At 68.0% G+C, this 52476-nt stretch carries 43 protein-coding genes and 1 pseudogene; 19 read left to right on the top strand and 25 right to left on the bottom strand.

Features of this window, described 5'->3' with window-relative positions; genetic code table 11:
- Positions 1–80: 80 nt before the first annotated feature.
- A pseudogene (locus A9X04_RS08100) lies at positions 81–2435 on the bottom strand (type I polyketide synthase); the annotation flags it as partial.
- A gap of 333 nt (positions 2436–2768) precedes the next feature.
- Here A9X04_RS08100 and A9X04_RS08095 point away from each other — a divergent pair.
- The 6 genes from A9X04_RS08095 to A9X04_RS08070 all read left to right on the top strand — a co-directional run bounded on the left by A9X04_RS08095 (position 2769) and on the right by A9X04_RS08070 (position 13111).
- The gene (locus A9X04_RS08095; RefSeq protein ID WP_067919158.1) at positions 2769–4190 is read left to right on the top strand and encodes a condensation domain-containing protein; all 1422 of its coding nucleotides are present in this window, start codon (positions 2769–2771) and stop codon (positions 4188–4190) included.
- A gap of 68 nt (positions 4191–4258) precedes the next feature.
- Entirely contained in the window at positions 4259–7258 is a 3000-nt protein-coding gene (locus A9X04_RS08090; protein WP_304442388.1) for an RND family transporter, read from the top strand.
- A gap of 75 nt (positions 7259–7333) precedes the next feature.
- Complete coding sequence (gene pe, locus A9X04_RS08085; protein ID WP_067919166.1) at positions 7334–8434, top strand: acyltransferase PE; 1101 nt, start codon at positions 7334–7336, stop codon at positions 8432–8434.
- A 75-nt stretch (positions 8435–8509) separates the two neighbouring features.
- Positions 8510–9568: a dihydrodipicolinate reductase gene (locus A9X04_RS08080; protein ID WP_067919157.1), complete on the top strand. Its 1059-nt coding sequence runs from the start codon at positions 8510–8512 to the stop codon at positions 9566–9568.
- Positions 9569–9737: 169 nt separating this feature from the next.
- Entirely contained in the window at positions 9738–10205 is a 468-nt protein-coding gene (locus A9X04_RS08075; RefSeq protein ID WP_197509094.1) for an MmpS family transport accessory protein, read from the top strand.
- Positions 10202–13111 carry an RND family transporter gene (locus tag A9X04_RS08070; RefSeq protein WP_067919155.1) on the top strand — a complete coding sequence of 970 codons (2910 nt, stop codon included), beginning with the start codon at positions 10202–10204 and terminating at the stop codon, positions 13109–13111. Before A9X04_RS08075 ends, A9X04_RS08070 begins: the two co-directional genes overlap by 4 nt.
- On the opposite strand, the gene A9X04_RS08065 is transcribed toward A9X04_RS08070, so the two are convergent.
- The 10 genes from A9X04_RS08065 to A9X04_RS08020 all read right to left on the bottom strand — a co-directional run bounded on the left by A9X04_RS08065 (position 13108) and on the right by A9X04_RS08020 (position 23944).
- Entirely contained in the window at positions 13108–13941 is an 834-nt protein-coding gene (locus A9X04_RS08065) for a DegV family protein (RefSeq protein WP_067919152.1), read from the bottom strand. The two genes, A9X04_RS08070 and A9X04_RS08065, sit on opposite strands and share 4 nt — an antisense overlap.
- Positions 13942–13944: 3 nt before the next feature.
- A complete protein-coding gene (gene octT / locus A9X04_RS08060) occupies positions 13945–14682 on the bottom strand; it encodes a diglucosylglycerate octanoyltransferase (protein ID WP_067919151.1) in 738 nt (245 codons plus the stop codon).
- A complete protein-coding gene (gene gpgP / locus A9X04_RS08055) occupies positions 14672–15343 on the bottom strand; it encodes a glucosyl-3-phosphoglycerate phosphatase (protein ID WP_067919149.1) in 672 nt (223 codons plus the stop codon). The genes octT and gpgP overlap by 11 nt, the downstream gene beginning before the upstream one ends.
- Positions 15340–15729, bottom strand: a complete 390-nt coding sequence (rsfS, locus tag A9X04_RS08050; protein ID WP_067919148.1) for a ribosome silencing factor — start codon at positions 15727–15729, stop codon at positions 15340–15342. Before rsfS ends, gpgP begins: the two co-directional genes overlap by 4 nt.
- The gene (gene nadD / locus A9X04_RS08045) at positions 15726–16382 is read right to left on the bottom strand and encodes a nicotinate-nucleotide adenylyltransferase (protein ID WP_255396481.1); all 657 of its coding nucleotides are present in this window, start codon (positions 16380–16382) and stop codon (positions 15726–15728) included. Before nadD ends, rsfS begins: the two co-directional genes overlap by 4 nt.
- A 156-nt stretch (positions 16383–16538) precedes the next feature.
- Positions 16539–17984, bottom strand: a complete 1446-nt coding sequence (locus tag A9X04_RS08040) for a VWA domain-containing protein (RefSeq protein WP_067919145.1) — start codon at positions 17982–17984, stop codon at positions 16539–16541.
- A 10-nt stretch (positions 17985–17994) separates the two neighbouring features.
- Positions 17995–18870 (bottom strand): MoxR family ATPase, encoded by an 876-nt coding sequence (locus A9X04_RS08035; RefSeq protein ID WP_067919142.1) that lies wholly within the window; start codon positions 18868–18870, stop codon positions 17995–17997.
- 37 nt (positions 18871–18907) lie between these two features.
- The gene (locus A9X04_RS08030) at positions 18908–20167 is read right to left on the bottom strand and encodes a glutamate-5-semialdehyde dehydrogenase (protein ID WP_067919140.1); all 1260 of its coding nucleotides are present in this window, start codon (positions 20165–20167) and stop codon (positions 18908–18910) included.
- Between the two features lie 106 nt (positions 20168–20273).
- Positions 20274–21719, bottom strand: a complete 1446-nt coding sequence (locus tag A9X04_RS08025; protein WP_067919139.1) for a mechanosensitive ion channel domain-containing protein — start codon at positions 21717–21719, stop codon at positions 20274–20276.
- Positions 21716–23944, bottom strand: coding sequence for an adenylate/guanylate cyclase domain-containing protein (locus A9X04_RS08020; RefSeq protein ID WP_067919137.1), 2229 nt, complete (start codon positions 23942–23944; stop codon positions 21716–21718). Before A9X04_RS08020 ends, A9X04_RS08025 begins: the two co-directional genes overlap by 4 nt.
- A 149-nt stretch (positions 23945–24093) precedes the next feature.
- Here A9X04_RS08020 and A9X04_RS08015 point away from each other — a divergent pair, with 149 nt between their 5' ends.
- Complete coding sequence (locus A9X04_RS08015) at positions 24094–24771, top strand: cation transporter (RefSeq protein ID WP_082972931.1); 678 nt, start codon at positions 24094–24096, stop codon at positions 24769–24771.
- A gap of 90 nt (positions 24772–24861) precedes the next feature.
- Entirely contained in the window at positions 24862–25740 is an 879-nt protein-coding gene (locus A9X04_RS08010; protein ID WP_067919136.1) for a PfkB family carbohydrate kinase, read from the top strand.
- On the opposite strand, the gene A9X04_RS08005 is transcribed toward A9X04_RS08010, so the two are convergent.
- Entirely contained in the window at positions 25737–26576 is an 840-nt protein-coding gene (locus A9X04_RS08005; protein WP_067919134.1) for a GntR family transcriptional regulator, read from the bottom strand. The genes A9X04_RS08010 and A9X04_RS08005 overlap by 4 nt on opposite strands.
- Positions 26577–26645: 69 nt before the next feature.
- On the opposite strand from A9X04_RS08005, the gene A9X04_RS08000 reads away from it, so the two are divergent.
- The 6 genes from A9X04_RS08000 to A9X04_RS07975 all read left to right on the top strand — a co-directional run bounded on the left by A9X04_RS08000 (position 26646) and on the right by A9X04_RS07975 (position 31834).
- Positions 26646–28067: an MmgE/PrpD family protein gene (locus tag A9X04_RS08000; RefSeq protein WP_067919132.1), complete on the top strand. Its 1422-nt coding sequence runs from the start codon at positions 26646–26648 to the stop codon at positions 28065–28067.
- A gap of 10 nt (positions 28068–28077) precedes the next feature.
- Complete coding sequence (locus A9X04_RS07995; RefSeq protein ID WP_067919130.1) at positions 28078–28962, top strand: oxaloacetate decarboxylase; 885 nt, start codon at positions 28078–28080, stop codon at positions 28960–28962.
- Positions 28953–30200 (top strand): aconitase/3-isopropylmalate dehydratase large subunit family protein, encoded by a 1248-nt coding sequence (locus A9X04_RS07990; RefSeq protein WP_067919127.1) that lies wholly within the window; start codon positions 28953–28955, stop codon positions 30198–30200. Before A9X04_RS07995 ends, A9X04_RS07990 begins: the two co-directional genes overlap by 10 nt.
- Positions 30197–30757 (top strand): 3-isopropylmalate dehydratase, encoded by a 561-nt coding sequence (locus tag A9X04_RS07985; RefSeq protein WP_067919125.1) that lies wholly within the window; start codon positions 30197–30199, stop codon positions 30755–30757. Before A9X04_RS07990 ends, A9X04_RS07985 begins: the two co-directional genes overlap by 4 nt.
- Entirely contained in the window at positions 30754–31302 is a 549-nt protein-coding gene (locus tag A9X04_RS07980) for a YbhB/YbcL family Raf kinase inhibitor-like protein (RefSeq protein ID WP_067919123.1), read from the top strand. The genes A9X04_RS07985 and A9X04_RS07980 overlap by 4 nt, the downstream gene beginning before the upstream one ends.
- 124 nt (positions 31303–31426) lie before the next feature.
- Positions 31427–31834, top strand: coding sequence for a hypothetical protein (locus A9X04_RS07975; RefSeq protein WP_067919121.1), 408 nt, complete (start codon positions 31427–31429; stop codon positions 31832–31834).
- A 53-nt stretch (positions 31835–31887) separates the two neighbouring features.
- Here A9X04_RS07975 and A9X04_RS07970 read toward each other — a convergent pair whose 3' ends face one another.
- On the bottom strand, positions 31888–33930 hold the full coding sequence (locus A9X04_RS07970) for an NAD(+) synthase (protein ID WP_067919119.1): 2043 nt from the start codon (positions 33928–33930) through the stop codon (positions 31888–31890).
- Between the two features lie 59 nt (positions 33931–33989).
- Here A9X04_RS07970 and A9X04_RS07965 point away from each other — a divergent pair, with 59 nt between their 5' ends.
- Positions 33990–34529 carry a cysteine hydrolase family protein gene (locus A9X04_RS07965; protein WP_067919118.1) on the top strand — a complete coding sequence of 180 codons (540 nt, stop codon included), beginning with the start codon at positions 33990–33992 and terminating at the stop codon, positions 34527–34529.
- Between the two features lie 11 nt (positions 34530–34540).
- On the opposite strand, the gene A9X04_RS07960 is transcribed toward A9X04_RS07965, so the two are convergent.
- On the bottom strand, positions 34541–35413 hold the full coding sequence (locus tag A9X04_RS07960; protein ID WP_067919116.1) for a hypothetical protein: 873 nt from the start codon (positions 35411–35413) through the stop codon (positions 34541–34543).
- A gap of 46 nt (positions 35414–35459) precedes the next feature.
- Here A9X04_RS07960 and A9X04_RS07955 point away from each other — a divergent pair, with 46 nt between their 5' ends.
- Positions 35460–36308: an NAD-dependent protein deacetylase gene (locus A9X04_RS07955; RefSeq protein WP_067919114.1), complete on the top strand. Its 849-nt coding sequence runs from the start codon at positions 35460–35462 to the stop codon at positions 36306–36308.
- Here the strand turns inward: A9X04_RS07955 and A9X04_RS07950 are convergent.
- Entirely contained in the window at positions 36305–37582 is a 1278-nt protein-coding gene (locus A9X04_RS07950; RefSeq protein WP_067919112.1) for a cytochrome P450, read from the bottom strand. The two genes, A9X04_RS07955 and A9X04_RS07950, sit on opposite strands and share 4 nt — an antisense overlap.
- A 103-nt stretch (positions 37583–37685) precedes the next feature.
- Between A9X04_RS07950 and A9X04_RS07945 the strand changes: the two genes are divergently transcribed.
- From A9X04_RS07945 to A9X04_RS07935, 3 genes are all read left to right on the top strand, one after another.
- Positions 37686–38336 (top strand): TetR/AcrR family transcriptional regulator, encoded by a 651-nt coding sequence (locus tag A9X04_RS07945; protein ID WP_067919110.1) that lies wholly within the window; start codon positions 37686–37688, stop codon positions 38334–38336.
- Positions 38337–38420: 84 nt separating this feature from the next.
- Entirely contained in the window at positions 38421–38912 is a 492-nt protein-coding gene (locus A9X04_RS07940) for a MarR family winged helix-turn-helix transcriptional regulator (protein ID WP_067919109.1), read from the top strand.
- 19 nt (positions 38913–38931) lie between these two features.
- Positions 38932–39357 carry a DUF5313 domain-containing protein gene (locus tag A9X04_RS07935; protein ID WP_067919107.1) on the top strand — a complete coding sequence of 142 codons (426 nt, stop codon included), beginning with the start codon at positions 38932–38934 and terminating at the stop codon, positions 39355–39357.
- Positions 39358–39362: 5 nt separating this feature from the next.
- Here A9X04_RS07935 and proB read toward each other — a convergent pair whose 3' ends face one another.
- From proB to A9X04_RS07885, 10 genes are all read right to left on the bottom strand, one after another.
- Entirely contained in the window at positions 39363–40466 is a 1104-nt protein-coding gene (gene proB, locus A9X04_RS07930; protein ID WP_067919105.1) for a glutamate 5-kinase, read from the bottom strand.
- A complete protein-coding gene (gene obgE, locus A9X04_RS07925; protein ID WP_067919102.1) occupies positions 40463–42004 on the bottom strand; it encodes a GTPase ObgE in 1542 nt (513 codons plus the stop codon). The genes proB and obgE overlap by 4 nt, the downstream gene beginning before the upstream one ends.
- A 98-nt stretch (positions 42005–42102) precedes the next feature.
- On the bottom strand, positions 42103–42357 hold the full coding sequence (rpmA, locus tag A9X04_RS07920; protein ID WP_046186480.1) for a 50S ribosomal protein L27: 255 nt from the start codon (positions 42355–42357) through the stop codon (positions 42103–42105).
- A 47-nt stretch (positions 42358–42404) separates the two neighbouring features.
- A complete protein-coding gene (gene rplU / locus A9X04_RS07915; RefSeq protein ID WP_007169506.1) occupies positions 42405–42716 on the bottom strand; it encodes a 50S ribosomal protein L21 in 312 nt (103 codons plus the stop codon).
- A gap of 203 nt (positions 42717–42919) precedes the next feature.
- Positions 42920–45766, bottom strand: a complete 2847-nt coding sequence (locus A9X04_RS07910; RefSeq protein WP_067919100.1) for an Rne/Rng family ribonuclease — start codon at positions 45764–45766, stop codon at positions 42920–42922.
- Positions 45767–46092: 326 nt separating this feature from the next.
- On the bottom strand, positions 46093–46503 hold the full coding sequence (gene ndk / locus A9X04_RS07905; RefSeq protein WP_067919098.1) for a nucleoside-diphosphate kinase: 411 nt from the start codon (positions 46501–46503) through the stop codon (positions 46093–46095).
- Positions 46504–46575: 72 nt separating this feature from the next.
- Complete coding sequence (locus tag A9X04_RS07900; protein WP_067919096.1) at positions 46576–46926, bottom strand: DUF4233 domain-containing protein; 351 nt, start codon at positions 46924–46926, stop codon at positions 46576–46578.
- On the bottom strand, positions 46923–48377 hold the full coding sequence (locus A9X04_RS07895; RefSeq protein WP_067919094.1) for a folylpolyglutamate synthase/dihydrofolate synthase family protein: 1455 nt from the start codon (positions 48375–48377) through the stop codon (positions 46923–46925). The genes A9X04_RS07900 and A9X04_RS07895 overlap by 4 nt, the downstream gene beginning before the upstream one ends.
- A 7-nt stretch (positions 48378–48384) precedes the next feature.
- A complete protein-coding gene (locus A9X04_RS07890) occupies positions 48385–51042 on the bottom strand; it encodes a valine--tRNA ligase (RefSeq protein ID WP_067919093.1) in 2658 nt (885 codons plus the stop codon).
- A 62-nt stretch (positions 51043–51104) separates the two neighbouring features.
- Complete coding sequence (locus tag A9X04_RS07885; RefSeq protein ID WP_067919091.1) at positions 51105–52364, bottom strand: trans-acting enoyl reductase family protein; 1260 nt, start codon at positions 52362–52364, stop codon at positions 51105–51107.
- Positions 52365–52476: the final 112 nt, after the last annotated feature.

The following is a 52476-nucleotide window of genomic DNA, read 5'->3' as shown; positions in this document are numbered from 1 at the left end:
TGGCCTGCGCAGCTGGACGCCTCCTACTGGCGCCGCCACGCGCGCCAGCCGATCGAGTTCGCCAAGAGCGTGTCCACGTTGGCCGATCTCAGCTGCGCGGTCCTGCCGAGGGCCGCGCCGGTGCGGTTGCAGATCAAAGTCCGTTGTGGCGCGCTGAATTCGAACCGGCTCGCGTATGCCTCGAACTCGTCGAGAGCCGGATCCAACAGCGCCGAGTGGAATGCGTGGCTGGTGTCCAGCCAGTCGCAGCGAACGCCGTCGGCGGTCAGGCCGGCCACCACCCGCTCCAGATCGTCCGCGGGCCCCGCCAGCACGGTGTTGGCACCGTTGTAGGCGGCCACCGACAGCCGGGGGAACTCGTCGGTGAAGCCTTCTACGCGCTCGGCCGCGGCGAAGACCGCGACCATCCGGCCGCCCGCCGGCAGATCGCCGAAAAGGCGGCCGCGTTCGGCGAGCAAGAGGGCGCCGTCTTCGAGGCTGAACACCCCGGCGACACAGGCGGCGGCGTACTGGCCGACGCTGTGGCCCAGCACCACGTCGGGTTCCAGGCCCCACGACTGCCAGAGCCTGGCCAGACCCATCTCGACGGCGAACAGGGCGGGCTGGGCGTAGCTTGTCTGCCGCAGGGTGTCCGGGCTCTCGGGATCGAAAATGACGCCCAGGAGCGGCTTTTCGAGCACCGAGTCGACCACCGCCGCGCATCGGGTCATCACCTCGGCGAACACCGGCTCGGTTTCGAACAACTCCCGGGCCATGCCGGCGAACTGGCTGCCTTGACCCGGGAACAACCACGCCGTCTTCGGCTTGTCGTCGCAGTCCCCCCGCAGCAAACCCGGCGCGGGGCGGTCGTCGGCGAGCGCGCCGAGCAACTCGGCGGCGGATTGCGTCGAATTCACCACCAGTGCGGCGCGATGCTCGAAGTGGGCTCGCCCGTCGCCGGCGGTGAAGCACACCTCCGACAGGTCGGCCTCCGGATGCGCGGTCAACCAACTGCGGTAGCGCTCGGCGAGCTGCACCAGGGCCGCCGGGGTGCGGGCCGACAGCGGCAGAACACTGAAACGCCGGTCGTCGGGCTGCTCGACGGCGCCCGGCGCCGCGGCCCGGCGGCCGATGTCGTCGGGCGCTTCCTCGAGGATGACGTGCGCGTTGGTTCCGGAGAACCCGAACGAACTGACCCCCGCGACGCGGGGGTGACCGTTGCGTTGCCAGCCGATCGCCTCGTCGACGACGCGCACCGGAAGCCGGTCCCACGGAATGTACGGCGACGGGTTGGAGAAGTTGAGGTGTTTCGGCAGGAGCTGGTGCTCGAGCGACAGGACGACCTTGATGATCCCGGCGATCCCCGCGGCCGCTTCCAGATGCCCGATATTCGTCTTCACCGACCCGATCAACAGGGGCCGGTCCGCGTCGCGCCCCTCGCCGAGTACGGCCGCCGCGGCCTGGACCTCGATCGGATCGCCCAGCGACGTCCCGGTCCCGTGCGCCTCCAGGTAGCCGACGTCGCGTGCCGAGACACCGGCGCGCTCCAGCGCTTCGGCGATGACCCGCTGCTGGGCGACTCCGTTCGGTACCGTCAAACCGCCCGACGCGCCGTCCTGGTTGACCGCACTGCCACGGATCACGGCGCGAATCCGGTCGCCATCGCGGATCGCGTCGTCGAGTCGCTTGACGACGATGACGCCGCAACCCTCGCCGCGCACGTAGCCGTCCGCGGACGCGTCGAACGTCTTGCAGCGGCCGTCGGGCGCGAGCATGTGCGCCCGGGAGAAGGTCATCATGGTTGCCGGGCTGAGCAGCACGTTGGCGCCGCCGGCCAGCGCGAGGTCGCATTCCCCCAGCCGCAGCGCCTGGCAAGCCTGGTGGACCGCCACCAACGACGAGCTGCAGGCGGTGTCGACGGTGATGGCCGGGCCCTGCAGCCCCAACCGGTAACTGATGCGACCCGCTGCCGCGGCAGCCGCCGTCCCGATCGCCATGTACGCGTCGATCGCGTCGTACTTCAACTCGTCGGAGACCATCGCCAGGTAGTCGTGGGTGGACAGACCGACGAACACCCCGGTCTTGGTGTTCGCCAAAGCCGTTGGGGCCGTCCCGGAATGCTCGACCGCCTGCCATGCCGTCTCCAGCAGGAGCCGATGCTGTGGGTCCATCAGCATGACCTCACGCGTCGACACCCCGAAGAACGGCGCGTCGAACCCCACTACGTCGTCGACGAAGCCCGCCCGGCGGCTGACGATCTTGCCCGCCGCATCAGGGTCCGGGTCGAAGAATTCCTCGACGTTCCACCGGTCCGTGGGGACCTCCGACACCGCATCGCGCCCTTGCCGCAACACGTCCCAGAATTCGGAAGCGTCGGCGGCACCCGGAACACGCACTGCGTAGCCGACTATCGCGAAACCTGATGCGCGCTCCGTCCGAGCCTCGGCGGTTGCCATGCATCTGTCCTCTCACCTCGGACGACGAAGGTGGTTCCCCCGGGGGCCAGCCTCCGGCGATAGGTCCGTGACTTTTTACGGGCCAAGCTTTTGACCCGCTCACCGCACCACGTCGACCCGGTGCGCAGCAGAGTAATCCCCCCAGCGGCGAGTAGTGTCGCCGGATGCCGGACTGTGTCCCACGCCGGGCCGGTCCTACCCTAACCGTCGCCAACTAGGTCGCGGTATACCTGTGGCTTGGCATGTCGCGGTCAGCGGTCGCCGAAGAAGTTATGTTGATCTCGCCACCAGCTTGGCCCGCAACTGCGGCCTGGCCGATCGAGGAGAAGATTTTTGCGCATCGGGAAGATCACGATCGGCTCGATCGGTGAGTGGACGCTGAGCCCGGGCAAAGTCGTCTCCTGGCACCCGACACCCGCCTCGCGGGACAAGGCGCGGCAAGCGCCGGTCAGTCCGGTGCCGGTCAGCTACATGCAGGGGCAACATCTTCAGGGCTATCGCCGGCAAACGACCTCGGGGCTCGACTATTCACGGCAGATCATCGCCACGTGCGAAATCGCCGGGCAGTGCGACATTCCCGCCATGAACGAGGCGCTCAACGCATACCTGCGCCGCCACGATACGTACCGCAGTTGGTTCGAATACACCGAAACTGGAGAGATCCTCCGGCACACAATCGATAATCCCGACGACATCGAATTCGCGCCCACCGTCCACGGCGAATTGGCCATCGACGAACTGCACGATCATGTGGTCGCGACACCCGACCCGTTTCACTGGGAGTGCTTCAGCTTCGGGATCGTTCAAAACCAGGACCACTTCACCTTTTACGCGAGCATCGATCACGTCCACGGTGATGCCGCGCTGATCGGTATCACGATGGTGGAGTCCCATGCGAGGTATTCGGCGTTGACAAGCGGCGCCGGACCCCTCGCGCTGCCCGCAGCCGGGAGCTTTGACGATTTCTGTGTCGAAGAGCGCCGGTACACGTCGGCTTTGACGGCGGACTCGCCTCAGGTACGCGCGTGGATCGAATTCGCGGAGAACAACAACGGAAGCCTGCCGGAATTCCCGCTGCCATTGGGCAACCCATTGGAGCCGACCAAGAGTGACATGATCACGGACACATTGCTGGACGCGGCGCAGACAGCGAGATTCGAATCGGCCTGCTCGGCGGCAGGCGCCCGCTTCGTCGGCGGGTTGTTCGCCTGCCTCGCCCAGGTAGAACACGAATTTACCGGCGCAACAACATATTACGGGCTCACCCCCAGGGACACCCGCAGGACGTCGGACAACTTCATGACCCAGGGCTGGTTTACCGGATTGGTTCCGATCACCATCCCGATAGCGGCGGTGTCATTCACTGACGCGGCGTGGGCGGCGCAGACGTCTTTCGATTCAAGCCTGGACATGGCCAAGGTGCCGTATTACCGCGTGCTGGAATTGGCGCCGTGGCTGACCAGGCCCCGCCCGAACTTCCCGGTGACCAATTTCCTGCACGCCGATGCCGCCCCGATGAACGCCGTGCTGGCGGCGGCCGAGATGGGCTACGCAAATAGCATCGGAATCTATTCCGACGGAAGATATTCGTATCAACTGACGATCTATATCTTCCGGTACGAAGAGGGCACCGCGATGGCGATCATGTACCCCGCCAACGCAGTTGCCCAGAAATCAGTTTCCCGGTACGTCGCAGCGATGAAGTCCGTATGTATGCGGGTCGCCGATACCGGGCACTGGGGGCGCGTTGCATAGCAAGGAGTGTCGACGATGGCTGCTGCCTTTCTTCGGATGAGCCATCTCCGGCGGGCCGGGGGTTCGATGTGCGACGGCTAGCCGATTTCGTGATGCGGTGGCCCGGGGTGGTGATCGGGCTGTGGGTGGTGGTCGCGGTCGCCCTGCCGCTGACGTTTCCGACCCTGAACGAGATGGCGCAGCAGCATCCGCTCGCGATTCTGCCCAGCGGCGCCCCGTCGAGCGTCGCCGCCCGCAAGATGACCGAGGCGTTTCACGAATCGGGCGCCGAAGACCTCCTATTGGTGGTCCTCACCGATGAGAAGGGGCTGGGACCACCCGACGAAGCCGCCTACCACAAAGTGGTGACCGCGCTGCACGAGGACGCGCGTGACGTGCTGATGTTGCAGGATTTCGTCAGCACGCCGTCGCTGCGCGCGGTGTTGACCAGTAAAGACCACAAATCCTGGGTGCTGCCGGTCGGCATCGCCGGCGAATTGGGCACGCCGAAGGCCTACGCCGCCTACACCCGCGTTGCCGACATCGTCCGGCACAGCGTCGCCGGGACTCCGCTAGCAGCGAACCTCGCCGGACCCGCGGCCACCGTCAGCGACCTCACCGTCGCCGGCGAGCGGGACCGCACTCCGATCGAACTCGCGATCGCCGCGCTGGTGCTCGTCGTCCTGCTCGTGGTGTACCGCAACCCGATCACCATGCTGCTACCGCTCATCGCGATCGGGGCGTCGATGGTGATCGCGCAGGCCGTCGTGGCCGGCATCTCGCAAGCCAGCGGGTTAGGGGTGTCGAATCAGTCCATCGTCTTCTTGAGCGCGATGGTCGCCGGCGCGGGAACCGATTACGCGGTCTTCCTGATCAGCCGCTATCACGACTACTTGCGGCTCGGCGCCGGCTACGAGGAAGCGGTACGGCGGGCTTTGCTCTCGATCGGCAAAGTGATCGCCGCGTCCGCGGCGACGGTGGGGATCACCTTCCTCGGAATGAGTTTCGCCCGGATGGGCGTGTTCTCCACGGTAGGGGTGTCCTCGGCCATCGGGATCGGTGTCGCATTCCTCGCAGCGATGACCTTGCTGCCCGCCATTCTCGTGCTGGCCGGGCCGCGCGGATGGGTCAAACCGTCGCGCGAACTGACCGCCCGGTTTTGGCGACGGTCGGGGATACGCATCGTGCGCCGGCCGAGGAGTCATCTGGTCGCCAGCGTGCTGGTGCTGATCATTCTCGCCGGCTGTGCGGGCTTGGTGCGCTTCAACTACGACGACCGCAAGGCGCTGAGCGCCTCGGCCCCGAGCTCGATCGGGTATGCCGCGCTGGATCGCCATTTCCCGGTCAACCAGTCCATTCCCGAATACATCCTCGTCCAGTCACCGCACGACTTGCGCACACCCCGGGCCCTGGCCGATCTGGAGCAGATGGCCACTCGAGTCAGCCAACTGCCCAACATCGCTGCGGTCAGCGGCGTGACCCGGCCCGCGGGAGCCGTGCCGGAACAGTTCCGGGCGACGTATCAGGCGGGCGCGATCGGCGCTCGCCTGGGCGCCGGCTCCACCCTGATCAGCGACCACACCGACGACCTGAACCGACTGGCCGCCGGGGCGAACACGCTGGCCGACAACCTCGGCGATGTGCGCGGGCAAGTCAACCAGATGGTGGCCGGGATGCGGGGCCTGACCGACGCCTTCACGTCGATCAGGAGCCAGTACGGCGGTGACAAGTTGGTCAGAGAAGTCGTCTTGGCGGCCAAGCTGGTCAGCAGCATCAACTCGCTCGGCCATACCATCGGCGTGAACTTCGCGGCGATCAAGGATCTGTTCGCGTGGGTGGCCCCGGTGCTGACCGCGCTGGAGGGCAACCAGGTCTGCGATGCCGACCCGTCCTGCAGCGCCACCCGCGCCAATTTCGAGCGCGTGGTCAACGCGCGCGGCGACGGAAGCCTCGACCAGATCAACGATCTGGCCGGACAACTGCAGGCGTTTCAGGACCGGCAGACGCTCAACGCCTCGGTCGATCATCTGCGTGGTGCGCTGGCCAGCTTCGTCAAGGCGCTGCATGCCATGGGGCTGGACCAACCCGGGGGCCTGCAGGCCGACCTGAACCACCTGCAACAAGGCGCCGAGGAGTTCGCGGGCGGGAGCCGGCAAGTCGCCGACGGGGTGGACCAGCTGGTCGACCAGATCAAACAGATGGGGGCGGGGCTCGGCGAGGCGTCGGCATTCCTCCTGACGCTGAAACACGACGCGGCCGAACCGTCGATGGCAGGGTTCAACGTCCCGGCGCAGCTCCTGCACATGGAGGAGTTCAAGAAGGCCGCGAAAGCGTTCGTCTCGCCCGACGGGCACTCGGTGCGTTACCTGGTTCAAACGAAATTGAATCCGTTCAGCTCCGAGGCGATGGATCAGGTCAACGCGATCGCCGACACCGCCCGCGGGGCCCAACCGAACACCGCGTTGGCGGACGCCTCCATATCGATGGCGGGCTACCCCGTCACGCTGCGGGACACGCGGGACTTCTACCAGCACGACATCAGATTCATCGTCGCAGTCACCATCGTCGTCGTGCTGTTGACCCTGATGGCCCTGCTGCGAGCGGTCATCGCACCGCTGTATCTGGTGGCTTCCGTCGTGGTCTCGTATTTGTCCGCGGTCGGCATCGGCGTCCTGACGTTTCAATTCGCCCTCGGCCAGCAATTGCATTGGAGCGTGCCGCCCTTGGCCTTCGTGGTCCTGGTCGCGGTCGGGGCGGACTACAACATGCTGCTCATCTCGCGAATGCGTGACGAGTCCCCGCACAGCATGCGATACGGCATCATCCGCACGCTGGGTTCGACCGGCGGGGTGATCACCGCGGCGGGTTTGATCTTCGCCGCCTCGATGTGGGGGCTCGTGTTCTCCAGCATCAGCACCGTTGTCCAAGGCGGTGTGGTGATCGGGATCGGAATCCTGCTCGACACCTTCGTGGTGCGCACCATCACGGTGCCCGCCCTGGCTACGCTGGTCGGGCGGGCGAGCTGGTGGCCGTCCCGACCGGGACCGCGGCGGCCGTCCGTGGCCTCACCGGCCGGGAATGCGCCGTAGGCACCCGGTCAGCCGGCGCGGTATGCGACACTACGAGGCGGAGTCGAGCAGGCGGGAAGTGGCCGGGAAGTGGTGATGCAGAAACTACTCGCAGGAGTTACCGCCCTGGTAACCCTCGGCGCCACAGGATGTTTCGGCGTCGGAATCGCCACGGCCGACGACGCGCCGGGCGACGGGACGCCCGCCGGCGGAACGGCGTACGCCCTCGGAGGCGCCCACGTCCCGGGCATCCCTTACGACGAGTACGGCCGGCGCCTGGGGGCCGGATGGTTCCCCGGGCTCAGGCGCGAGATCGTCAACTACCCCGCCGGGCAGGTGCAGGGCCACGTGTTGGAGCGGCTCTTTCCGGGGATAGGCCGGCTGGATGAAGCCTTTCCGGGCCTGGGGGTCGACGGACCCAGCATCGGCGAGTCGGTGGCCGTCGGGGAGGACAACCTGGACGCGGCCATCCGCCGGGGTGGCCCCGGCGCCGCGATCGGCCTGTCCGAGGGTTCGCTCGTGGTTGACGCCGAGCAGGCCCGGCTGGCGAACGATCCGGCCGCTCCCCCACCAAATCAATTGGTCTTCAGCACCTTTGGCAATCCGGTTGGGCATCACGCCTTCGGCCAGAGTTTCCTGACCTCCGTTTTTCCGGTCGGCGCCGTCGTTCCCGCAATGGACTACCGCATACCGCCCCCGGTGGAGAGCCAGTACGACACCAAGGCGTTCGTCGCGGCCTACGACATGATCGCCGACTTCCCCGACCGGCCGGACAACCTGCTGGCCCTCGCCAACACCCTGGTGGGCGAGGCGACCGGGCATACCGCGGTCGCGTTCACCGACCCGAGCATGGTGCCGCCGCAGAACATCAGAACCACCGTCAACTCCCGGGGCGCGACGACAACGACGTACCTGATTCCCGAAAAACACCTCCCGCTGGTGATACCGCTGGGCTACCTCGGGGTGCCGGAAGACGAGCTGAACCAGCTCGACGCCGAGCTGACGCCCATGGTGAACGCGGGATATTCGCGAAACGACGACCCGCTGACCGCACCCGTCCAAGTGGATCCGGTGCGCGGCTTCGACCCCGCGGCCGTGATCGCACCGGCCAGTCAGGCCACCTTCGGCGGCGGTGCCGACCCGTTTTCCCAGCTGTTGTCCAGCTCCATGGCCGCGTTCGGCCAGGGCAACCGTTGACCGGATAGCCGGGCCCCGAGACGCACCGGCCCGTCGGTGATAATGGCTCAAATTCGCCACGTCAAAGGAGACGCGATGAGCAGGTTTCCGGCCGACCGTCCGCTGCGGGTAATCCAATGGACGACCGGAAACATCGGGCGCCGTTCGCTGCACGCCATCATCGGCAGGCCGGACATGGAGCTGGTCGGGGTGTATGCGCACGGGGCGGACAAGGTGGGCGTGGATGCCGCCGAACTGGCCGGCTGGCCCGAACCGACGGGAGTGCGGGCGACGAACGACATCGATGCGCTGCTCGCCCTGGGTGCCGACGCGTGTTGCTACAACCCGTTGTGGGCAGGCGTCGATGAATTGGTGCGCTTACTCGAGGCCGGCGTCAACGTCTGCTCCAGCGCGGCCTGGATCACCGGCGGCAAGCAGACGCCGGAGGACCGCGAACGCATCGTCGACGCCTGCAAACGGGGCGGTTCGACGATCTTCGGCAGCGGCGCGCACCCCGGCATGACGAACATGGTCGGCATGGTGCTGTCCGGCGCCTGCGAACGCGTCGACGAGATTCGCATCACCGAGTCGGTGGACTGCTCGACCTACGAATCGGCGGAAACCCAGACGGCGATGGGGTTTTCGCAGGATCCCGAGACGCCGGGGCTGGCCGAAAGCGTGCGGCGCGAAAGCGAGGTCTTCGCCGAATCCGCCGCCATGATGGCCGACGCGATCGGGGCGAAGCTGGACCGGATGACCTTCGACGTGACGTTCACCGCCGCCACCGACGATTCCGATCTGGGGTTCATGCGGATCCCCGCGGGAACGGTGGGCGGCGTCTATGGCTACCACCGCGGCTGGGAGGGCGACCGCAACGTGGTCAGCGTGGGCTTCAACTGGACCATGGGCAATCACGTGGTGCCGCCCAAACCGCTGGAGCACGGCCACGTCATCCAGGTGTTCGGGTTGCCCAACATGCGCACCGTCCTGCATTGCCTGCCGCCGAAGGACTGGACCGAGCCGGGGTTCATGGGGCTGGGGATGATCTACACCGCGATGCCGGTGACCAACGCGGTCCCGGCCGTCGTCGCCGCCGAGCCGGGGATCGTGACACTCGCCGATCTGCCGCCGGTGACCGGCCGGGTGGCCCGTTAGGCCGCACCATATGCCGTTCACCACACCGAAGGCCCCCGGAGGAACGCTTGCGTGCACTAAGGTTTAGAGTGCTTAGCTGAGCAAATAGTCGAAAAGACAGCGGTGTCGTCGGCGACGTAGGTGAGCTTTGCGGCAATGCCCGGACGGCGGGCAAGCGGAAGGCGGTCAGGTGGTGGCTAGTCCAGACTCGGGTCCACGTACCGGCACCGTGACCCGTGTGCTCAAACGGGCGTGGATACCGCTGGTTTTGGTGGTAGTCCTGGCCGTTTCGGCATTGATCGTGTCGCGGCTCCACAAGATTTTCGGCTCTCAGGACCTCAACGCGAACGCCGGCAAGGGGATCGAAATCGTGCAGTTCAACCCGAAGGTCGTCGTCTACGACATCACCGGGCCACCGGGGGCCACCGCCAACATCAACTACTGGGACGAGAACGCCAACACCCATCAGGTGAACGCGGCGCCGCTGCCGTGGTCGGCCACCATCTCGACGACCTTGCCGTCGGTCAGCGCCAACATCATGGCGCAAAGCGACAGCGGTGAGATCAGCTGCAAGATCACCGTGGACGGCGTCGTGCGCGAACAGCGCAGTTCCGACGGCCACAACGCGCAGACCTTCTGCCTGGTGAAGTCCGCATGACCAACGCGAGCAACGAGACCCAACGTGACGTGAGCGCGGCCGACACCGGCCCGATCAACATCAAGGGCCTGTCCAAGGCCGAGCGGGGCCACCGCCCGTACCTGCCGCACGCGATCCGCATCTTTGCGGTGCCAATCATTTTGGTTTGGCTGTTTGTGACAGTCCTGGTGAATGTCATCGTTCCGACACTGGAAAAGGTGGGTGAAGCCCACTCGGCGCCGATGACACCGCTGGACGCGCCGTCGATGAAGGCGATGATGCGCCTGGGCCACAATTTCCACGAATTCGACTCCAACAGCACGGTGATGATCGTGTTGGAGGGCCAGCAACCGCTCGGCCCCGACGCGCACCAGTACTACGACAAGCTGATTCGGCAACTCCGCCAGGATCCCAAGCACATTCAGCACATTCAGGACTTCTGGGGCGACCGGCTGACGGCCGCGGGCGCGCAGAGCGCCGACGCCAAGAGCGCCTATGTGCAGGTGAACCTCGCGGGTAACCAGGGCACGACGCTGGCCAACGAGTCCGTGGATTCCGTCCGCAAGGTGATCGAGGAGAACAAGGCGCCACCGGGCGTGAAGGCCTACGTCACGGGGCCTGCCGCGCTGTCCGACGACATGCACATCATCGGTAACGCCAGCCTGGCCAAGATCACGCTGTTCACCCTGGGCGCCATCGCGATCATGTTGCTGCTTGTCTACCGGTCCATCGTCACCACGCTGGTGCAGCTGTTCATGACCTTCGTCGCGCTGGCGTGTTCCCGGGGTGTCGTCGCGGTTCTCGCGTACCACAACGCATTCGGGCTCACCACCTTCGCCGCCAACATCCTCACCATGTTGGCGATCGCGGCGGGGACGGACTACGGCATCTTCCTGATCGGCCGCTATCAGGAGGCGTTGGCCGCGGGCGAGGACCGAGAAACCGCGTATTACACCACATTCAAGGGCGTCGCCCCGGTCGTCTTGGGGTCGGGCCTGACGATTGCCGGCGCGACGTATTGCCTCAGTTTTTCGCGGCTACCGTGGTTCAACACCATGGGGGCACCCGTGGCGATCGGCATGATCGTGGTGGTGCTGGCCGGCGTCACGCTGGGGCCCGCGGTGGTCTTCGTGGGCAGCCGCTTCCACTTCTTCGAGAGGCAGGCCAAGCGTGGCCGACTGTGGCGCCGGGTGGGTACCGCCGTAGTACGTTGGCCGGCACCGGTTTTGGCCGTGAGCGCCGCCGTCGTGCTGGTCGGCATGATCGCCCTGCCGAGCTTCCACACGAGCTACAACGACCGCCATTACCTGCCGTTGTCAGCCCCATCCAATCAAGGACAAGAGGCCGCGAACCGGCATTTCTCCGAGGCGCGGATGAACCCCGACCTGTTGATGGTCGAATCCGACCATGACATGCGAAACCCGGCCGACATGCTGGTGCTGGACCGGGTGGCCAAGAACGAGATGCGCACGCTGGGCATCGCCATGGTCCAGGACATCACCCGGCCGCTGGGCATCCCGATCCAGCACAGCTCGATACCGTTTCAGAACAGCGTCCAGAGCCAGACGACGATGCAGAACATGAGCTTCCTCAAGGACCGCATCGCCGACATCCTCCGGATGGCCGACGACCTGCAGACCCAGATCGATACCACGCAACGCCAATACGAGGTGTCGCTGGACCTGGCCAACGCCGCCGACGACAGCGCGAAGACCACCGCGGTGACGTCGCAGATCACCGATACCCTGCGTGACCACATCGCGGATTTCGACGACACCTTCCGGCCGATACGCAGCATCTTCTACTGGGAACGGCACTGCTACGACATCCCCGTGTGCATCGGGTTGCGGTCCCTGTTCGACACGTTCGACGGGTTCGACCAGCTCGCCGAGCAATTCCACTATCTGACAGCCGATATCGCGCACACCGCCAAGGCCACGCATGACCTGAATGCGCTGTTCCCCACGCTGATCACCACGCTGAAGACCACCAGGGGCATCACGCTCACCCTGTATCAGACGTTCAAGGCGATGATCGACCAGATGGAGGCGATGAGCAACACCTCGATCGTGATGGGGCAAAGCTTCGACGCATCGAAGAACGACGACTTCTTCTACCTGCCGCCCGAGGCCTTCGACAACCCGGACTTCCAGACCGGCCTTCGGATGTTCTTGTCGCCGGACGGTAAATCGGCGCGGTTCTTCATCACGCATCAGGGCGATCCGATGTCGCCTGAGGGCATTGCGCAAGTCGACGCCGAACGCACCGCCGCGCAGGAGGGTCTCAAGCAATCGTCGCTGTCCGACGCCCGGGTCTACCTGGGCGGAACCGCCGCGACGTTCAAGGACATGGCCGACGGCGAGAAGTACGACCTGATGATCGCCGTGGTGTCCGCCCTGACGCTGATCTTCATGATCATGCTGCTGCTTACCCGGAGCGTGGTGGCCGCGCTGGTGATCGTCGGCACCGCGGCCAGCTCGATCGCCGCGTCGTTCGGCCTGTCCGTGCTGATTTGGCAGGACCTGTTCGGCATCAGGATCCACTGGATCGTGATGGCGCTGTCCGTGATCATCCTGCTGGCCGTCGGATCCGACTACAACCTGTTGCTGGTCTCCCGGTTCAAAGAAGAGATCCATGCCGGCCTCAAGACGGGAATCATCCGGTCGATGGCGGGTACCGGCGGGGTGGTGACGGCGGCGGGTCTGGTGTTCGCGTTCACCATGGCGGCCATGTTGGGCAGCGACTTGCGGGTGCTGGGGCAGTTCGGTTCGACGGTGTGCATCGGTCTGCTGCTCGACACGCTGGTCGTGCGCACGTTGCTGATGCCGTCGATCGCGACGCTGCTGGGCCGTTGGTTCTGGTGGCCGCAAGTGGTGCATCCACGGGGCGACAACGCGCGGCGGTCGGTGGCGGCAGCCTCCGTCTAAGGCGTCGGCAGCTGCACGACGACGGCGACGGCGCCCGCGCCGACGTGCAGCGCCAGCACCGGCCCCAACGGGGTGATGATCGCCGGCTCACACGCCGGTAACCGCCGCGCCAGCGTCGCGGCCACCTCCTTGGCGCCGTCCGGATTCGCGACGTGATGGACCGCCAGGGCGGCGGGACTGTCGCCCGCCACCTCGCAGACCCGGTCGATCATCGCCTCGGTCGCGTGGGTGACGGTACGAACGCGTTGCGCGAGAACGAGTTTGCCGTCGTCGATGCGCAGCAGCGGCTTGAGCGCCAGCGCGGTACCCAGCCACGCCTTGGCCCCGCCGATACGTCCGCTGCGTCGGAGGTTGTCCAGCCGGTGCACCACCATGAACGCATGGCTGTGCCGCACAGCCAGATCCGCCGCGTCGGCGACGGCGTCGAGGTCGCCTCCCGCGGCCGCGGCCCGCGCGGCGGCCAACGCGACGAAGCCGGTGCCCATCGCGGTCGACCTGGAGTCGACGACGCGCACGTGGGGGTCCAGGTCCGCGGCGGTCCGTTGGGCGGCGCCACAGGTTCCCGACAGCGCGGACGAGAGGTGCACCGCCACCACGCCGTCACCGCCGCTGTCGGCCAGCGCCTGCTGGTAGGCGTCGGCGAGTTCGGCCGGCGTGGCCGCCGCGGTGGTGGCGTGGCGCTTGTAGACGTCCTCGGGGATCTCGTCCACGCCGTCACGCAGATCGACACCGTCGAGCAGAATGTGCAGCGGCACAACGCGAATCGCCCACTTGTCCAGCAGGTCCGCCGGCAAGCGCGCCGACGCGTCGGTCACCACTACGACAGGCATTGTTCAGCCGCGGTGTTTCTCGTTCGGTACCCCCGCCTCGGCCAGGGCCTTCAGCATCAGCTCGGCAACCGCCTGGTGTGCTTCGAAATTCCAGTGAATGCCGTCGGGATTCCCTCGTCCACTCATGATGTGCTCGGCGACAGCCGCTTTGAGGTCCACCAGCGGGACATCGCGGCTTTGCGCCCACTCGGTGATGGCCGCCGCGGTGGCGGGACGGCCGTGGTGGGCCCTGCCGTAGGTGTCGGCAATGTGCACCGACGGCAGTGACGCCACGATCGGGATACCGGGGCGGTTGAAATCGATCGCGTTGCGGGTCTGTTCGAGGTAGTCGGCGCTCAGGTGCGCAGGCAACGCCGACCGGGCCACCGGTGACAGCCTGGGCTGCAGCCAGCCATAGCCGTCGCGGACCCAGCGGCGCAGCCGTGGCGGCCGCACGTAGCGGATCAGTTCGCGCAGCGCCGTCGGCAGCACCGACGGCAGCGAATCCATGCCGCCGGTGGCGAAGATGACCGCGCCCGCCCTGGGCAGGGCCGCCCAGGCACGCGGGTCCTGGGTCGCGGCCCACCAGATGTCGCGGCAGGTCCAGCCGATGCGGCCGATGAGCTCGACATCCCAATCCAGTTGGGCAGCAACGATGTTGGGCCAGATCCGCGGATCGTCGGCGGGCAGGCCGCCGGTGGGCCCGTAATAGGCCAGCGAGTCGGCGAATATCAGCAGGGTGGGCCGGGCCTCAGAGGACATCGTTGGACACCTGCGCCGAAGCGTTCCAGACGTCCAGACGCCAGCGGATGGCGTCCACGCCTGCGTCATCGTCGGAATGGCCCGAAAGCTGCACCCAGCTGGCATTGCCCATACCACCCAATACCGGCCAGTTGGCCACCGGAAGCTCCAGCAGCGCGGCCGACAACGCGGCGATCAGGCCGCCGTGGGCCACCAGCACCACCGGGCGGTCGGCATGCTGGGGGCCGCCCCACTCCGGCTCGCCGGACACCAGTTCGGCCACCAACGGCACGCTGCGGGCGGCGACGTCGACCCGGCTCTCGCCGCCATGGGGCGCCCAGGTGGCGTCCTCGCGCCAGGCCAGGCGGGCGCCGGGGGCCTGCGCGTCGACCTCGGTGTGCGTCAACCCCTGCCAGTCGCCGAGATGTGTTTCACGCAACCGCGGGTCCACCCGGATGGGCAGGCCGGTCCGCTCCCCCAGCCGGATCGCCGTGTCGTAGGCGCGATGCAGATCGGACGAGACGATCAGCAACGGCTGCAGCTTGCCCAGCACCTCGGCGGCGGCGATCGCTTGTGCCCGCCCCAGTTCGCTGAGTTGGGAATCCAGCTGACCCTGCATCCGGCTACCGGCGTTGAACTCAGTCTGCCCGTGCCGCAACATGATCAGGCGACGAATCGTCATTGCGTTCCCGCCTGGTCTTCCGGGACCTCGGCGAGGTCCACCGGCACCACCGGGCAGTCGCCCCACAACCGGTCCAGGGCATAGAAGTCGCGGTCGTCCTGGTGCTGGATGTGCACGACGATGTCGCGGTAGTCCAGCAGCGTCCAGCGGCCCTCTCGGGTGCCCTCCCGGCGCGCCGGCTTGTAGCCGGCCCGGCGCATCTTCTCCTCCACCTCGTCGACGATGGCGTTGACCTGCCGCTCGTTGGACGCCGACGCGATGACGAAGCAGTCCGTGATGACCAGCTGGCCCGACACGTCGATCACCACCACGTCGTCGGCCAGCTTCGAGGCGGCCGCGCCGGCGGCGACGGTCGCCATGTCGATGGCCTCCTGGGTGGCGGTCACGTGTTGTTCCCGGCGGGCAGGCTTGAGCGGCTCACGGTGTCCTTCGGTTGTCCGCCGCCGCGATACAGCCGGCGCTTGGAGACGTACTGCACGACACCGTCGGGCATCAGGTACCACAGGGGTCGACGCTGCTCGGCGCGCAGACGGCAATCGGTCGACGAGATGGCCAGCGCCGGGATCTCGACAAGCGTGAGCACGTCGTCGTCCAGCTCGCCCAGGACGCCGGTGATGTGTTCGCGCCGCAGCTCGTATCCGGGCCGGCTGACGCCGACGAACCGCGCCAGGTCGAACATCTCCTGCCAGCCCTGCCAGGACAGGATGGAGGCGAGCGCGTCGGCGCCGGTGATGAAGTACAGCTGCGCATCGGGGTTGAGGGCGTGCAGATCCCGCAGGGTGTCCTTGGTGTAGGTGGGTCCGGCGCGGTCGATGTCGACGCGGCTCACCGAGAAACGCGGGTTGGACGCGGTGGCGATCACCGTCATCAGGTACCGGTCCTCCGCGGCGGAGACGTGCCGGTCCTTCTGCCAGGGCTGACCGCTCGGCACGAACACCACTTCGTCGAGGTCGAACAGGTCGGCGACCTCGCTGGCGGCAACCAGGTGCCCGTAATGGATGGGATCGAACGTCCCGCCCATCACGCCCAGCCTGCGCAGCTGCTTTTGCACGATTTGCCAGCTTACTTGAGCCGGCGACGGCGCCTGATTTCCCAGCCGCCGCCCGCGAGCATGCGCGTTTGTACGGCTAGCGCGGCGTGTCGCCGTACTGGGGGCACCTCCCGCTTGCGGGGGAACGCGCACGCTGGGCAGAATTCACACCGGCAGCAGCTGGTCGATCACCGCGGCGAGCTGCTTGGCCGACCGGCATTCGTGCATCGTGATGATCTCCTGGTAGCGCGGCACCGCCGAGTCGCCGCTGCCCCACAGGTGCCTGGGCTCGGGGTTCAGCCAGTGGGCGTGCCGGCTCGCGGTGACCATGTGGGCCAGCAACCCGGTCTCGGGATTGCGGTAGTTGGTGCGGCCGTCCCCGAGCACCAGCAGCGAGCTGCGCGGCGACAGCACGTTGGGGAACGCCTGCACGAACGACGCGAAGGCGTTGCCGTAGTCGGAATGCCCGTCGCGGCTGTACACCCCGGCCTCCCGGGTGATCCGCTGGATCGCCACGGCCAGATCGGCCTCCGGGCCGAACATGTGGGTCACCTCGTCGGTGGTGTCGATGAATGCGAACACCCTGACCCGCGAGAACTGTTGACGCAGAGCGTGCACCAACAACAGGGTGAAATGGCTGAACCCGGCGACCGAACCGGACACGTCGCACAGCACCACCAGTTCCGGGCGCGCCGGGCGCGGTTTGGCCAGCACCACGTCGATCGGCACGCCGCCGGTGGACATCGACTTGCGCAGCGTCTTACGCAGGTCGATAACCCCGGCGCGGCTGCGTCGCCGCCGCGCCGCCAGCCGGGTGGCCAGGGTCCGGGCCAGTGGGGCCACCACCCGCTGCATCTGGCGCAGCTGGTCTCCGGAAGCGCGCAGGAACTCGACGTTCTCGGAAAGCTGTGGGATGCCGTACATCTGGACGTGGTCACGCCCGAGTTGTTCGGCGGTGCGCCGTTTGGTCTCGGCGTCGACCATCTTGCGTAACTGGGTGATCCGCTGCGCGGCAAGCGCTTTGGCGATCTGCTCCTGGGTGGGAGTGGGCTCGTCACCGTAGGGCGCGAGGAGCCCCGCCAGCAGCTTGCCCTCCAGTTCGTCCAGCGCCATCGCCTTGAGCGCCTGGTATGACGAGAACGACGGGCCGCGGCTGGAACTGTATTTGCCGTAGGCCTCCACGATGCGCGCGATCATCGCGACCAGCCGCTCGTCCATGTCCGCGAGGTCGGGATTCTCGGTGAGCAGGTCCAGCAGCATCCGGCGCATCGCCTCGACGTCGTCGGGCGGCAACGAGTCATCCTGTGCCCCGTCGGCGTCTTCGTCGGTGACCACCGCGCGTGTGCCCAACGCGGCCGGGAACCACAGGTCGAACATGGCGTCGTAGGTCTCGCGGTGTTCGGGACTGCGCAGCACGGCGCACGCGACGCCCTCGCGCAGCACCTCGCGGTCACCCAGACCCAGGGTGGCCATCACCCGGCCGGCATCCACCGTCTCGGATGGCCCTACCGAAATACCCACTCCGCGAAGCGCTTCCACGAAGCCAACCAGGTGACCAGGCAGTCCGTGCGGGGCCAGTGGCCGGGTCGGCCGGATGCGACGATGGGCCATCGGTGGGTTCCTAGTTCAACCGGAGCTCGCCGCTTGCGCGCTGCTGGTCGGATTGATGCTTGAGGACCACACCCAAGGTGGCGGCGACGACGGAGTCGTCGATGGTGTCGAGGCCGAGCGCGAGCAGCGTGCGGCCCCAGTCGATGGTCTCGGCGATGGACGGCACCTTCTTGAGCTGCATGCCGCGCAGCACGCCGATGATGCGCACCAGTTCTTCGGCGAGATGCTGGGGCAACTCGGGCACCCGCGACAACAGGATGCGGCGTTCCAGCTCGGGACTGGGAAAGTCGATGTGCAAGAACAGGCATCGACGCTTGAGGGCCTCGGACAGTTCCCGGGTGGCGTTGGAGGTCAGCACCACGAAGGGTGTCCGCTCCGCGGTGATCGTGCCCAATTCCGGTACGGTCACGGCGAAGTCGGATAGCACCTCGAGCAGCAGTCCCTCGATCTCGATGTCGGCCTTGTCGGTTTCGTCGATCAGCAGCACCGTGGGCTCGGTGCGCCGGATGGCGGTCAGCAGCGGACGTTGCAGCAGGAATTCCTCGCTGAACACATCGTCTTTGGTTTGATCCCAGTCCCCCGAGCCCGCCTGAATGCGCAGGATCTGCTTGGCGTGGTTCCACTCATAGAGCGCGCGGGCCTCGTCCACCCCTTCGTAGCACTGCAGGCGGACCAGTCCCGAGCCGGTCGCCTCGGCGACGGCGCGGGCCAGTTCGGTCTTGCCGACGCCCGCGGGGCCCTCCACCAGTAGCGGCTTGCCCAGCCGGTCGGCAAGGAACACCGCGGTCGCGGTGGCGGTGTCGGGCAGGTAACCGGTCTCGGCCAACCGTCGCGAGACGTCATCGATGTCGGCGAACAACGGCTTGGGCCGGGCGGGCACGCTCACTATCTCAGTTCTCCTCAAGCATTTTTCGTCGCTGATGTCAGGCGGGACGGACGTGTCCGTCGCCCCAGGCAATCCATTTGGTCGAGGTCAGCTCCGGCAACCCCATCGGACCGCGGGCATGCAGTTTCTGGGTGGAGATGCCGATTTCGGCACCGAAGCCGAACTGCTCACCGTCGGTGAACGCCGTCGACGCGTTGATCATCACTGCTGCGGCGTCGACACCGTCACTAAACCGTTGCGCCGCAGCCATATTGCTGGTGACGATGGCCTCGGTGTGGCCCGTGCCGTACTCGTTGATGTGCGCGATCGCGGCGTCGATCGCGCGGCCCACCGCGACCGCGATGTCCATCGACAGGTATTCGCGGCGCAGGTCGTCCTCCGACGCGTCCGCCGAGAACCCTCCGTGCACGGTCACACCGGCATCTTCGAGAGCGGACACCAACCGCGGCAGGGCCTTCTTGGCGATCGCCGCGTCGACCAACAGCGTCTCGGCGGCGTTGCAGACACTGGGCCGGCGGGTCTTGGAGTTCAGCAGGATGCGTTCCGCGACATCGAGGTCGGCCCCTTCGTGCACGTAGACGTGGCAGTTCCCGACGCCGGTCTCGATGGTGGGCACCTGGGCGTCGCGGACGACCGCGTTGATCAGGCTCGCACCGCCGCGCGGAATCACCACGTCGACCAGGCCGCGGGCCTGGATCAGGTGCGTCACCGTGGCGCGGTCGGCGGCCGAAAGCAGTTGCACGGCATCGGCGGGCAGGTCCTCGCTGACCAGCGAAGCCCGCAGCACCTGCACCAGAGCCTGGTTGGATCGCGCCGCCGACGAGCTTCCGCGCAACAACACGGCGTTGCCCGACTTGAGCGCCAGACCGAAGGCGTCGACGGTGACGTTGGGCCGGCCTTCGTAGATCATGCCGACGACGCCGAGCGGCACGCGCTGCTGCCGCAGATGCAAGCCGTTGGGCAGGGTGTAGCCGCGCAACACCTCCCCGACCGGGTCGGGCAGCCCGGCGACCTGGCGCAGGCCGGCGGCGATTCCTTCGACACGTGTGGCATCCAGCGCCAACCGGTCGAGCATCGCCGTCGGTGTGCCGACGGCTTCGGCGGCGCTGAGATCTTCGGCGTTGGCAGACAGGATCAAGTCGGTGTGGGCCGCTATCGCGTCGGCCGCGGACCGCAGCGCCTGGTCCTTGGCGACGGTCGGCAGCAGCGCCAGCACGCGGGAGGCGACCCGGGCGCGGCGAGCGGCGTTGTGGACTTCTCGGCGCAAGTCAGGCAGCGATGGTGCTTGCAGACTCATTGAACCAGGGTAGCGGGCCTTCACCGGTCGGGTGAGGCGGCCTGGGTATTACGGCATCCGCCCCGCGCGTAACGCGCCGGCGATCGACATGCCCGCTCGCCGGAGGTCAGCGGAGGGGTTTCGCCGACGTCGGCGCCTCGATACGGGCGGGCCCGGTTCGCTCATGCCGAGTTGCCTGTCGCACCTTGGCTTGCCGCTCGTCGATCAGTCGGCCCAGGTCTTGCAGGAGCAAGGGCTTACGCATCACGAGATCCTCGAGGTGTTCGCGATCGATCTGTAGCGCGGTCACCTCGTCCAGTGCGTACGCGCCGGCGAGGTTGGGTTGACGGGTGAGCGCGGTCAGGCCGAGGAACGATCTCTCGTCCAGGGTGGTGACCTGTACCACCGATCCGTCGTCGGCCGTCGCGGTCAAGCGCACCCGGCCGGCCACCAGGAAGGTCATCCCACGGGACACCTCACCGGCCGACTCGAGGATTTCGTCGGCGCCGAAGCGGACGATCTTCGCGTACGGCACCAGTGACTGCTGATCGGCGTGACTCAGCCGCAACGCCGGCGCCACCACCGTGCGCAACGCCTTTTCCACCCGTTGCTTGGTCGAATAGTTGTCGTCAGCGCCGTCGAGCCGAAGCCTCGCCCGCCGCGCGGCGTACCAAACCCAGCGCAGGAACGTCGCTTCGGTGGCCTCGGCGTCGGCGGGCGACGACAACCGAATGCTCGTGCGGTACTGCCCGCCGCCCAAGGCGACGGTGGTGGGCGGGATTTCGGGTCTGCGGGCCGGTAGCGCCACGGCCACCCGCGTCAACATCGCACAGACCTTGTCCGGCGCATCGCCGGCCGCGAATTTCGTTGTGATCGCACAGTCGTACGCGCGGGACGGGCGACTGAGATTAGTGAACGAGGTGCTGGCCAGCATCGAGTTGGGCATGATGCGGATCCCGCTGCCGGTGTCGATGTGTACGGATCGCCAGTTCACTTCGACGACGCGCCCCCGCGCCGTCCCGGTGTCCAGCCACTCATCGATCCGGAACGGCTGCTCGAACAGCATGAACAAGCCGGACACGACCTGGCCGACGGAGTTCTGCAGCATCAGGCCGATGACCACCGACGTGACGCCCAGCGCGGTGAACAAGCCGCCGATCCGGACGCCCCAGATCATCGACAACATCACCGCCAGGCCGACGCCGATGACCCCGAAGCGGGCGACGTCGACGAAGATGGTGGGCAGTCGTTTGCGCCAGCTGTCGTCGGGCGCGCCCTCGAACACCGTGGCGTTCAGGGCGGACAGCACCAGCACCAGGACCAGCAGGCCGAACACCGTCGTGAGGATCCGCACCGTGCCGTCTCCGGCCGGCACCTGCGAAGCCTTGACGAGCAGCAGCAACAGCGCACCCAGCGGCAGCAGGTAGTTGCGCAGCAGGCTTACCTGCCTGGCCAGCTGGCTGTTTCGGCGGACCAGCATGCGGTGCAGCTCGGTGAGCAGGATCAAAACGACCGGGAACCCGACCGCGACCCCGATGGCCCAGTAGAACCACGATGAGTCGAACAGGTTCATGGCCGCTCCGACAACCGGTAGATCGCCTGCTCGGCTCCGCCGACCGAGATGGTGCCGTTCGGCGTGAAATGCCGCACGTCCCGCATCGCCTCGTACACCTGCGAGGTCACATAGATGCCCGATTGGTTTGCGCCGCTTTGCATTCGGTAAGCCAAGCTCACCGCCGCGCCCCACATGTCGTAGACGAGCCCCGAGCGGCCGACCAGTCCGCTGATGACGTCACCGGTGCTGATGCCCACCCGAAGGCGCAGCTGGTGACCGGCTTGGGTATTGAACCGATCGATGATGTGGCGCATTTCGATGGCGAAGTCGACGCTGCGGTGGATGCTGTCCAGCCGCGGCGTGACCACCCCACAGCTGGCGAGATAGCCATTGTGGAAGGTGCGGATCCGCTCGACGCCCAGAGACTCGGCCGCCGAATCGAACTGGCGGAACAATTCGTCGACGATCCCCACCAATTCGTCGCCGGATACATCGACGGAAACCTCGTCGAGCCCGACGATTTCGGCGAAGATCACCGCCACGCCCTGGTGTTCCAGCGCGATGGTCTCCTGCCCCTCGCGATATCGCTGAACCACCGACTCGGGCATCAGCGCCAGCAACAGGCGGTCGTTCTCCCGGCGTTGTTCGTTGAGCAACTCCTCCTTGATCGCCAGGCTGCGGCTCATCTCGTTGAAAGCCGCGGTGAGGTCGCCGATTTCGTCGCGCGTCTTTACCGGGATGTTGACCGCGTAGTCGCCCGAGCTGATCTTCTGCGTGCCCGCCTGCAGCCGGCGGATCGGCCGCAACATCAGCTGCGCAAGCACCATCGACGCCACGCAGATGGCAAAGATCATGATCGATACCGCCAGCACGACCGTTCTACTGAACCTACCCAGGCGCGCGAAGGCATCCGAGTTGTCCCGGGTCGCCAGGATCGACCAGTGCAGATCGGAGTTCGGCACGGTCAACGGGGCGTAGGCCTCCAACTCCCGGTTGCCCAGGTAGTCGGTGGCGCTGATGACCCCCGTCTGTCCGCGTTGGGCGGCGCGAAGACCCGCGGTCGGGACCGGCTGCACCAGCGTCGTACCGCCGAGCCGGATCGCTTGCTCCACCACGTCGGCCGGGGTGCCCGACGCCACCGCCTCGCGTTTGTATTCCGCTGGATCCTCCAGGAAAAGCCTTGAGTCCGAACGCATCAGGTTGTCGGGGCCGGCCAGGTACGTCTCGGTCGCCGGCCCCATGCCGACGGCCTCCCAGTGTTTGTCAGCGGTCATGATCTTATTGATCTTCGAGATCGGCAGCGGCAGGGCCATGACGCCGTTGAATTTGCCGTTCATCCCCACCGGCGACACCGCCCACGCCGTCGGGGTGTCGAGCTGCGGCTGGTACGGCTGGAAGTCGGTGATCCAGACGAAGTTGATGTCGTTGGAGCGCAAGGCTTTCTGGTAGGCGTCGCGCAGATTGGATTCCCGGTAGGGGCCGGTGAGGATGTTGGTGCCCAGGTCCGGGCCTTTGTTCACCGAGAAGACGACATTGCCCTGCATGTCCAGCAGCAGCGCGTCCGGGTATTCGAAACGGGTGACGATGTCGTGCATGTAGAAGCCGTAGCGGGCGCTGGCCGCCGACCATGCGCTGCCGTCGCCGGCATCCTGGACCTTCCGCGCGTCGGAGATCGACGGATACGGCGCCGTGTAATAAGCCTGAAGATACTTCTGCGCGTTGGAACTCGGGAGGATCGCGTTGCGATCGAGTTCCTCACCCGTGATCCGCTTGATCGGCTTGATCATGTTTTCGTCGTAGTAGTTGACGAGAGCCAGCTGCTGGGCCGGCGTGATGGTCGCGTTGGACAGCTGCGCGAACCCGTCGGTGAACGCCGTTGCCGCCTCGACGATGCTGAACCCGCCGCTGTAGACGATCAGCGAATTGGTCACCTCTTTGAAAAGCGACCGCACCTGCTGCGCCTGGGACTCGCGCAGTTCGATGAGCCGCTCGGATTCGACCTGGCGCAGCGCGTTGCGGCCGGACGATGCCCCGATGAACCCGATCACCCCGATCGACAGGATGCTGGAGAGCAGCAGCATCAGCATCAGCTTCGATTGAAGGCCGATCCGGAAAAGCCGGCGACGGCGAAACTTATGGCCCTTGCGCGCCTCTGCTCGGTGCGCCGCAGTCGTTTCGGCCGGCGTGGACGCCGGTGCCGTCTGGGAAGCCGGCTCAGCGTCTTGTAGCTCGCTCGAGGTCACTCGACTACGCCCTTCCTGGGACAACGCAGCATCGCTCACGCAGCACACTAGCGCGCGCGTCGCAAGATATGGGCGATTGCCGCAAAGCGTTCGACGGGCAGAATGCGCGGCCGTAATTCAACTGAGGCTGCGGACTTATCCTTGGCGCTATGAGCGACGCGTGCGCCGGGGGTTGTGGTGACGGCGCGACCGGCGTGGCCGCCACCCGGCGACCGGAGCGCGATGCCGAGTGGGTACGGGCTGCGCGCAGGGCACGTTGGCTCGCGTGGGCCAGCCTGGCGTGGATGTGCGCGGAGGGCGCGCTCGGGCTCTGGCAAGGGTTCGCCGTCGGCTCCATCTCCCTGATCGGCTGGGCGCTCGGCAGCGCGGTCGAGGGCCTGGCGAGTGTGATCGTCGTGTGGCGGTTCACCGGGGCACGCACGCTGTCGGAGACCTCGGAGCGCCGGGCGCAACGCGGAGTGGCCGTGTCGTTCTGGCTCATCGCGCCTTACATCGCGCTGGAATCTGTCCGGAATCTGGCGGCGGGCAACCGACCGGGCACCACGCTGATCGGGATGGTCCTGACCGCGGTGGCGGTGATCCTGATGCCACTGCTGGGGTGGGCCAAGCGGAGGCTCGGCACGCGCCTGGGCTCGCGGGCCACCGCCGGGGAGGGCACGCAAAACTATTTGTGCGCCGCGCAGTCCGCCGCTGTGCTGTTCACGCTGGCCGTCATGGCGGGATGGCCGGGTGGCTGGTGGCTGGACCCGACGGTCGGGCTGGTGATCGCCGGGTTCGCGGTGCGCGAGGGTTTCGAGGCGTGGCGCGGCGAGGAATGCGGATGCTGATCGTATCGCTAAAAATACTGCGCGGCAACGTGTTTCATCACCTCCCAAGCCGCGGTGCGCGGCGGCGGACGACCGGTTAACGTCAGAGTCATGGCGCGGGTCTGTGTGGTCGGCAGCGTCAACATGGACGTGTCGCTGCGCGTCGACGCGCTTCCCCGACCCGGCGAGACGGTGCTGGCTTCGTCGCTGACCCACGCACCGGGCGGCAAGGGCGGCAATCAAGCGGTGGCGGCGGCGCGGGCGGGTGCGCAAGTGCAGTTCGTCGGCGCGGTCGGCGACGACCCGGCCGCCGAACAGTTACGCGCCCACCTGCTGACCAACGGCGTCGGGTTGGACGCAATCGCGGCAACGCGCGGACCGAGCGGCACGGCGATCGTGGTGGTCGATGCCGACGCCGAGAACACCATCGTGGTCGCCCCGGGCGCGAATGGGCGGCTGACGCTGGACTCCCCCGCGGCGCGGACCGCCATCGCCGGCTGCGACGTGTTATTGACGCAACTGGAAATTCCGGTGCGGGCGGCGGTGGCGGCGGCACGCCAGGCCCGCTCGGCCGGAGCGGTCGTCATCGTCAACGCTTCACCGGGCGGGCAGGACCGAAGCTCGTTGTCCGACCTGGCGGCCCACGCCGACGTCGTGATCGCCAACGAAGCCGAGGCCGAAGAGTGGCCATGGCGCCCCACCCACTTGGTGACCACATTGGGGGCGCGCGGCGCGCGGTACGTGGGCGACGACGGCGACTTCGTGGTGCCCGCCCCCACGGTGGCCGCGGTGGACACCACCGGGGCGGGTGACGTGTTCGCCGGGGTGCTGGCCGGGAGCTGGCCGCGCAACCCGGGTTCGCCCGCCCAGCGCCGGCGCGCGTTGGAGCGCGCCTGTGCCGCGGCCGCGCTGGCAACCCTGGCGCACGGCGCCGGCAACTGCGCCCCGGACGCCGAAGCGATCGATGCGGCGCTGCGCGGCGGCCGCTAGCCGGTGTCGCCGCGGACGTCGTGGGCGATTATCAGGCCGTCGCCGGTCTCCATCTCCTCCGCGGTCTGGCTGAGCAGCACGCGGCTGCGACTGGGCGACAGCATGGTCGACACGTAGTGATGCGGGGCCCCGGCCACGAATTCCAGGCGGTTGATGCGGAGCAGCGCTGCGCCGATGGCGGTGCCGAGCAGGTGCGCGTTGCGCGGTCCGGCGATCTCGGCGGTGATCTCGTGCCGCACCCGGTCCACGGCGACGCCCGCCTGCGACAGCAACTCGTACAGCGGCGCACGCTGCAACTCCGGCTCGGTCAGCACGCCGGCCAATTCCTGCGGCAGCCAGGCTTCGGTCACCATCAACGGCTCATCGGTCCTGCGCTGACGCCGCACCCGCACGATCTGTAGCAGCTCGCCGGACGTCTCCCCGGACGTTTGCAAGGCCTCCCCGATGGCCCTCGGGGGACGCCGCGTCCCGAGCTCGACGACTTCGACCTTGGTCTCGAATTGCGTCTGCCGCAGGCTCTGCATGAACGAACGCCCGGCCCCCGCAACGCCCGAGACGTCCGCCGGCCCGTGCGGCCGCACGAACGACCCGACGCCGTGCCTGCGCTCGATGTATCCCTGGTGGGCCAGGTCGGCCAGCGCCCGGCGCACGGTGATGCGGGATACCCCGAACTGGTCGCAGAGGGTCTGTTCGGTGGGCAACGCGTCGCCGGGGGCGATGACGCCACGGTCGATCTCGTCGTGCAGGACCAGGAACAGCTGCCGGTGCAGCGGCACCCCGGCCGCGGCCGAGACCGGCCCTGCTCTGCCCTCCTGCACGGTGGTCAATGCTTCCACACGGACTCCCTTGCCAACTCGCTCGAGTTGTTATATGTATATAACAACTCGACATGCCTGGGGGGATCGATGCACGCACCGGCCGCCAGTGACCCGGACGGTCCGACCGGGCGGCTTGCCACCTGGGTCGCCGGCCTCACCCTGGACGACGTCCCGCGCGAAATCCTCGACCGGGCGAAGCACCTGCTGCTGGACGGGATCGGATGCGCGCTCGTCGGCGCGCAACTGCCGTGGTCGCGCGTCGCGACCGACGCCGTCCTCGCGCTCGAGGGTCGGGGCGACGCCGTCGTCATCGGCACCGGGCGCACGACCGGGGCGCCCGCGGCCGCGGTACTCAACGGCACCTTCATCCAGGGCTTCGAGCTCGACGACTTCCATCCCCGTGCCCCGCTGCACAGCTGCTCGCTGCTGATTCCGGCGCTGATGGCGACGATGTCCACGCGGCCACGACCCTCGACGGGCGCCGAGGTCCTGCTGGCCGCGGTCGCCGGCTTCGAGGTGGGCCCGCGCGTCGGCTACACGCTGCACGGCACCCAGATGCTGGACCGCGGCTGGCACTCGGGATCGGTTTTCGGCACCCACGCCGCGGCGATGGCGTCCGGAAAGTTACGTGGGCTGCCGCCGGCGCAGTTGGAGGACGCCCTCGGGCTGGCCGGAACCCAGTCGGCGGGGCTGATGGCCGCCCAATACGAGGCCATGAGCAAGCGCATGCATCACGGCCTGGCGGCGCGCAACGGCTTCTACGCGGCAGGGCTGGCGGCGGCGGGTTACACCGGCATCAAGCGGGTGTTCGAACGTGAATACGGCGGGTTTCTCAGCGTTTTCGGCGAGGGCCACGACCCGGACCCCACCGCACTCACCGGGCAACTCGGCCAGCGGTGGGAGACCGCCGTCATCATGGTCAAGTCCTACGCCGCGATGGGCGGCTTGCACGCAGCGATCGACGCCGCGCGGCGGATGCGCAAGTCGATTGCGCCCCAAGATATTTCGAAGATCGACATCACCGTCGGCGAGACCATCTACAAGCACGGCTGGTGGCGACCGCAACGGCCCCTCACCCCGGTCGGCGCCCAGATGAACATCGGGTACGCGACCGCCGCGGCGCTCCTGGACGGCAACGTGTTGCCGGAACAATTCACCCCTGCCCGTCTCGATTCCGACGACATCTGGTCGCTCATCGCGGCGACGTCGGTGCACCTCGACGAATCACTCACCCACGCCGGCATCACTGAGAAGTTCCGCACCGACGTCGCGGTCACCACCCACGACGGCACGGTCCACCGCGCCCGCGTGGCGTTGCCGCACGGCGCGCCCAACGATCCCGTCACCAACGACGAACTGGTCCGCAAGTTCCACTCGCTCGCCGACCGGGTCACCCGCCGCGCCCGTGCCGAGGCGATCGAGCGGGCGGTGCTCAATCTCGACGACCTCGACGATGTCGAGCAACTGACCGATCTGCTCGCGGCCCCGGTCGCGGGCGCCCTGGACTGAAAGGAGAACCATGCCCACCACCCCGGCCCGCCAACGGCTGACGGACTTGCTCGGTGCCGGCGAACTCATCGTCGCCCCAGGCGTTTTCGACGGGATCTCTGCGCACCTGACGAAACGCACCGGCCACGCCGCGGCGTACATGACCGGTGCCGGGGTGGCCGCCTCCGGCTTCGGCTTACCCGACATCGGGCTGGTCACCGCGACCGAGATGGCCGGCCGGGCCGCGATGATCACCGACGCGTTGGGCGACGTTCCGTTGATCGCCGACGCCGATACCGGCTATGGGGCGCCCATGAACGTGGTGCGCACCGTTCGCTCCTACGACGCGGCGGGGGTGGCCGCAGTTCAGTTGGAAGATCAGGTCTTTCCGAAACGGTGCGGCCACCTGCCGGACAAACAGGTGGTCGACGCGGCCGTGTTCGAACAGACCCTCGCCGCGGCGCTGGACGCCCGCTCCGACGACAGCCTGCTCGTGGTGGCCCGCACCGACGCCCGGGCCCCCCTCGGTCTGGACGCGGCCATCGAGCGCGCCAACCGATACGCGCGGGCGGGCGCCGACATCATCTTCGTCGAGGCGCCACAGGACGCCGGCGAGATCGCGCGCATCGCACGCGAAGTGGACGCTCCCCTGCTGATCAACCTCGTGCAGGGCGGGCTGACGCCGTTGCAGTCGGCCGCGCGGCTGCAAGAGTTGGGCTACGCCATCGCGATCCACCCGAGCAATCTCTTGGTGCAGGCGACTTTCGGCATGCTGCAGAGCCTTTGCGAACTGAACGGCACCGACATCGCCGGCCACCTACCCACGACGCCCGCCGATTTCTTCAACATGGTGGGGATGGCCGAATGGCTCGAACGCGACGCCCGATACGCCCGGAAGGACCCCTCATGGGCATGACGGTCATCGAGAAGATCTTCGCCCGCAAGGCCGGTCTGCATTCGGTGTCGGCGGGTGACACGGTCGTGGTCGAGGTCGACATGACCGTGCTGATCGACCTGCAGTTCGCCACGATGTGGATCACGCCCAACCGGATCCACGACCCCGACAAGCTGGCGGTGGTCATGGACCACGCCGTGCCGGCGCCGACCATCAAAGACGCCGCGGGCGGCCCACAGGCCCGCCGATTCGTCGCCGACTTCGGCATCACACGCTTCTACGACGTCGGCCGGCACGGCATCTGTCACCAGGTGATCGCGGAGAACGGACTCGCGCGGCCCGGAGAGATCTTGGCCTGCACCGACTCTCACACCTGCGCGGCGGGCGCCTACAACACCGCGGCCCGGGGCCTCGGGCCCGCGGAGGTCTATTCGATCATGTGCACCGGCGCGACGTGGTTTCAGGTCGCGCCCACCATCCGTTACGAACTCGAGGGTGCGAAACCGGAGACGGTCAGCGGCAAAGACGTGTTCTTGCATATCGCCAACGAGTACGGCGACGCCCCGAACCTGAACCTCGAATTCGGCGGCTCCGGCCTGTCCGGCGTCCCGATGCACGACCGGCGCACCATTGCGACCCAGTGCGCCGAGGTCTCCGCCGACTTCGCCACGTTCGAGCCCGACGACGTGTTGACGTCGTTTCTGCACGAGCGCGGCGTCTCCGGATACGACGCTGCCGCGCCGGATCCAGATGCCGGATACCAAGAGATCCGGCGTGTCGACTTGGCGACGCTGGAGCCTTTCGTGGCGCGGCCGGGAACCGTCAGCCGCAACGGACTCCCGGTTTCCCGGCTGGAGCGCCAGAAGATCGACCAGGCCTTCATCGGGTCGTGCGCGAATGGCCAGCTCGAGGACCTCGAGATCGCCGCACGGGTGGTGCGTGGCAAGTCTGTCGCGCACGGCGTGCGCCTGTTGGTCACGCCCGCCTCCCAGGCGGTGTACCGGGAGGCCATGCGGCTGGGGTACTTGCAGGACCTGGCGGACGCGGGTGCGGTCATCACCAACTCCACCTGCGGCGCGTGTTTCGGCTACCACATGGGTGTGGTCGGTCCCGGCGAGGTGTGCATCACCTCGAGCACCCGCAACTTCACCGGCCGCATGGGCAGCACCGAGGCGGAGATCTTCATGGCGTCACCGGCGACCGTTGCGGCCTCGGCCATCGCCGGACATATCACCGATCCGAGGAGTGTGACGGCATGAGCGTGGTGTTCGGCGGAAGGATCTGGGTGTTCGGGGACAACCTGAACACCGATGCCATGTACCCGGCGTTCGCGATGAAGATGGATCCGCCGGAAGCGGCCAAGCATGTCTTCTACGAGGTCCGCCCCGGTTGGACAGACCAGGTGTCCCCGGGTGACATCGTCGTGGCGGGCAGGAACTTCGGGCTCGGATCTTCCCGGCCCGTCGCGGCCCTTTTCCTCGAGCTCGGCGTCGCGGGACTCGTCGCCGAGGAATTCAACTCGTTGTTCTTCCGCAATGCCGTCAACGCCGGCCTGCCGGCGATGACCGTGCCCGGTGCCACCACCGTGTTCCACGAAGGCGACACGGGAACCTTCGACCTCACCGGCGGCACCTGGCGCAACAACACCACCGGTGCGTCCGGAAGCGTTCCGACCCTTCCCGGGCTCATCCTCGACATCATCGAAAGCGGCGGCGTGCTACCGCGGTTGGTCGAGCAGGGATACCTGCCCAGCGAACTGGGCGACCTCGTGCGGTCGCCCACCGTCGCGATTCGCGGCGCGGGCAGCGGCGCATGACGGCGTTGCCCGGCAGGCTGCTGCGCCGCGTGCGCGCCGGCCCGCGCCGAAGCCCTCTCGCACGGGCCGCGCTCGATGCGCCCGGCTCCATCAGCGTCGGCAGCGCCGCGTTCACCGACGGCGGCGCCATGCCGACCTCCAGCGCCGGCGTGGGCGTCGGAGACAACGTCTCGCCTCCGCTGCGGTGGAGCCCGCCGCCGCCCGGGACCCGGCAGCTGGTGCTCATCATCGATGATGTCGACGTCCCCCTGCCCCGCCCGCTGCTGCACACGGTCGCGGTGATCGACCCGGCACTGGACGGCCTCGACGCCGGCGGGTTGCACCCGGGCGCGGCGGGCATCCGCTGCCTGCGAGCCGATCTGGGCCACCGCGGCTACGCCGGGCCGCGCCCGATCCCCGGGCACGGCCCGCACCACTACCGGTTCCACGTGTTCGCGATCGACCGGGACGTCCCGGACGGCATCACCGCGGCCACGGCGCTGCTCGCCGCCATGAGCGGGCACGTGCTGGCCCGCGGTGTGCTGACCGGAACATACGAACGCTGACCCCCCGGCGGTCGGCGCCACCGGCCTGACCTGCGGTTGGCAGTGGTTGGCAGCGTCCGACGTCGATCTGGCAGTGGTTCGCGGGCAGCGTCGGGAGCGATCAGCCATCGACGAAAGGAACATCATGTCCGCGACCACGATTGACCGCACCGGCACCCGGGACGGCCTGCTTCGCCTGGCCATGCGCGCCGACGCCGCCATCAGCGGCGTGGTCGGCCTGGCGGGGATGCCGCTGGCCGGCCGGCTCGCCGAGCTTTCGGGGACCACGCCGACCTTCGAGTACGCCATGGGCGCGTTCTTGATCGGCTACGGCGTTGTCGTGTTCGGGCTCGCCGCCCTGCCTTCGGTGCGCCGGGCGGGTATGGGCGTCATCATCGCCAACCTGGCGTACACGGTGGCCGCCGTGGTTCTGGTGCTCGAAGACGCCTTCCCGTTGACCACGGCCGGGGTCGCGTTGAACCTGGCCGCCGGCGCCTATACGCTGGTGTTCGCCGAACTCCAATACCAAGGCTGGCGCCGCGCGCGGGCCTGAGCCCGGCGCCCTCGGGCCCGCCCGGCAATCCCGCGGGCGGGCCCATCGGCGTGCTACTCCTCGGGAATCTGCCGGTCGATCTCGTCGAGCCAGATGCGCGCGGACATGTCCGACGGGGCCCGCCAGTCACCGCGGGGCGACAGCGCGCCTCCGTGCGACACCTTGGGCCCGTTGGGCAGCGCCGAGCGTTTGAATTGGCTGAACGAGTAGAACCGCTGCACGAAAACCCCCAGCCAGTGCCGGATCTCCTTCAGCGAGTAGGTCGGTCGCTTGTCGTCGGGGAATCCCGGCGGCCAGTTGCCCCGGTCCGGGTCGCTCCACGCATGCCAGGCCAGAAACGCGATCTTCGAGGGCCGGAATCCGTACCGCAGCACGTGGAAGAGCGAAAAATCTTGCAGGGCATACGGTCCGACCTTGTCCTCGCTGCTCTGCAGTTCTTCCTCTTCGCCTTTCGGGACGAGTTCCGGGGAGATCTCGGTGTCCAGCACCGACTGCAGCACGTCGGCGACGTCGGACGAGAACTGGCCGGACGAGATGACCCAGCGGATCAGATGCTGGATCAGCGTCTTCGGGACACCGCCGTTGACGTTGTAGTGCGACATCTGGTCGCCCACCCCGTACGTCGACCAGCCCAGCCCGATTTCGGAAAGGTCGCCGGTGCCCAGCACGATGCCGCCGCGCTGGTTGGCCAGCCGGAACAGGTAGTCGGTGCGCAGCCCCGCCTGCACGTTCTCGAAGGTGACGTCGTAGACCTTCTCCCCGCGCCCGAACGGGTGGTCCATCTCCTTGAACATCACCATTGCGGTCTCGGTGATGTCGATTTCGGAGAAGGTGACCCCCAGTGCGCGGCACAGCTCGATGGCGTTGCGCTTGGTGCGATCGCCCGTCGCGAAGCCGGGGAGCGTGAACGCCAGAATGTCGCTGCGCGGCCGCCCTTCCCGATCCATGGCGCGTGCCGCAACGATGAGCGCGTGCGTCGAGTCCAGGCCACCGGAGATGCCGATGACGATCTTCGGGTAGTCCAGCGCGCGCAGCCGCTGCTCGAGCCCCGACACCTGGATGTTGTAGGCCTCGTAGCAATCCTGTTCCAGCCGTTCGCGATTCGCGGGCACGAACGGGAAACGCTCGACATCGCGGCGCAATCCGATGTCGCCGGCCGGCGGGTCCAGCCGGAACCCGACACGCCGGAACGACTCGGCCGACCCGCGGTGGTGGCGCCGGTTGTCGTCGAATGTGCCCATCCGCAGCCGTTCTGAGCGCAGCAGATCGATGTCGACATCGGCGATGCTGCGCCGCTCCCCTTTCGGGAAGCGCTCGGAGGAGGCCAGCAGTTCGCCATTCTCCCACACCATCGTCTGACCGTCCCAGGCCAGGTCGGTGGTCGATTCTCCCTCCCCCGCGGCGGCGTAGACGTAGGCGGCCAGACACCGCGCCGACGCCGAGCGGGCCAACAGGCAGCGGTCCTCGGCGCGGCCGATCGTGATGGGGCTGCCGGAGAGGTTGGCCAGTACGGTCGCGCCCGCCAGCGCTGCCTCCGCGCTGGGCGGGATCGGCACGAACATGTCCTCGCAGATTTCGACGTGCAGCACGAAGTCGGGGATATCCGATGCGGCGAACAGCAAGTCGGGGCCGAAGGGGACGTCGGCGTCACAGAGCCGGATGGTGCCGCGCTCGTCGTCTCCGGCCGCGATCTGGCGGCGCTCGTAGAACTCTCGGTAGGTGGGCAGGTACGACTTGGGCACCACCCCGAGCACCGCGCCGCGGTGGAGGACCACGGCGGTGTTGTAGATGCGCTGCCGGTACCGCAGCGGAGCACCGACGACCAGGACCGGCAGCAGATCGGTCGAGGCGGCGACGATGTTCTCGACGGCGCCGGTGACGTCGTCGAGCAGTAGGTCCTGCATGACGATGTCCTCGATGGAGTATCCGGACAACGTCAACTCCGGGAACACGGACACCGCGACACCGTCGTCGTGGCACGCGCGCGCCAACCGTAAGACCGAGTCCGCGTTGGCCGCCGGATCGGCGATCGCGGTGTGGTGCGTACACGCGGCGACCCGGACGAAACCCTGGCTGTAAGCGTTGTAAAAGTCCATCGCCCTTCCATTGTCGCCTGGCCTGTGTCAACCCGTGGCCGCCGGGTATCCCCTCCATCATGAGCGATACTGCCGTGATCGTGGTCGACATGATGAACACCTATCAGCATCCCGATGCTGAGGAACTAATACCCAATGTCGCCAACATCATCGACCCGCTGGCCGACTTGGTCCGGCGCGCACGCGAATCCGACGCCGTCGACCTGGTGTACGTCAACGACAACTACGGCGACTTCGCGGCCCAGTTCTCCGACATCGTCGGCTCCGCGCTCGACGGGGCGCGGCCGGATCTGGTCAAGCCGATCGTTCCGGCCGGGGACTGCCGCGTGATGACCAAGGTGCGGCACAGCGCCTTCTACGCGACCGCGCTGGCGTATCTGCTCAACCGGCTCGAGACCAAGCGGCTGGTCATCACCGGCCAGGTCACCGAGCAGTGCATCCTCTATACCGCACTCGACGCCTACGTCCGCCACTTCCCCGTCGTGATCGCGAGCGACGCCGTCGCCCACATCGACCCCGATCTAGGCGCGGCCGCGCTGAAGATGATGGAACAGAACATGTCGGCCGAGCTCACCACCGCGGCCGATTGCCTGGGTTAGTCGGCCCGCCATCAATCGGGCGACGAAATCGGTGGCGGAAGCACCCGTCGGGCCGCCCGTGTCGTCAGCCTCGGTGATGGGTCCCAGGGCGCGCTGTCGGTGCTGTCCCAGGCGTAGGCGGGCACGCCGTCGCGCAGCAGCGGGTAGAGCTGCGGTATCGACAGCTCGGTTGCCGACCAGGAGTAGAGCGCCTCAAGTCGCGGCCCGATGACGCCGAGGTCGAGGATGCGGCCGAACCCGTTTTCCCGCCCGACGTACCAGTCGAGGTCTTCCCGCAGCGGGTAATGGTCCGGCAGCACCCGCGACAGCTGCAAGAAGATACCGGTGATTGCCAGTCGCGGGTCGCCCAGCACAGGTGCGAAAGGCGACAGCCAGCCCAGTGCCAGGCGGGGGGCCGCCACCAACGCGTGCGCGAAGAGCACCCGCACCAGCACCACGTTGATGAAGAAGCGTTCGACGCGCGATTCGGTGTGGGCCAGCTCTTGATTGTCGAGGTAGCCCCTCACGATGATCGCGTTGTGAGCCCGATACCACGTCCGCACCGACGGTTGGCGAATGAAGGTCACCGCGTCGGCGACGCTCGATGAGGATGTGGGACCGCCCATTCCGAGCACGTGGGCGCGCGCCTCGGCGGTATCGCGCAAGAGCCGGTCGTTGACCGCCCGCCACCACGGACTGCCCGGCGCTCCGGCGTCCGCCGGGTTCAGGACTCCCCGACGCAACTCCCAGCCCATGAACGCCAGCGCCGCGCGTCGGTAGGGCAGCCGCCGCGCGTCCCAGCCTGGTGGCGTCTCGTAGAGCGAACGCAGTAACGCCAGGCGCGCCGTCGGGTCCTCACGTACCGAAGCAACCTGCTCAGCGGCATGCTCGGCGGCGGTGGGCATGCCGCTAAATCAACCACATTCCACCGGTTTCCGTACCCTCGAAGAGGTGACCGCCCGCTGCGCCGAATCGCCGGAGCTGGTCGCGCTGCTGGCCGGTCGCCGGATCGCGGTGCTGACGGGCGCGGGCCTGTCCACCGACTCCGGCATCCCGGACTACCGCGGACCCGATTCGCCGCCCAGCAACCCGATGACGATCCGCCAGTTCACCTCGGACGCCGTCTTTCGGCAGCGGTACTGGGCGCGCAACCACGTCGGCTGGCGGCACATGGACGACACGCTGCCCAACGCCGGCCACCGGGCGCTGGCGGCGTTGGAACACGCCGCGGCGGTGACGGGGCTGATCACGCAGAACGTCGACCTGCTGCACACCAAGGCCGGCAGCCGCAACGTCATCAACCTGCACGGCACCTACGCCCAGGTGGTCTGCCTGAACTGCGGGTACACCATGAGCCGCGCCGCTCTTGCCGAACGGCTGGAAGAGCTCAACCCCGGATTCGCCGAACGCGCGGAAGCGGTCGGCGGTCTCGCGGTGGCACCCGACGCCGACGCCGTCGTCGCCGATACCACGTCGTTCCGGTATCTCGACTGCCCCCGCTGCGGCGGCATGCTCAAGCCGGACATCGTCTACTTCGGCGAGAGCGTCGCCAAAGATGTTGTTGACCAGGCATATTCACTGATATCCGAAGCCGACGCGCTGCTGGTCGCCGGCTCGTCGCTGACGGTGTTCTCCGGCTATCGGTTCGTGCGTCACGCCGCCGCGCTGGGCATGCCGATCGCGATCATCAACCGGGGGCGGACCCGCGGGGACGACCTGGCGACCGTCAAGGTCGACGGGGGCTGCTCCGAACTGCTGGCGCTGCTTGCTGACGAATTGTTACCGATGACAACGCATTAGAAGGTGCACGGCATGCTGCGGACGGCGTGAATGAAGTTGCCCGCCACGTAAGTCGGGTCGCCGGCCTGGATTTCGGGCAGCTGGCGCAACAGCTCGCCGAAGATGGCGCGCAGCTGCGCCCGGGCCACATGGGCGCCGAGGCAGAAGTGCACGCCGCCGCCGCCGAAGCCGACGTGCGGATTGGGGCTGCGGCTCAGGTCGAAGCGCTCCGGGTGGTCGAACGCCTCGGTGTCCCAGTTGCCGGACGGATAGAACATGACGACCTTCTCCCCCGCCCGGATCCTCTGGCCGCCTAGCTCGAAATCCGTTGCGGCCGTGCGACGGAAGGTCATGACCGGACTGGCCCAGCGGACGAACTCCTCGACGGCGGTTCCGATCCGGTTGTCGAAGTCCTCCACTAGCCACGCCCGTTGATCCCCGAAGTCGGTGAGCGCCCTCATGGCGTGGCTGGTGGTTTGGCGGGTGGTGTCGTTGGCGGCCACGGAAAGCAGCACGAAGAATGCGGCCACCTCGGCGTCGGTCAGCCGGTCGCCGTCGACCTCGGCGTTGACCAGGCCGCTGAACAGGTCGTCGCCGGGACGCTCGCGGCGCTCGGCGGCCAACGAGCCGGCGATTTGGTGCAGGTACACCTGGTTTTCGACCAGCACCTCCAGCGGGTTGCGACCGTCGAGGTAGACCGGGTCCGCCCAGGACACCAGCGCATCGGCGGCCCGCGCCACGTGCTCTCGCTCCGATTCCGGGATCCCCACCATGTCCGACAAGGTTCGGATCGGCAGTTGCTTGGCGCAGTGGTCGACGAAGTCGGCCCCGCTACCGGCCGCGCGCAGCTCTTCGACGATGGCCTTGGCGTTCGCCCTGATCGAGTCCTCGATGCGGCGGATCTGCCTCGGGGTGAACGCGGCGCTGACGAGCTTGCGTAGCTTGGTGTGTCGCGGCGGATCCATCGCCAGGAACGACTGAGATGCTTCGAGCAACTCGACCGGGATGTTCTCGAACATCACACCGTGGCCGGACAGGAACACCTCGTTGTTGCGGCTGGCCGAGACGATGTCGGCGCGTCGCGTGACCGCCCAGTAGCCCGGATCCTGCGGATCGGGCATCAGGGAGTCCTCCACGGGTGGGTGCCAGCTCACCGGCCGCTCGGCCCGCAGCACCGCGAACGCGCGTTCCCGGTCGGCCGCGGTCGTGGACCAAAACGCGCGCGAGGACAGGTCGATGGGGTCATAGGCCCGGCCGGGCCGCTCGGCGCCCGACGTCCCGGTCATCACGGTCATGGCCCACCTCCGTTGTGTATGACCCCGGTCACAGATCGTCAGCGACACTATTCCTAGACATAGTGTCTAGTCAAGTTGTCCAACGGAGTTCTATGCTGGGCCAATGCCATCGGTCACCAGGAAGCCGCAGGCCAGCCGCGAGCATGGACGTCAGCAGCGGCGAGAGCAGATCGAGCGACGGCTGTTGGACGCCACCGAGCGGCTGATGCGCGGCGGCGCCAGTTTCACCGAACTGAGCGTCGACCGGCTGTCGACCGAAGCCGGCATATCCCGCGCGAGCTTCTACATCTACTTCGAGGACAAGGGCCACCTGCTGCGCCGCCTGGCCAACCAGGTGTTCACCGACCTCGCCGCCAGCGCGGACCGGTGGTGGAGTGTGGCCGGGCGGCGCGATCCTGGCGACGTCCGCGCCGCGATGGACGGCATCGTCGCCAGCTATCGGCGTCACCAACCGGTGTTGGTCGCCCTCAACGAGATGGCGGGCTACGACCCGCTGGTCGCCGCGACCTATCGCAACCTGTTGACCGCTGTCACGGGGCGGATGACCCGGGTCATCGAAGAGGGTCAGGCCGACGGCTCGATCCGGCCGGAGTTGCCCGCGGCCACCACGGCCAGCGCGCTGACGTGGATGGTCGAGCGCGCGTGCCAGCAGGACCTTCCGGCGAAGCCGCTCGACTACGACGCGGAACTGGCCGCCACGCTGGCCGAAATCGTCTGGGGAGCCCTCTATCTCAAGAGCGCTTCGGCGCACTGATGCGGCAGTGGCCCGGCGGGCACAACCAGCCCTGTGACCGGAACAACGTAGTTAGTGCCCTATCTATTCGCGTACCATGCGAATATGGCATCGCCGGCCGCGCCCGACATCGACCCGCTTTCCCTGGAACAGCAGGTCTGTTTCGCGCTGAGCGTGACCAACCGCGCCGTGTTGGCGGTCTACCGGCCGCTACTGGAGCCGTTGGGGCTGACCCATCCCCAGTATCTGGTGATGCTGACGCTCTGGGATCATCAGAAATCGGCGCCGGGGCAGCGCAAACCGCTGTCGGTCAAGGAGATCGCAGCCACGCTGCAGATGGATTCGGCCACGCTGTCGCCGATGCTCAAGCGCTTGGAGGCCCTCGGTCTGATCACCCGTACACGAAGCACCGTCGATGAGCGCTCCACCGAAGTCAAACTCACCGACAGCGGCACCGCCCTACGTCGGCGTGCGTGCAAGATTCCGCCCGCCGTGGTCGAGCGTCTCGGTGTCGACATCGACGAACTTCGGCACCTGCATCAGGTGCTCACCCGCATCAACGCGGCCGCCTTGGCAGCGGGCGCATTGCAGTCCTGACCCCCTCATAGGAGCCGCCATGACCACCGCCAAGACCAAGCCCAACATTTGGCAACACGTCGCCTATTCCTACGGCCGGACCCTGCCCAGCTCGATGCGCGACTGGGTCGCCAACGACCTGGCGGGCAAGGGCGCCGTGCGCCGGCACATGATCCGGTGGGCCATACCACCGCTGTTCGTTCTCGCGCCCTTCTGGCTACTGCCCGCTTCGCTGTATGTGCATAGCGAGATGACGGTGCCGCTCTACATCTGGGCACTGCTCATCTCGCTTGCGCTGAACAAGGTTTGGCGTCGACACCGGCTGGCGCAGCATGGCCTCGACCCGAACCTGGTCGACGTGATCAAGAACAAGAAACAAGCGAAGATGCACGAGGACTACGCGCGCCGTTTCGGGCCGCGCCCGGAATCGGCGGCGTGGCAGGACAACAGCAACCCGTTCAGCTGACGGGCTTACACCGCCACCAGGTCGTCGGCGTGTACCGCGGGCCGGCGCAGCTCACCCGGCAGCTCGGAGGTCGACCTTCCGATCATGGTCGCCAGTTCGGTGGCGTCGTAGGCCACCACACCGCGGGCCACCATGGCCGCGTCGGGGCCGCGCAATTCGACGACGTCTCCCGCATAGAACCGGCCCGACACCCCGGTGATGCCGGCGGGCAGCAGCGAGCGGCGCTGCGCCAGCACCGCGCGCACCGCACCCTCGTCGAGCGTCAGCGCACCGGCCGCCTCGGCGGCATAGCGCAGCCAGAACCGCCGCGCCGACATCCGTTGTGGCCGTGCGGCGAACACCGTGCCGACCGAGGCATCGCTCAGCGCGGTGCCAGCGTCGGCCGCGGCGGCGAGCAGGACCGGAACCCCGGCGTCGGCGGCCAGTAGCGCCGAGGACATCTTCGATACCATTCCGCCGGTCCCCAGGTCGCTGCCGGGGCCCGCGACCACCCCGATCAGATCGTCCGCCCCGGATACCTCGGCAATGAACTTGGCGCCCTTGGTCTTTCGCGGATCGGCGTCGTAGAGCCCGTCGATGTCGGAGAGCAACACCAGGGCTTCGGCGCCGACCAGGTGAGCCACCAGCGCCGAGAGGCGATCGTTGTCGCCGAACCGGATCTCGTTGGTGGCCACCGTGTCGTTCTCGTTGACGATCGCGACCGCGTGCAGGGCCCGCAGCCGGTCCAGGGTGCGCTGGGCGTTCGTGTGCTGCGCCCGCATGGAGATGTCGTGCGCGGTCAGCAGCACCTGGCCGACCGTGCGACCGTACCGCGCGAACGCCGCGCTCCACGCGTTCACCAGCGCGACCTGCCCGACGCTGGCCGCGGCCTGCTTGGTCGCCAGATCCTTGGGGCGACGGGTCAAGCCGAGCGGTTCGATGCCGGCGGCGATGGCGCCCGACGAGACGATGACGACATCGGTGCCCGCCTTCATGCGCGACTCGATGGCGTCGGCCAGCCCGGCCAGCCGGCCGGCGTCGAATACCCCGGACGGGGTGGTCAGCGCGTTGGTCCCGATCTTGACCACCAGGCTGCGCGCGGTGCGGATGGCCTCGCGGTGCGGGGTCACGACTCGTCCCCGCGTTCTCTGGTTCTGCGCCGCTCTCCCCCGCAAGCGGGAGGTGCCCCCTCCGCATCGCTGCGTCCCCCGCAAGCGGGAGGTACCCCCACTGCATCGTCGCCGGCGCGCCGCTGACGGCGGGCCGCCTTGCGCTCCGCGGCGCCGGCGCGCTCAGTGCGTTCCAGTCGCACGTCGGTGCCTCTGCCGGACATCGCAACGTGTTGTCCCGCAGGTGTTTGGGGCTCCCAGTCGAACGTCATGTCCCCGATGGTCACGGCGCACCCGGGTTGGGCGCCCAGCCGCAACAGTTCCTCCTCGACGCCCAGCCGGGCCAGCCGGTCGGCGAGATAGCCGACGGCTTCGTCGTTGTCGAAGTTGGTCTGCCGAACCCACCGCTGCGGCCGGGCGCCGCTGACCACGAAGCCACCCTCCCCGTCCGGCTCAACCGTGAAGCCGCTGTCGTCGACGGGAACCGGGCGGATGACCGGCCGGCGCGGCACTGCCTGCGGCCGGGCGGCGTTGTATTCCGAGATCATCCGCCAGAGCCCGAAGATCAACGGCTGCAACCCTTCCCGCGACACCGTCGACACTTCGAACACCGGCCAGCCGCGCTCGGCGATCTCGTCGCGGACGAATTCGGCGAGCTCCCGCGCCTCGGGTACGTCGATCTTGTTGAGCACCACCGCGCGGGGCCGCTCGGCGAGGTCGCCCAAAGTCGTGTCGCCCCGCAGGGTGGGGGTATACGCGGTGAGTTCGGCTTCCAGCGCGTCGATGTCGGAGATGGGGTCGCGGCCGGGCTCCGACGTGGCGCAGTCGACGACGTGCACCAGCACGGCGCAGCGCTCAATGTGCCGCAGGAAGTCCAGACCCAGGCCGCGGCCCTGCGATGCGCCGGGGATGAGGCCCGGCACGTCGGCGACCGTGAACGTGTGCTCGCCGGCCGACACCACCCCGAGATTGGGCACCAGCGTCGTGAACGGATAGTCCGCGATCTTCGGTTTGGCCGCCGAGATCGCCGACACCAGTGACGATTTGCCGGCCGAGGGAAACCCGATGAGACCGGCGTCGGCGACAGTCTTGAGCTCCAGCGTGAGGTCTCGCGCTTCGCCCGGTTCGCCGAGCAGCGCGAAGCCGGGAGCCTTGCGGGCGCGCGACGCCAGCGCCGCGTTGCCCAGCCCGCCACGGCCGCCGGCCGCCGCTTCGAAGCGGGTGCCCGCTCCCACCAGATCGGCCAGCAGCCGGCCGTTTTCGTCCAAGACCACGGTGCCGTCGGGGACTTTGACTTCTAGATCCGTGCCCGCCGCTCCGTCACGGTTGTTGCCCATGCCCTGTTTGCCCGACGGGGCGGTGACGTGCGGATGGAAGTGGAAGTCCAACAGGGTGTGCACCTGCGGATCGACGACGAACACGATGCTGCCGCCGCGGCCACCGTTGCCGCCGTCGGGACCGCCCAGCGGCTTGAACTTCTCGCGGTGGACCGACGCGCAGCCGTTACCGCCGGAACCCGCACGCGCGTGGATGACGACCCGATCGACGAATCGAGGCATCAGATACCAGCCCTTCGAAAGTCACGCCCGGGCGACAACACCTCGAGAAGCCGCCGCAGCGATTTCCCGCGCGGGGCGCGATGCCCCGGCTCGCGAGGCTAGACCTGGGGCGTGATGCTGACGGTTTTGCGTCCGCGCTTGATGCCGAACTCGACGGCGCCGGCAGCCTTGGCGAACAACGTGTCGTCGCCGCCACGCCCGACATTCAGACCGGGGTGGAACTTGGTGCCGCGCTGACGCACGATGATCTCGCCCGCCTTGACGATCTGGCCGCCGAATCGCTTGACGCCCAGCCGCTGAGCGGCGGAATCGCGACCGTTGCGCGAGCTCGAAGCGCCCTTCTTGTGTGCCATTTCTGTGGTCTCCGCTCAGTCTTGTCTGTTCTTCGCCTGACGGCTCATCACTTGATTCCGGTGACCTTCAGGACCGTCAGCTGCTGACGGTGTCCCTGACGCTTGTGGTAGCCGGTCTTGTTCCTGAACTTGTGGATACGGATCTTGGGGCCCTTGGTGTGCTCGAGCACCTCGCCCGTCACCGCCACCTTGGCCAGCGCGGCGGCGTCGGTGGTGACCTTCGCGCCGTCCACGACCAGGGTCACGGGCAGCGACACGTTCGCGCCCGGGTCGGAGTCGAGCTTTTCGACCTTGACCACGTCCCCGACGGCGACCTTGTACTGCTTGCCGCCCGTCTTGACGATTGCGTAGGTCGCCATCGTTGCTCCTGCCTTCTTTCCTCTGCTCAGCCGCTTCTTCGGCTCTGTCGCGCGCGAGCCACCGGCGGTGAGCTCAGTGGGTCTGGGTTGCGGGTCCACTCCGATTGCCCGGTGGCCCGCTGTCGCCGGCCAAAGTCCACACGGCCTGGCGACAACTGTCCTAGGGTACTTGACCAGCGGCTACAGGGTCAAACCGGGCCAGGTCAGTCCACGTGGATCGGCGGGCCGGCCGGCCGGCGCATCGCCGAGCGGCGCCGCGGACGCCCGAACCCGGCCTCGCCGGACGACTCGGGCCCGTCGTCGGAGTCCGAGTCGGAGTCATCCTCGACGTCCAGGTCGTCGTCGTCCATCTCGAGGTCTTCGTCGTCGTCGCCCAGGTCCTCCTCGTCATCGAGGTCCTCGTCGTCGTCATCGAGATCGTCGTCGGCCTCTTCGTCGGTGTCTTCGTCGGTGTCGTCGTCGGTGTCCTCGTCAGACTCCTCGAAGTCCTCCTGGTCGGCGTCCTCCATGTCGGCCGCGTCCGCCGGCTTCTGCTCGTCGAACTCGGTGGTCGCTTCCTCGGCGGCCTCGTCGGATTCCTCGTCGTCGCGGACCGCAGTTCCGCCGGCGGCCATCGCCTTGAACATCGGGTGCTCGCCGGGGGCGTGCGCGGGCACCTTGGCCACGATGGACTGTTCCGACGGCTCCTCGGCCCCCTTCTTCTTGGAGCGCCTGCCGCGGCGACCCCCGGACTCCGACTTGCGCCCATTGGAGGGGGTCGAGTCCACCGGGTCGGTGTGCAGCACGATTCCCCGGCCGCCGCAGTGGGTGCACGACGTGGAGAAAGCCTCGATCAGCCCGGTACCCAGCCGCTTGCGGGTCAGCTGGACCAGGCCCAGCGACGTCACCTCGGACACCTGATGGCGGGTGCGGTCGCGGGCCAACGCCTCGGTAAGCCGCCGCAGCACCAGGTCGCGGTTGGACTCGAGGACCATGTCGATGAAGTCGATGACCACGATGCCGCCGATGTCGCGCAGCCGCAGTTGGCGCACGATCTCCTCGGCCGCCTCGAGGTTGTTCTTGGTGACAGTCTGTTCGAGATTGCCGCCGGAGCCGGTGAACTTGCCGGTGTTGACGTCGACCACGGTCATGGCCTCGGTTCGGTCGATGACCAGCGTGCCGCCCGACGGGAGCCACACCTTGCGCTCCATTGCCTTGGCCAGTTGCTCGTCGATGCGATGCACCGCGAAGACGTCGGGCCCGGCCTGACCGTCCGGGCCGCTGGGCGGCTCGTACTTGCTCAGTTTTGAAACCAGATCGGGCGCAACGGAATTCACGTATTCGGTGATGGTCGTCCACGCTTCGTCACCGGAGACGATCAGCCCGGCGAAGTCCTCGTTGAACAGGTCGCGGATGACCTTGACCAGAACGTCGGGCTCTTCGTACAGTGCGACCGCCGCACCGGCGGCCTTCTCGCTGATCTCGGTCGCCTTGGCCTCGATTTGCTTCCAGCGCTCCTGCAGCCGGGTGACGTCGTTGCGGATGTCGTCCTCTTTGACTCCCTCCGAGGCGGTGCGGATGATCACCCCGGCATCGGACGGCACCACCTCGCGCAGGATCTCCTTGAGCCGCTGCCGTTCGGTGTCGGGCAGCTTGCGGCTGATCCCGGTCGACGACGCACCCGGCACGTACACCAGGTAGCGGCCGGCGAGCGACACCTGGGTGGTCAGCCGCGCGCCCTTGTGCCCGACGGGGTCCTTGCTGACCTGGACCACGACGTAGTCGCCCGGTTTGAGCGCCTGTTCGATCTTCCGGTCGGACCCGCCCAGCCCCGCCGCCTCCCAGTTGACCTCGCCGGCGTAGAGCACACCGTTGCGGCCGCGGCCGATGTCGACGAACGCCGCCTCCATCGAGGGCAGGACGTTCTGCACGATCCCGAGGTAGATGTTGCCCACCAACGAAGCGGAGGCGGCCGACGTCACGAAGTGCTCGACGACGATGCCGTCTTCGAGCACGGCGATCTGGGTGTACCGGGCGCCCTGGTGCGGCGGCTCGGTGCGGACCCGGTCGCGCACGACCATGATCCGTTCGACGGCCTCGCGGCGGGCCAGGAACTCCGCCTCGGTCAGCACCGGCGGGCGGCGGCGTCCGGCGTCGCGCCCGTCGCGGCGCCGTTGCCGCTTGGCCTCCAGCCGGGTGGAGCCGTCGATGCCCTTGATCTCGGCGTTCGACGAGCCGTTGCCGCCGTCGCCGCCGTTCTTGCCGCTGCGTGGCGGGCGCTCGTGCACCACGGTGTTGGGGGGGTCGTCGGGCGAGGGGCTCTCGTCGCCGTCGTCACCGGAGCCCGACTTGCGCCGCCGGCGCCTGCGGCGGCGACGGCTGGCACCCTCCGCCGAACCGTCGTCACCGGTGTCGGAGTCATCGGAGTCCGAATAGTCGGAGCCCTCTTCGTCGTCGCCGTCCTCGGTGTCGGAGGTGTCGCCTCGGCCCGCCTTCTGGCGCCGCTGGGGCTCTTCGTCGTCACCGGCGTCGTTCTGGTTGTCCGGTCCGCCCTGCTCACCGCGGCCGCGGCCGCGGCCGCGGCGGCCACGACGCCGCCGACGGTTGGCCGGCCGATCGGCCTGCTCGTCGTCTTCGTCGTCGGCATCGGAGTCGTCGGAGTCGGCGCCATCGTCGGCGTTCCCGTCGTCTTCGTCCGCCTCCAGCGGCTGCGGCGCGACGAACAGCGGCATGTAATGCGGCCGCTCCACCGCGGTCTCGAGCATCAGCCGCGATTCGGGTTCCGCGGCGGCTTCGTCGCCCTCCCCGCCGCCGACGGCGGCGCCGTGGGCGTCCTCCGCACCGGCGTCGGGCTGGGCGGCCAGCAGATCGCGTACCCGCACCGCGTCGTCGCGGTCCACGGTGGAGTGCGCGCTGCGGATGCGCCCGTCGAGGGCGCTCAACGCGTCCAGCACCCGCTTACTGGTGGTCCCCAGCGTGCGTGCCAGTGAATGAACTCTCAGGCGGTCAGGCAGTTCGTCGTGCCGGGTCGGCTCTTCGGATGACTCTGCGGATGGTGCACCGTCTACCACGTATTCTCCTCAAGCCCCCGGGCGCGTCATGGCGACGCGGCCACGCGAGGGCTTCGCTATGGGCCCGGGTGACTTCCCCGGGCTTGTGATGGTCTCGCCCCGAGCGGTTCGCGGAGAACGCACTCGGCGCCGTGCTGAATGACGGCCTGACATGCCGCGCACCAACGCGGGGTGGCGATGATCGCGCTTGTCTAAGTCTTCATTCGGGTGTCCGACGCCGGTCCGGCGACGTTCACCCTCCATCAGTATCCCACATCACTCGGCAAGCCAAGCCGCCCCCGAGCGAACGCGCCGTCAACAGCGTGGCGCGGCCCGTTTGCTGGGCGCTACGCGTCGGGAAACCAGAGCGCGATTTCGCGCTTCGCGGACTCGGCCGAATCCGACCCGTGCACGAGGTTGAACTGGGTCTCCAGCCCGAAATCGCCCCGGATCGTGCCGGGGGTCGCCTTGTCCACCGGGTCGGTGCCGCCCGCGAGCTGCCGAAACGCGGCGATCGCGCGCGGTCCCTCGACGATCGCCGCCACCACCGGCCCCGAGGTGATGAACTCCAGCAGCGATCCGAAGAACGGCTTGCCGTCGTGCTCGGCGTAATGCTGGGCGGCCAGGTCCTCGCTGACGCGCCGCAGCTCGAGCGCGGCAATGGTCAGGCCCTTCCGCTCGATGCGGCTGATGATCTCCCCGACCAGCTGCCGCTCGACGCCGTCCGGCTTGATCAATACCAGGGTCCGTTCGGTCACGGCCGACAGCGTACAGAACGGCGCGGGAATCGGCCGGGCGGCGGCCGCGGCAGCGGCGGTCGGTGGCCTCCCCTACCCCTGCCGGCGCCGCACCTCGGCCCGGAAGTACGCGATGAGGGCCCACAACCCGGTGAAAAGCACCCCGATGAACCCCACTCCCGGATACACCGCGAAGCCGGCGAGGAGCAGCAGTTGAACGCCCAGGTTCACCCAGATCGCCCAGGGTTTGCGCTGCACCCCGCCCAGCAGGATGAGCAGCGCCGCCACGCCGATCAGGTAACCCAGCGTCACCGGCGTCAGTCCACCGCCGACCGCGCTCACCACCGGAATCGCCAGCAGCACGACGATCGCTTCCAGGAACAACGTTGCGGCCATCACCGCGCCGAAGCTCTTCCAGGGGTCAGCCCGGTTGCGGTCGGTCATTCCGGATCCCGGCCGAACAGGGTGCGTGCGGCCCCGGCGGTGACGACCGAACCGGTGATGACGATGCCCGTGCCGGAGAAGGCCTCGGCGTCCCCGGCCACCGTGGCGTCGTCGACCAGGGCGGTCGCGACGTCGATCGCGTCGCGCAGGTTCTCGGCGGTGGTGACTCGGTCGGGCCCGAAGCGCTCCCCCGCCGCCAGCGCCAGCGACTCGACGTCCAGGGCCCGCGGCGACCCGTTCTGGGTCACGACGACGGCATCGAACGCCGGCTCGAGCGCGGCGAGGATGCCGTGGACGTCCTTGTCGGCCAGCACGCTGAGCACACCGACCAGGTATCGGAAGTCGAATTCGTCGCTGAGTGTCTGCGCCAGCGCGGTGGCGCCGGCCGGGTTGTGCGCGGCGTCGATGAACACGGTGGGCGCGCTGCGCATGCGTTCCAGGCGGCCGGGGCTGGTGACGGCGGCGAATCCGGCCCGCACCGCGTCGACGTCGAGTTGCCGCTGCGCGCCGGCACCGAAGAAGGCTTCCACCGCCGCGAGCGCCACCGCCGCATTGTGCGCCTGGTGTTCGCCGTGCAGGGGCAGGTAGATGTCGGAATACACGCCGCCCAGGCCCTGCAGCTGCAGCACCTGGCCGCCGATCGCGACCTGACGCCCCAGGACGGCGAACTCCGAATCCTCGCGGGCCACCGCCGCGTCGGCGCGCACGGTCTGGGCCAGCAGCACTTCCATCGCTTCGGGCGCCTGACGCGCGATGACGGCGACGGTGTCGGGCGCGCCGTCAGGAGCCTTGGTGATGATGCCGGCCTTCTCGCCGGCGATACCGGCGAGATCGTCGCCGAGGTATTCGACGTGGTCGATGCCGATCGGGGTGATGACCGCGACCGGCGCGTCGACGACGTTGGTGGCGTCCCACCGCCCGCCCATGCCGACCTCGATGACCGCGACGTCGACGGGCGCGTCGGCGAACGCCGCGAACGCCATGGCGGTCAGCACCTCGAACTTGCTCATCGCCGGTCCGCCGGCGGCTTGGGATTGCGCGTCGATCATCTGCACGAAGGGCTCGATCTCCCGATACGTCGCGACGTACTGCGCCGGGGTGATCGGCCGGCCGTCGATCGCGATGCGCTCGACCGCCGATTGCAGGTGCGGGCTGGTGGTCCGGCCGGTGCGCCCGTGCAGGGCGGTCACCAACGCGTCGACCATGCGTGCCACCGAGGTCTTCCCGTTCGTGCCGGCGATGTGGATGCAGGGATAGGCCCGTTGCGGCGAGCCCAGCAGGTCCATCAGCCCGCTGATCCGGGTCAGGCTCGGCTCGATCTTGGTCTCCGGCCAGCGTTGGTCGAGCAGATGCTCGACCTGAAGCAGCGCGGCGATCTCGTCCGGGGTGGGAGCCAGGTCGGTGGCGCCGTTTTGGCGGTCGTCTTCGGGCCAGTCGGGGGGCTCGGTCATCGAGAACTCATTGCAGCCCGGCCAGCCGCGCGGTGATCCGGTCGGACTCGTCCCGGGCCACGCGCTGACGGTCCCGGATCTTGTCCACGACGTTCTGCGGGGCCTTGGACAGGAAGTCCTCGTTGGCGAGTTTGGCGGTGGTGGACGCCAGTTCCTTTTGCGCCGCGGCGAGGTCTTTTTCCAGGCGGCGCCGTTCGGCGGCGACATCGATGGTGCCCGAGGTGTCGAGTTCGACGACGACCGTGTGGTTCATCTGGGGGCCCAGCCGCACCTCCAACGACACCGACGACTGGAAGTCTTCGCCCGGCGCGGTGAGCCAGGCCAGCGACGACACGGCGGCCACCTGTGCGCCCAGGTCCGCGGCGTCCACGCCGCCCAACCTGGCCGGCACCTTCTGCCGGTCGGCCAGGCCTTGATCGCTGCGGAACCGGCGAACCTCGGTGACCAGCCGCTGCATATCGCTGATCCGTTGCGCCGCAACGGGGTCCGAATCGATACCCGAGGATTGCGGCCAGGCGGCGATCACCAGCGATTCCTGGCCGGTCAGGGCCTGCCACAACGCCTCGGTGAGGAACGGGATGACGGGGTGCAGCAGCCGCAGCAGGGTGTCCAGCACGGCGGCGAGCACCGCGGTGGTGTGAGCGTTCCCCTCGGCCAGCTGCGTCTTGGCCAATTCGACATACCAGTCGCAGAATTCGTCCCACGCGAAGTGGTAGAGCGCCTCGCAGGCGCGGCTGAACTCGTAGTCGTCGAGGGCCGAATCTACTTCGGCGCGAACCTCTTCCAGCCGTCCCAGGATCCACCGGTCGGCGTCGGTCAGTTGGTCCTGCGCCGGCAGCGGCGCGACACGGGCGCCGTTGAGCAACGCGTAGCGGGTGGCGTTGAACAGCTTGGTGCAGAAATTGCGCGACGCCCGCACGGCGTCCTCGCCGACGGCCAGGTCGCCCCCGGGGTTGGCGCCGCGGGCCAGCGTGAACCGCAGGGCGTCGGCGCCGAAGCTGTCCATCCAGTCCAGCGGGTCGACGACGTTGCCCCTGGACTTGCTCATCTTGCGGCCGAACTCGTCACGGATCAGTCCGTGCAGGAACACGTCGGTGAACGGCACCTGCGGTCCGCGGCGACCGTCGAGCGTGATGGCGTCGTCGTCGCCGACGAAGGTGCCGAACATCATCATGCGAGCCACCCAGAAGAACAGGATGTCGTATCCGGTGACCAAAACGCTTGTCGGATAAAACTTTTCCAGCTCCGGTGTCTTGTCCGGCCAGCCCAGCGTGGAGAACGGCCAGAGGGCCGAGGAGAACCAGGTGTCCAGCACGTCGGGGTCCTGCTCCCAGCCCTCCGGCGGGGTCTCCTCCGGGCCGACGCACACCTGCTCACCGTCCGGCCCGTACCAGATCGGGATGCGGTGGCCCCACCACAGCTGCCGTGAGATGCACCAGTCGCGCATGTCGTCGACCCAGCTGAACCACCGCGGCTCCATGCTGGCCGGGTGAATCACGGTGTCCCCGTTGCGAACCGCGTCCCCGGCGGCCTTGGCGAGCGACTCGACCTTCACCCACCACTGCAGCGACAGGCGCGGCTCGATGACCTCGCCGCTGCGCTCGGAATGTCCGACGCTGTGCAGATAGGGCCGCTTCTCCTCGACGATGCGGCCTTGCGCCGCGAGCGCGTCGCGCACCGCCGTGCGGGCCTCGAACCGGTCCATGCCGTCGAATTCTGTTCCCGTATCGGCGATGACGGCCCGGGCGTCCATGATGCTCGGCATCGGCAGGTTGTGCCGCAACCCGATCTCGAAGTCGTTGGGATCATGGGCGGGCGTGACTTTGACCGCGCCGGTGCCGAACTCGGGATCGACGTGCTCGTCGGCGACGACGACGACTTGGCGATCCAGGAACGGGTGCGGCAGCATCGTCCCGACCAGGTTCGTGTAGCGCTTGTCGTCCGGATGCACGGCGATGGCGGTGTCACCCAGCATCGTCTCGACCCGGGTGGTCGCCACCACGATGTGTGGCTCGTCGTCGTTGAGCGAGCCGTACCGGAACGAGACCAGTTCGCCCTCGACCTCGTCGTAGACGACCTCGATGTCGGAAATGGCCGTCTGCAGCACCGGGGACCAGTTGACCAGCCGCTCGGCCTGATAGATCAGCCCGGCGTCGTAGAGCCGCTTGAAGATGGTGCGGACCGCGCGCGACAGGCCCTCGTCCATGGTGAACCGGTCGCGGCTCCACGCCACCCCGTCGCCGAGCCGGCGCATCTGACCGCCGATGGCACCGCCGGACTCCCGCTTCCAGTCCCACACCTTTTCGACGAACAGCTCCCGGCCGAAGTCCTCTTTGGTCTTGCCGTCCACCGCGAGCTGCTTTTCCACCACGCTCTGGGTCGCGATGCCCGCGTGATCCATGCCCGGCTGCCACAGCACCTCATAACCCTGCATCCGTTTGCGACGGGTCAGGGCGTCCATCATGGTGTGTTCCAGCGCGTGGCCCATGTGCAGGCTGCCGGTCACGTTCGGCGGCGGCAACACGATCGAGTACCCGGGTTTGGCGCTCGTCGGGTCCGCCTCGAAGTAGCCCGCGTCGAGCCATCTCTGGTAGATCGCGCTTTCGGCGGCGCCCGGATCCCACGACTTGGGCAGGTCGGTGGCGGGGCTGCGGCTGGCGGTCACCCGTCAATTCTAGGGAGCGCCGTTTACCTGTGTGTGAGTGCCCAAATCGCAGGTGAGCCGGGTCACTTCCCCAGCCGGTCGACCTGCAGCGTCACACCCGCGGCGGGGAACCGGGCCAGCAGGGCATCGCCCATCGCCGCGGCGGGGGTGAGGACGCCGTGCAGATCGGGCAGCTTGTCGCGGTCGAAGGCGAGCGCGAGGCCGCACTCCCCCAACAGCACCGAGGTCGCCTTGTAGCCGGGGTCGCCGCGCTGCTCCATGCGCGCGACGTAACGCGCGCCGGTGGTCGTGGTGGTGTAGGTCTCGATCTTGTAGAAGCCGCGCTCGCGCGCCGCCGGGCTGGGGCCGGTCCCGGGCTTGGGGACGATCCGCTCCACCAGCCGGCGCGGCAGCAGCCGGAAGTAGCGGCTGCCCAGTCCGAAGGTGGCGTTGGCGACTCCGCCGACCGCGGCGGACGCCAGCGGCGCCAGCGGCGAGGACCCCAGGCTCATGCTTTCGGTGTAGCGGAACTGGCGGCCGTACGCCCAGTCCAGTAATGCGTTGCTGCGCCGCACGATTCGGGTGTTGTAGGGCGCCATCACGAATCCCGACGTCCATACGCCGGTCAGTTCCGGTGCGATCTGACGGCCCCGGCGCCACGGCAGGTCGGGCTGCGGTCCGATCTCCGGTTCGGCGCTGCGGTCGGTGCTCAAGGTGTACGGGTCGGCGAGCTGACGACGGGCGTCGGGATCGCGGGATGCGGTGTCCAGCACTTCCAGCATCGACGCCACGGTTCCACCGGACACGCCACCCGAGAAGGACCGGACCACCAGGTCGGTCTCGCCGAGTTCGCCGGCGCCGTCGTCTCGCGCCGCCCGGTAGAGCGCATACACGCTGAGGTCCGAAGGGACGGAATCGAATCCGCAGGCGTGCACGATCCGTGCGCCGGTGTCGGCTGCCTGCTTGTGGTAGCAGTCGATGCTCTCGCGGACGAACATCGCCTCGCCGGTCAGGTCGGCGTAGTCGGTCCCCGCCGCCGCGCAGGCGGCCACCAGCGGCAGCCCGTAGCGGGTGTACGGCCCGACCGTGGTGATGACGACCCGGGTGCGGCTGGCCATCTCATTCAGCGTGGACGGCGACGAGGCGTCCGCGGCGACCAGCGGCCAGGACCGCGCGGATTCACCTAGGGTGTCGCGAACGGCCCGCAAGCGCTCGGTCGATCTGCCGGCCAGCGCCACCCGCGTGCCCGGCCCGGACCGGGCCAGGTATTCAGCGGTCAGCTTCCCGACGAAGCCGGTCGCCCCGTACAACACGATGTCGAATTCGCGCGGCGTTGCGGTCACGGGCCCGACGCTACCCCCGCAGACAAGTAGTGGGGGGGGGGGGGGCGGCGGCAAAGAAAAAAGAAAAAGAAAAAAAAAAGGGAGGGGAAGAGCACAACGCGCCAACCAAGAA

Origin of the sequence: Mycobacterium sp. E3247 (assembly GCF_001667785.1) — a bacterium.
GTDB lineage: Bacteria > Actinomycetota > Actinomycetes > Mycobacteriales > Mycobacteriaceae > Mycobacterium.
Note: the sequence above shows the minus strand (reverse complement) of the source record. Positions and strands in the feature narration are given on the sequence as shown.

Bases quoted from the DNA above. Each gene is read 5' to 3' on its own strand.
- pe (WP_067919166.1), top strand. From the start codon at position 7,334: ATGCAGAAACTACTCGCAGGAGTTACCGCCCTGGTAACCCTCGGCGCC.
- A9X04_RS08080 (WP_067919157.1), top strand. From the start codon at position 8,510: ATGAGCAGGTTTCCGGCCGACCGTCCGCTGCGGGTAATCCAATGGACG.
- A9X04_RS08070 (WP_067919155.1), top strand. From the start codon at position 10,202: ATGACCAACGCGAGCAACGAGACCCAACGTGACGTGAGCGCGGCCGAC.
- A9X04_RS08065 (WP_067919152.1), bottom strand. From the start codon at position 13,941: ATGCCTGTCGTAGTGGTGACCGACGCGTCGGCGCGCTTGCCGGCGGAC.
- octT (WP_067919151.1), bottom strand. From the start codon at position 14,682: ATGTCCTCTGAGGCCCGGCCCACCCTGCTGATATTCGCCGACTCGCTG.
- gpgP (WP_067919149.1), bottom strand. From the start codon at position 15,343: ATGACGATTCGTCGCCTGATCATGTTGCGGCACGGGCAGACTGAGTTC.
- A9X04_RS08040 (WP_067919145.1), bottom strand. From the start codon at position 17,984: ATGGCCCATCGTCGCATCCGGCCGACCCGGCCACTGGCCCCGCACGGA.
- A9X04_RS08030 (WP_067919140.1), bottom strand. From the start codon at position 20,167: ATGAGTCTGCAAGCACCATCGCTGCCTGACTTGCGCCGAGAAGTCCAC.
- A9X04_RS08025 (WP_067919139.1), bottom strand. From the start codon at position 21,719: ATGAACCTGTTCGACTCATCGTGGTTCTACTGGGCCATCGGGGTCGCG.
- A9X04_RS08015 (WP_082972931.1), top strand. From the start codon at position 24,094: ATGAGCGACGCGTGCGCCGGGGGTTGTGGTGACGGCGCGACCGGCGTG.
- A9X04_RS08010 (WP_067919136.1), top strand. From the start codon at position 24,862: ATGGCGCGGGTCTGTGTGGTCGGCAGCGTCAACATGGACGTGTCGCTG.
- A9X04_RS08000 (WP_067919132.1), top strand. From the start codon at position 26,646: ATGCACGCACCGGCCGCCAGTGACCCGGACGGTCCGACCGGGCGGCTT.
- A9X04_RS07995 (WP_067919130.1), top strand. From the start codon at position 28,078: ATGCCCACCACCCCGGCCCGCCAACGGCTGACGGACTTGCTCGGTGCC.
- A9X04_RS07990 (WP_067919127.1), top strand. From the start codon at position 28,953: ATGGGCATGACGGTCATCGAGAAGATCTTCGCCCGCAAGGCCGGTCTG.
- A9X04_RS07985 (WP_067919125.1), top strand. From the start codon at position 30,197: ATGAGCGTGGTGTTCGGCGGAAGGATCTGGGTGTTCGGGGACAACCTG.
- A9X04_RS07980 (WP_067919123.1), top strand. From the start codon at position 30,754: ATGACGGCGTTGCCCGGCAGGCTGCTGCGCCGCGTGCGCGCCGGCCCG.
- A9X04_RS07975 (WP_067919121.1), top strand. From the start codon at position 31,427: ATGTCCGCGACCACGATTGACCGCACCGGCACCCGGGACGGCCTGCTT.
- A9X04_RS07970 (WP_067919119.1), bottom strand. From the start codon at position 33,930: ATGGACTTTTACAACGCTTACAGCCAGGGTTTCGTCCGGGTCGCCGCG.
- A9X04_RS07965 (WP_067919118.1), top strand. From the start codon at position 33,990: ATGAGCGATACTGCCGTGATCGTGGTCGACATGATGAACACCTATCAG.
- A9X04_RS07960 (WP_067919116.1), bottom strand. From the start codon at position 35,413: ATGCCCACCGCCGCCGAGCATGCCGCTGAGCAGGTTGCTTCGGTACGT.
- A9X04_RS07950 (WP_067919112.1), bottom strand. From the start codon at position 37,582: ATGACCGTGATGACCGGGACGTCGGGCGCCGAGCGGCCCGGCCGGGCC.
- A9X04_RS07945 (WP_067919110.1), top strand. From the start codon at position 37,686: ATGCCATCGGTCACCAGGAAGCCGCAGGCCAGCCGCGAGCATGGACGT.
- A9X04_RS07940 (WP_067919109.1), top strand. From the start codon at position 38,421: ATGGCATCGCCGGCCGCGCCCGACATCGACCCGCTTTCCCTGGAACAG.
- A9X04_RS07935 (WP_067919107.1), top strand. From the start codon at position 38,932: ATGACCACCGCCAAGACCAAGCCCAACATTTGGCAACACGTCGCCTAT.
- obgE (WP_067919102.1), bottom strand. From the start codon at position 42,004: ATGCCTCGATTCGTCGATCGGGTCGTCATCCACGCGCGTGCGGGTTCC.
- rpmA (WP_046186480.1), bottom strand. From the start codon at position 42,357: ATGGCACACAAGAAGGGCGCTTCGAGCTCGCGCAACGGTCGCGATTCC.
- rplU (WP_007169506.1), bottom strand. From the start codon at position 42,716: ATGGCGACCTACGCAATCGTCAAGACGGGCGGCAAGCAGTACAAGGTC.
- A9X04_RS07900 (WP_067919096.1), bottom strand. From the start codon at position 46,926: ATGACCGACCGCAACCGGGCTGACCCCTGGAAGAGCTTCGGCGCGGTG.
- A9X04_RS07895 (WP_067919094.1), bottom strand. From the start codon at position 48,377: ATGACCGAGCCCCCCGACTGGCCCGAAGACGACCGCCAAAACGGCGCC.